Raw genomic sequence first — 50,364 nt, forward strand, 5'->3', positions numbered from 1 at the left:
GTTCGGGTGAGGCGACAACTAGCCTGACATGGAGGGCGGCAAAGAAAAGTAGGTGCCGCCCCGCACAGGGGCGACGCCTGAAACACGAAGGCATAGCGCGGATGCCAGCGAAAAGCACAAGCAAACCAAACCACCCGCGCCGCGAACGCTCACCCCCGGATGCCAGCAAAGGCCCAAGCAAACCACCCCAGCGTCGCAGACAAAACCAAAAACCCAAAACCAAACCCAAACCCCATGGCCCCTGCGGCCACCCCCGCCCATGATAAAATCTCGGTCTGCCCACCGAACGGGCGGCACACCCACCACCGGCATTGCGATGGCCGATTCCGTCGATCTTTCGACGCTGGCACAGCGTCATCCCCGACACGCCGCCGCTCAGGCGCGGAAGCCACAGCATTCCAGGGTGCGACCAGACTGACATCGGGGCGCGAGCGCACATCCGCCACGCCCGACAAACGCAACGACAATTGCACAATGCGTGCGCCCCGCTGGCGCGCGCGACGGAGAAAGGTATGGCGGGTCATTCGAAATGGGCCAACATCAAGCATAAGAAAGCAGCAGCCGATGCCAAGAAGGGCAAGGTCTGGACGCGGCTCATCAAGGAAATCCAGGTCGCGGCCCGCATGGGCGGCGGCGATATCGACTCGAACCCGCGCCTGCGGCTCGCCGTCGACAAGGCGTATGACGCCAACATGCCGAAGGACAATATCAACCGCGCGATCCAGCGTGGCGTCGGCGGCGTCGATGGCGCGAGCTATGAAGAAATCCGCTACGAAGGCTACGGCATCGGCGGCGCAGCCATCATCGTCGACACGATGACGGACAACCGCACCCGCACCGTCGCGGAAGTGCGCCACGCGTTCTCGAAGTTCGGCGGCAACATGGGCACGGACGGCTCGGTGTCGTTCATGTTCGATCACGTCGGCCAGTTCCTGTTCGCGCCCGGCACGCCGGAAGACAAGCTGATGGAAGCCGCCCTCGAAGCGGGCGCCGACGACGTCGTCACGAACGATGACGGCAGCATCGAAGTGGTCTGCCCGCCGAACGACTTCCCGAAGGTCAAGTCCGCGCTCGAAGCAGCCGGCTTCAAGGCCGAAGTCGCGGAAGTGACAATGAAGCCGCAAACGGAAGTCGAATTCACCGGTGACGACGCCGTCAAGATGCAAAAGCTGCTCGACGCGCTGGAAAATCTGGACGACGTGCAAGAGGTCTACACGAACGCGGCCATCGCCGACGAGTGAGGCGGCAAGTGAGCGCGCCGCCCCGATCAGGGTTCCCGTCCCGGTTCCCTTCAATGACGGGGCAGTCGCTGCGCTCCTTCCTGCGCTCGTCGCGCGAGCGTTCGTGCATTAACACGGGCGCGTCGTTCGCTGCGTATTTCTCTGCTTTTACCGCCACATGGCCCGGCTTTGTGGCCTGTCTCACAGGCAACGCGTTTGCGTTGTGCGAAGGTAGATATCCACGGCTCGCGCCGCTGCGCGGGCCGTTCACGGTTTTTAGCATTCGGGGAATCACATGAAGTTACTCGTCGTCGGTTCCGGCGGTCGCGAGCATGCGCTCGCATGGAAGCTCGCGCAGTCGCCACGCGTGCAGCTCGTCTATGTCGCGCCTGGCAACGGCGGCACCGCGCAGGACGACCGTCTGCTCAACATCGGCATCACCGATCCGAACGCGCTCGCCGACTTCGTCGAGAAAGAGCAGATCGCGTTCACGCTGGTCGGCCCGGAGCAGCCGCTCGCGGCGGGGATCGTCAACATCTTCCGCGCGCGCGGTCTGAAAATCTTCGGCCCGACGAAGGAAGCGGCGCAGCTCGAAAGCTCGAAGGACTTCGCGAAGGCGTTCATGAAGCGCCACGCGATCCCGACAGCGGAATACGAGACCTTCTCGGACGTGGCTGCCGCGCACGCCTACATCGACGCCAAGGGCGCGCCCATCGTCATCAAGGCCGACGGCCTCGCGGCCGGCAAGGGCGTGGTCGTCGCGCAGACGCTCGACGAAGCGCACCACGCCGTCGACATGATGCTGTCGGACAACAAGCTCGGCGATGCGGGCGCACGCGTCGTGATCGAAGAGTTCCTTTCCGGCGAGGAAGCGAGCTTCATCGTGATGGTGGACGGCATTAACGTGCTGGCGCTGGCGTCGAGCCAGGACCACAAACGCCTGCTGGACGGCGATCAGGGCCCGAACACGGGCGGCATGGGTGCCTATTCGCCCGCGCCCATCGTCACGCCGCAGCTGCATGCCCGCGTGATGCGCGAAATCATCCTGCCGACCGTGCGCGGTATGGAGAAGGAAGGCATCCGCTTCACCGGCTTCCTGTACGCCGGTCTGATGATCGACGCACAAGGCAACCCGAAAACGCTCGAATTCAACTGCCGGATGGGCGACCCGGAAACGCAGCCGATCATGGCGCGCCTGAAGGGCGACTTCTCGAAGGTCGTCGAGCAGGCGATCGCGGGCACGCTGGATACGGTGGAACTGGAATGGGACCGCCGCACGGCGCTGGGCGTCGTGCTGGCCGCGCACAACTATCCGGAAACGCCGCGCAAGGGCGACTTCATCAGCGGCATTCCCGTCGAGACGGCGGACGCGGTGACGTTCCATGCGGGCACGGCGCTGGCGGACGGCAAGCTGACGACGACGGGCGGCCGTGTGCTGTGCGTCGTCGGACTGGCCGACTCGGTGCGCAGCGCCCAGTCGGTCGCGTATGAGGCGATCAACCATATTTCGTTCGACGGCATGCAGTATCGCCGCGACATCGGTTATCGCGCGGCCAACCGCAAGCACGGCCAGGGCTGACGCTTTCCGCGCGAAAGCGCTTTCCGGCGCGGCGTTCGGGCACTCGTCCCGAACACATGACATGGCCCTCCGGGGCCAGTTGACCACGCCGGCGCTACACTTGGGTATGCCGGCAGAGGTTCGCGGCTGCAGGCAGCGAAGCGCGCCCGGCCGCTGGCGGGCGGCGGCAACCGTCAGGACGCAAGCCGCCAACGTCCCCGCTGCGATCGCATCGCGCCCAACCTGTCCGATTAAGACCCGACCGCGCCAGCGTTCTGAACCTGCCGCGCCCCACACACCATGACTGATTCGATTCACGACGCCCACGATACCCAGACCGTCCGCAGCTGGATGCAAGGCCTGCAGGCGCGGATCGCCGACGCGCTTGGCGCATTCGACGGCACGCCGCTCGCGACCGATAGCTGGCAGCGCGCGCCCGGCGAAAAGCTGCGCGGCGGCGGCTGCACGCGCATTCTGGAAGACGGCCAGTTCTTCGAGCGCGCGGGCATCGGCTTCTCGGATGTGCAAGGCGACGCGCTGCCCGGCTCGGCCAGCGCGCTGCGCCCGCAACTGGCGGGGCGCGGATTCGAGGCGATGGGCGTGTCGCTGGTGCTGCACCCGCGCAACCCGTACTGCCCGACCGTCCACATGAACGTGCGGCTGCTCGTCGCGACGAAAGCAGGCGAAGCGCCCGTGTTCTGGTTCGGCGGCGGCATGGATCTGACGCCCTACTACGGCTTTGAAGAGGACGCGCAGCATTTTCACCGCGTCTGCCGCGACGCGCTGCAACCGTACGGCGACGATCTGTACCCGCGCTTCAAGCGCTGGTGCGACGACTATTTTTTCCTGAAGCACCGCAACGAGCCGCGCGGCATCGGCGGGATTTTCTTCGACGACTACGCGGAGCCCGGCTTCGAGCAGTCGTTCGCGATGGTCAGGAGCGTCGGCGATGCGTTTCTGGACGCCTATCTGCCCATCATCGAAAAACGCCGCGACATGCCGTATGGCGACGCCCAGCGCGACTTCCAGGCCTACCGGCGCGGCCGGTACGTCGAGTTCAACCTCGTCTTCGACCGTGGCACACTGTTCGGGCTGCAAAGCGGCGGCCGCACGGAATCGATCCTGATGTCGATGCCGCCTGTCGTAAACTGGCGCTACAACTGGCAGCCCGAGCCGGGCACGCCGGAAGCGCGCCTGACCAGCGACTTTCTCGTGCCGCGCGAGTGGGTCTGACGCGCCCCGTCGCGCGCTACCCGCTTCTACTGAAAGGCAAAGGAACCGCAACTGAATCCGACCGCTCAATCCGTCGCACCTCAACGGGCATTGCGCCGACGTATCGGCATACTCGGCGGCACGTTCGACCCGATCCACGACGGCCACCTCGCGCTCGCGCGACGTTTCGCCGATGCGCTCGATCTGACCGAACTCGTGCTGATGCCGGCGGGCCAGCCGTGGCAGAAGGCGGACGTATCGGCGGCCGAAGACCGGCTCGCGATGACGCGCGCGGCCGCCGCGTCGCTGACCCTGCGGGGTGTGACCGTCAGCGTCGCCACGGATGAAATCGAGCACGATGGCCCTACTTATACGGTCGAAACGCTGCGGCGCTGGCGCGAGCGCGAAGGCGCGGACGCGTCGATCTCGCTTCTGATCGGCGCCGACCAGCTCGTGCGGCTCGACACGTGGCGCGACTGGCAGCGCCTGTTCGACTATGCACATATCGCCGCCGCGACACGCCCGGGCTTCGACGTAACGGCCGTGCCGGCCCCCGTCGCGGCAGCGATCGCGCAGCGCGCGGCGAAAGCCGGCACGCTGCAGGCAACACCCGCCGGGCATTTGCTGATCGACACGTCGCTTGCGTTCGACGTGTCGGCCACCGACATCCGCGCGCACCTGCGCGCGTGGTTCGAAAACGATGCGGACGCCTCTGCAAGCGGCGCTGCCGGCCACGGCCAGTCCGCACCAAATCATGTCCCCACTGCTGTGTGGGACTATATTGTTCAACATCACCTGTACCAACATCGGTAACCATGGATATACGCAAGCTGCAACGCGCGATCGTCGACGCACTCGAAGACGTGAAAGCGCAAGACATCAAGGTGTTCAACACCAGCCACCTCACTGAACTGTTCGACCGCGTGATCGTCGCGAGCGGCACGTCGAACCGCCAGACCAAAGCGCTCGCGTCGAGCGTGCGCGAAAAGGTCAAGGAAGCGGGCGGCGACATCATCAGCACCGAGGGCGAAGACATCGGCGAATGGGTGCTGGTTGACTGCGGCGACGCCGTCGTACACATCCTTCAGCCGGCCCTGCGCCAGTACTACAACCTCGAAGAGATCTGGGGCGACAAGCCGGTGCGCGTGAAGCTGTCGACGCCGAACCCGTTCGGCGGCGCCCGTCCGTCCGAGCCGCTCGACGACGAGGACGAAGACGAAGAAGCACCCGTCGCGCGTCCCGCACGCAAGGCACCTGCCCGCCGCCGCTCGTGAGCGTGCCGCTGTCCACGACAGGGTTTGCGCCTGCCGCTACGGGCGGCGCTGACCGGGCGCGAGGCTGACGATGAAACTGCATATCGTCGCGGTTGGCCACAAGATGCCGGACTGGATCGCCACGGGCTTCGACGAGTACGCGAAGCGCATGCCGCCCGAGCTGCGCATCGAACTGCGCGAGCTCAAGCCCGAGCAGCGTTCGTCGGGCCGCTCCGCCGAAAGCGTAATGGCCGCCGAGCGCCAGAAAATCGAAGCCGCGTTGCCTAAGAACGCGCGCATCGTCGCGCTCGATGAACGCGGCAAGGACTGGACCACGATGCAGCTCGCCAACGCCCTGCCCTCGTGGCAACAGGACGGGCGCGACGTTGCGTTTCTGATCGGCGGTGCGGACGGGCTCGACCCCGAGCTGAAGGCGCGCGCGGACATGCTGCTGCGCCTGTCGAGCCTCACGCTGCCGCACGCGATGGTCCGTGTGCTGCTTGCCGAGCAACTGTATCGCGCGTGGACCATCACGCAGAATCATCCGTATCATCGGGCCTGAACTCCGGGTCTGAACACGCCTTCATCTTCCGGCCGTCTCTCACCGTGCACAACCTGGCCGAATGGCCAGGTTGTGCCGTCGACACCATCTGTTACGCTCAACGCTTTCGTCGGCTTGCGCCTTTGCCGAGCTGCGTCTCCCGTTTTTTTGAAGCCGATCCATGTCCAATCAGTCCGCTGTCTTTCCGTTCGTCTATCTCGCGTCGCAAAGCCCGCGCCGCCAGGAGTTGCTCACGCAACTGGGCGTGCGCTTCGAGCTGCTGCTGCCGCGCCCCGATGAAGACGCGGAAGCGCTCGAAGCCGAGTTACCCGGCGAGCGAGCGCACGGCTACGTGATGCGTGTGTGCATCGCGAAGGCGCGTGCGGCGCGCGCGCGGCTCGTCGCGGGCGGCCACGCGAACGCGCCCATTCTGGTTGCCGACACAACCGTCACGATCGACGATGCGATTCTCGGCAAGCCGATCGATGCCGACGATGCCGTCGCCATGCTCATGCGGCTCGCGGGCCGCGATCATGAAGTGCTGACGTCCGTGGCCGTCGTCGATGCACATGGCGAACTGCTCGCGCCCGCGCTATCGGTATCGCGAGTGCGCTTTGCTGCAGTGCAAAGCGATGCGCTGGGCCGCTACGCAGCAAGCGGCGAGCCGCTCGGCAAGGCGGGCGCGTATGGGATTCAGGGGCGCGCGGCGGAGTTTATCGAGCATATCGACGGGTCCTATTCAGGTATCATGGGTTTGCCATTGTTTGAAACCGCTGCCCTTCTACGTGCGGCGCGCATCGACTTCTAAAACAACACCATGAACGAAGAAATCCTGATTAACGTAACGCCGCAGGAGACGCGCGTTGCGTTGGTCCAGCAGGGCGCAGTGCAGGAGCTTCACGTCGAACGCACGCTGTCGCGCGGGCGCGTCGGCAATGTCTATCTCGGCAAGGTGGTGCGCGTGCTGCCGGGCATGCAGTCCGCGTTTATCGATATCGGTCTGGAGCGCGCTGCGTTTCTGCACGTCGCCGATATCTGGCATCCGCGACTCGCGGGCGAACCGCAGCAGCAGGTGCCGCATCAACCCATCGAGAAGATCGTCTTCGAAGGACAATCGCTGATGGTCCAGGTAGTCAAGGACCCGATCGGCACGAAAGGCGCACGGCTATCCACGCAGGTGAGCATCGCCGGGCGCACGCTCGTCTATCTGCCGCAGGAACCGCATATCGGCATTTCGCAAAAGATCGAAAGCGAAGCCGAGCGCGAGGCCGTGCGTGCGCGGCTGACATCGGTGTTGCCCGTCGACGAGAAAGGCGGCTACATCGTGCGCACCATCGCCGAAGACGCGACGAGCGAAGAACTGGCCGGTGACGTCGCGTATCTGCGCAAGACATGGGCGACCATACTTTCGCAGGGGCAGCGCATGCCGCCCACGAGCCTGCTCTATCAGGACTTGAATCTCGCGCAGCGCGTGCTGCGCGACTTCGTCAATGACGAGACCACGCGCATTCAGGTTGATTCGCGCGAGACGTATCAGATGCTCGCGGAATTCGCGGCCGAGTTCACGCCCGCTGTGTCGTCGAAGCTGCATCACTACACGGGTGAGCGTCCCCTCTTCGATCTGTACAACATCGAGACGGAAATCCAGCGCGCGCTGTCAAGGCGTGTCGATCTGAAGTCGGGCGGCTATCTGGTGATCGACCAGACTGAAGCGATGACGACCATCGATGTGAACACGGGCGGCTACGTCGGCGCGCGCAATTTCGACGACACGATCTTCAAGACCAATCTCGAAGCGGCGCATACGATCGCGCGTCAGTTGCGGCTGCGCAATCTCGGCGGCGTGATCATCATCGACTTCATCGATATGGAGAACGTCGAGCATCGCGATCAGGTGCTCAACGAACTGAAGAAGGCACTGTCGCGCGACCGCACGCGCGTGACGGTCAACGGGTTCTCGCAACTCGGGCTAGTCGAGATGACGAGAAAGCGCACGCGTGAGTCGCTTGCGCATGTGTTGTGCGAGCCGTGCCCTATTTGCCAGGGCAAGGGGCAGGTGAAGACGGCGCGTACCGTGTGCTATGACGTGCTGCGGGAAATTCTGCGTGAGTCGCGCCAGTTCAATCCGCGTGAGTTTCGCGTGGTCGCATCGCAGCAGGTGATCGATCTGTTTCTCGAAGAAGAATCGCAACATCTGGCCATGCTGATGGATTTCATCGGCAAGCCGGTTTCGTTGCAGGTTGAGTCGAATCTGAGTCAGGAGCAGTACGATATTGTGCTGATGTAATTCGCCACCCTCTCCCGCACACGTCTGATGGCACGCCGTTTGCTGTTAGAGCACCACACCGCACGCGGGAGGCGACATGCGCTCCGAACAATACGAATACAACGACGATCAGACAGCTCTACCTAACCCTTGCTACGACGGGCTTTACCGCCCGGCGTCACCCGAGGAAAGAGCGCTACCGAAGCGCTCGGCGGCGGGCCTGCTGACCTTCAGCATCGCATGGCTTTTCGGCCTCGAAGCGCTGCTTTCCGACGACGAAAACTGACTCACCAAGGCAACCCGCATCGCGAGGCCATACGAAATTTCAATGACTTTCGTGTAGAGGTTACAGAGATTGATCGGGCGCGGTGTCCCGAAGGTGTGTGGGGCCTGACGAAACCGCCGCCCGCCCTGTTCCGGCAAATCAACTAGACTTTCGATATGCAGTTGCAATAGACGGAGGCAGCCATGGCTGAATCAATGGTTGGCATCGTGGTCGGCATCGTCGTGCTGGCGGTCATCGCGACGCTGCTGTCGCATCAGTTGCGGCGCGAGCATCACGTGCATCACATCCGCGACGGAACGTCGGGCCGCTACGACGGGCATCGCTGGTGGGAACGCCTGCGCCACCGGCACTGAACCCCTTTCCCCGCCACATTAAATAGCGCCGCGCGCCGCGGCGCACGACACACGGCAAGCGTGGACGTCGCCCATCATCGTCAGGCCGCCGACGCCCCGCCGCCCGCACGGAGGCAACCATGCCCGACGAGGCCGCAACCCTGAACTGGCAAAAAGTCGACTATGAAGGCTTCGAGATTCACGTCGCGCCGTCACTGAAAGACGGCAGCGAACGCTACACGTATGTCGGCTACGTGTGCCATCCCGGCGCCGACCCGAAATCGCCCGGTCACACGGTGACGTTTCACGCGGACGGCGAAGAGTCGTTCAAGACACTCGACGATGCGACCTATGAAGCCGTGCACGTCGGCAAGAGCATCGTCGAAGGCACGCATCCGGATCTGTCGGTGCTGTCGCTGGTGACGAGCGGCGTCTGAGCCAGGTCGAACTCGTCTTACTGTCCTAGAGGCGCTCCTACGCCTGCGAAGGCGCGCCTCTACGGCAACTCAAGAAAATGCCGATGAGGAAGATAAACAGATTGCCTTCGGTAAAGTTGAGCAACAGCGAGTTCGCAAAGCATCCGATCGTAAAAGCGAACAGATAAGCGAACACGATCGTGCGCGCAGGCTCGCTCAATTCGATCGCTGTCCGACCGATCTGCACGAGCAGGAACACGAATAGCGCAATGCCGACAGCGCCCAGCTGAATGCCCATCAGCAGAAATTCGTTGTGCGGATTGCCCGCCGTGGCCGCGGCGGCGCCCGTGTTGTTGCGCGCGTACGCGTCGAACTCGTCCTGCACGGTACCCACGCCGTGGCCGATGATCGGGCGCTCGGCCAACAATTCGAGGCTGCGCCGGTAGAACACGATCCGCACGCCCATCGACGTGTTCTTGTTCGACGTTTCGTATGCGCTGATTTCGTCGTTCGTCTCCGCGAGCCGCGAACCGTGCGAATGCAGCGCCGCGTACACGAGACCGCCCGCAATGGCCACCAGCACCACGCCGCTCCCCCACCGCACCCACGGATTCACGCCGCGCAGCGACGTAAAGTACGTCACGACGTAAATCAGGATGAAGAGAATCGCGATGATCTGCCCCGTGCGCCCCTGCATCATCAGCAGCACGTTGACGATGGCCAGCAGCGCGACGACATAGAGCGCCATCTTCGCGGCCCGCGCGCGCGCCTGCTTCGCGAAGTTCAGCGCCAGATAGAACAGCAGCGCCATCATGATGCCCGCGGCGATATGGTCCTTGAAGACCCACGCCCTGCGGATCGGATCGGTATTCGAGTGCCACGAGCCAATGGACGTCCAGCCGAAGTAATTCGAGCATGACAACAGCAGCAAAAGCGTCAACGCGCTGAACAGCGCCCACTTCGCAGCCGTCGTCCACGCGGTCGTGCGGCAATCGCGGAACGTCAGGATCAGCAGCGGCAGATAGATCAGCTTGCGGTACTTCATCAGGAAGTCCAGCGCATGCACGCGATCCGCCGTCGTCCACGCAAGGCTCAGCGTCAGCACGGCGACGAGCAGCAGCGCCGCGACGCTCACCCGGTCGGTGAACAGCGAGCGCCAGTTGCGCCACACTTCGGGCGACAGCAGCGCGCACACCGCAAACAGCGTCGCCGCGATATTGACGCCCGCCGTCGACAACGGCACCGCAAACAGCGCGATGAGCGCGAAACTTCGCGCAAGGATCAGGGGATACGAATCTCTTGTAGCGTGTTGCATGTATGCTTCAACTCTCATTGACGAAATGCGCTCGCGTAGCCTCGGACCAAGGGCTCGCTGCGTCGATGGCCCGGTTTTCGTCGGCCGGTGCCTTTTGTTGATCTTTGCTGATCCTGCCTGCTTCTGCCTGCGTCCGTGCCCGGCTACGGGTCACGCCATTGCCATCATCTCATGCCCACCATGCGATTTGGTTTCACGCCTGCGCGCCATGCAAGCGGCGGTAAGGCGCGGAAAGTCATCGCGTGGCGCCGCGCAGATAGAACGCGGTGCGTGCGTCGAGCGCCTCTGGGGAATACAGTTTCTCGACCGTCCTGCGCGCAGCGGCGCCGATCCTGGCTCGCAACGCCGGCTGCGCGATCAGTTCAGAAAGTATCGCCAGCGCTTCGTCCGACGTATCGAACAGATAGCCGTTCTCGCCATGCCGGACGACATCCGCGTAACCGCCGTGCCGGTGACACACGACGGGCAAACCGCACGCCATCGCCTCGAGCACCACGCGGCCGAACGTCTCGACGTGCTCGCCCGTACGGTAGTAGAAGATATCGAGCTCGTGCAGAAAGTCCGGCGCGGCCATTGCGCCTTCGGGCAACAGACGGATCGCGTCGTCTTGCGGCAATGCCCCCGCCAGCGTCGTCGCGCCTTGCAGCAGCAGCTTGCAGCCGCGCTCAGCGAGCGTCCTGTACACGGCGATGTCGTCGGGATGATGTTTGTCGGCCGTATCGCGGCTCAGACGGCCGATTACCGGCCGCGCGCGCGTTTCAGGCGCGCGCGGCGCAAAGCGGCCGATATCGATCGGCGACGGCTGGATCTCGCCCTTCACGCCGAGCAGTCTCGACTGAAACGCGGAAATCAGCACGAACTCGGTCGCGGGCCAGCGCAACAGCGGCGGCGGCGCCGACGTCAGTTCGAGCAGCTTCGGATGAAACGTGTTGAACACGTACACGAGCCGCTCGGGACGGCCCGCGAAATACGGCCACGCACGGTTGCGCCAATGCGCGCCGACGAACACATACGTGCCGCCGCGCGGCACGCTGGCCTTGAGCGGCGCGAGCCGGCGGATCGGATAGGCCGCCGACAGTTCGTCCGACGTCCGCGACGACGTGCTCCAGAGCTGCACGTCGCCCTTGCCGTGCAGCAGCTCGTACAGGCGCAGTGCCTCCTGCTCGCTGCCGCCGTTCGGATTGTGAAAGCCGTTGAAGATGTGAATCATGCCAACTGTCTGAATGGTCGCCGGCTGCGTCGCACGCATCGCAGCGGCGGGCGCGCCCGCGTGCGGCCCAGGGCCGCGCGGGCGTTCTATTGTGGGGTCACGCGGTCGTCACGCCGCATGCTGCTGGAACTGGATGCGATGCAGATGCGCGTACATCCCGTTCTGCGCGAGCAGCTCGCGATGGCTGCCCCGCTCGACGATGCGCCCCGCGTCGAGCACGAGGATGCGGTCCGCGCGCTCGATGGTCGACAGCCGATGCGCGATCACGAGCGTCGTGCGGCCCTTCATCAGCGTTTCGAGCGCGGCCTGCACGTGGCGCTCGGATTCGGAATCGAGCGCCGACGTGGCTTCGTCGAGAATCAGGATGGGCGCGTCCTTGTAGACCGCGCGCGCGATCGCGAGACGCTGACGCTGACCGCCCGACAGCATCATGCCGTTGTCGCCGATCAGCGTCTCGATGCCGTTCGGCATCGCCGCCACCGTGTCCCACAGATTGGCCGCATGCAAGGCCGCCTTCACGCGTTCCGCGTCCGCGGGCTGTCCGTAGGCGACGTTGTTCGCGATCGTGTCGTTAAACAGCACGACGTCCTGGCTCACCATCGCGATCTGGCTGCGCAATTCATGAATGCCGTACTCCGGCAACGCGACGCCGTCGACAAGCACCTGCCCGCCGCTCGGATCGAAGAAGCGCGGCAGCAGGTTCACCAGCGTCGTCTTACCGCTGCCCGACGGGCCGGCCAGCGCGACCATTTCGCCGGGCGCGACCTTGAACGACACGCTATCGAGCGTCTGCCGCTGCATCGGACCACTCGCGCCGTACCTGAACGACACGTCGCGGAACTCGACCTCGCCCTTCGAGCGCTCCAGTTTGAGCCCGCCGCCCGGCGGCTCCGACGGCTCGTCGATCAGTCCGAAGATCAGTTCGGCCGCCGTCATCCCGCGTTGCAACGGTTGATTCACGTCCATCAGATGCTTGAGCGGGGAAATGATCAGCAGCATCGACGTGACGAACGCGACAAAGCCGCCGACCGTCGTCTGGTCGTGCGACGACTGCACGACGGCAATCGTGATCACGACAGCGAGCGCGATCGACGCCAGAAACTGCGTCAGCGGCTGCGCAAGACCGCCCGATACCGTCATGCGCATCGAATAGCCGCGCAGCTGCTTGCTCATCTCCGTGAAGCGGTCGATCTCGTAGCGCTCGCCGTTGTGCACCTTGACGACCTTGTAGCCGCCCACCGTCTCCTCGACGATATAGGACAGCTCGTTGGTCAGCGTCTGATGCTCGCGGTTCAGGCGGCGCAGCCGGCGGTTGATCTTGCCCACCAGCCAGCCGATACCCGGCAGCAGTACCGCGACGATCAGCGTCAGGCGCCAGTTCAGATAGAACAGATAGCCGAGCAGGAACACGACCGTCAGCGAATCGCGCACGAGCGTCACCATCACGCCGATCAGCACGTTCAGGATCTGGTTGACCTCGAAGACGATCGCGTTGATGACCGTGCTGGCCGTCTCACGCTGAAAGAACGAAACACTGCTGTGAATCATCCGGTTGAACATGGTCAGCCGCAGATCCAGCAGGATGCGGTTCGACACGTAGGAAAGAAGGTAGCCCGACGCATACTGCGTGACGCCGCGCAGCAGCGCGAGGCCGATTATGGCGAGCGGCACGAACCATTTCGCGCTGTCGCTGCTGTGCGTGCCAAAGCCGTGGTCGAGCAGCGGCTTGAGCAGTGCGGGAATCCCCGCCTCGGTGGCGGCGACGACGCCCATCGTGAGGATGGCTGCGACAACGGTCCAGATGAGCGGCTTCACATACGGCCACAGCCGGCGCAGGACGACCATGGTCGACGTGGCTTCACCGGAGCCGATGGGCTTGCTTAACGTTGGCTTGGCGCTCAAGAGTTCCTCTGGGAATGCGGGCGCGCTTCACGGCACCCGTGGGCCGCCCCTCGGGCGGATTGCAAATGCGCCATTGTAAACCGTTCGGCATGCCATCCCGACGCGGCTAAATGATTGGAAATCCACGCGTTTGCAGAATTTCCCGGCGCGGCGCGGGCGAGATGTTCCGACGCGCCCGTTCGTCAACGGTTTGCGCCCTCGCCCGCTGTGCGCCACCGTGCCCCGCTGTATATACTTGCGCAACTTTCGTAGGGCGACGGTGCTTCGGCAGCAGGCTGCATGGACCGTGCGCCATCCCTCCCGGCATCGATTCGAATGACACAACCCACAATAGGCGTCGCCCTCATCACGAAGAACGCCGCGCTCCGCCTCGACGAATGCCTGCGCGCCGTCGCATTCGCCGATGAGATCGTCGTCGTCGACGGCGGCAGCACCGATCGCACCGTCGAGATCGCCCGCGCACACGGCGCGCGCGTGCTCACGCACACCGACTGGCCAGGCTTCGGCCCGCAGAAGAACCGCGCGCTGGATGCGCTCGGTACGACCTGGGTGCTGTCGATCGATGCCGACGAGATCGTCACGCCGGAACTGGCCGTGTCGATAGCGGGCGTGCTCGCCGCGCCCGCCGCGGATGTCTACGCCATCGACCGCCTGTCCGCCTTCTGCGGACATTGGGTGCGCCACAGCGGCTGGTATCCCGACTGGATTCCGCGCCTCTTCAAGCGCGGCGCCGCGCGCTTCTCCGACGACCTCATACATGAGCGGCTCGTGTTCGAGTCGCCCGCGAAGCGGCTGGAAGGCAAGCTGATGCATCACTCGTACGAAGACTTCGAGACGGTGCTGCGTAAGCTCGACGCGTATTCGACGGCGGGCGCGCAACAGCGTCATGCGACGGGTCAACGCGGCAGCTTCGGCAAAGCCGTCGCGCGAGGCGCCTGGGCGTTCGTGCGGACCTATCTGTTGCGGCGTGGGTTTCTCGACGGCCGGGCGGGTTTCATGATCGCGATGTTCAATGCGGAAACCGTGTATTACCGGTTTCTGAAGCTTGCGCAACTCGGCCGCGAGGACGCTTCGGGTCGTTGAGCGCGGGCGGTTCGGTTAATTCACGCCGCCCGCCCGTTACTGGCGTCAATACACGATCTCGATCGCGCTGCCTGAAAACTCGCTGCGCAACGCGGCGAGCAGTTCGTCCGTCGGCCTCACGCGCCACGCATCGCCAAGCCGCACCTCGCCTTCCGCATTGCCGCTGCGATAGACGATCTGCACGGCGAGGCCGTTCGGCATCGGCGCGGATGGCCGCTGCCCGCGCCCGCCAGAATCGCCATTTCCACCGAAGCCGCCACGGCCGCCGCCTCGGGCAGCGGGCGCCGGCGCGGCCACTTCCGCGTCTTCAGGCTTCGCGCGATAGGCTTCGAGCACGGAGCGCAACACCAGCGCATTCGCATTGCCGTTCATCTGCACCTTCACCGCCTGCGCGTAACGCGTGCGCGCGCGGCCGAGGTCCATCGGCGTATCGACGGTAAAGCGGATGCCGCCCGTGAACGCGTCGTTGCGCGCCTGACCTTGCACGACGAGCAGTTCGTCTTCCTTGAACAGCTGCTTGTGCGCCTCGAATTGCTCGTTGAAGACGGTCACTTCGCACTGGCCCGTGCCATCGTCGAGCAGCGCGATCAGCATCTTGCCGCGCTGGGTCATCTGCGTACGCAGCGACACGATCACGCCCGCCACCAGCTTGTCGCGCCCTTCCTTCAGTTCGCCGATCTTCTGACGCACGAAGCGGCGCACTTCGTCCTTGTAGGCGTCGAACAGATGGCCCGACAGGTAGAAGCCGAGCGCCGTCTTCTCTTCCTGCAAACGGCGCTTTTCCGGCCACGCGGGTTCGTCGATCAGTTCATGGCCTTGCGACGGCGCATCACCCATGTCGAACAGGCCCGCTTGCATCGCATTGGCGCTCGCCTGATCCGCGGCTTCCATTGCGAGCGACACCGACGCGATCAGTTGCGCGCGGTTCTCGTGCAGCGAATCGAACGCGCCTGCGCGAATCAGCGCTTCGACCGTGCGGCGATTGACGATGCGGCGATCGATCCGGTTGCAGAAATCGAAGATATCGATGAACAAACCTTCTTCGCGCGCGCGCAGGATTTCTTCGATCGCGTTCTGGCCGCTGCCCTTGATCGCGCCGAGACCGTAGCGGATCGTGCGCGAGCGCTTGCCGTCGGCTTCCGCGACCGGCTCGAAGCGGTACGCGGACATATTGATGTCGGGCGGCAGCACGGCCATCTTGTTCGCGAGGCAGTCTTCGAACAGGATCTTGACCTTGTCCGTGTCGTCCATCGCGAGCGACATATTGGCCGCCATGAATTCGGCGGGATGGTGCGCCTTGAGCCACGCGGTGTGGTACGCGAGCAGCGCATAGGCGGCCGCGTGCGACTTGTTGAAGCCGTAGCCCGCGAACTTCTCCATCAGGTCGAAGGTCTCGTCCGCTTTCTCGCGTGTCAGGCCGTTCTTCGCCGCGCCTTCCGCAAAGATCTCGCGGTGCTTCGCCATCTCCTCGGGCTTCTTCTTGCCCATCGCGCGACGCAGCAAGTCGGCGCCGCCCAGCGAATAGCCGCCGATGATCTGCGCCATCTGCATCACCTGCTCCTGGTAGACCATGATGCCGTAGGTCTCTTTCAGAACAGGCTCGACGCGCGGGTCCGGATACTCCACCACTTCGCGGCCGTGCTTACGCGCGCAGAAGCTCGGAATCAGGTCCATCGGGCCCGGACGATACAACGCCACCAGCGCGATGATGTCCTCGAAGCGGTCGGGCTGCGCGTCCTTCAGCATGCCTTGCATGCCGCGGCTTTCCAGCTGGAACACGGCGACCGTGTTCGCTTTCTTCAGGATCGAGAACGACGCGGGGTCGTCGAGCGGCACTTGCGCGAGCGACCAGTTTTCCTTCGACGGGTCGAGGCGGCGAATGTAGCGCTCGGCCCAGTCGAGAATGGTCAGCGTGGTCAGACCCAAGAAGTCGAACTTCACGAGGCCGACGGCTTCGACGTCATCCTTGTCGTACTGGCTCACGACGCCGCTTTCGTCGCCCTGCGTATAGAGCGGACAGAAGTCCGTCAGCTTGCCGGGCGCGATCAGCACGCCGCCCGCGTGCATGCCGACGTTACGCGTCAAGCCTTCTACGCGCTGCGCGAGTTCGAGCAACTGATGCACTTCGTCTTCGTTGTCGAAGCGCTCCTGCAGCAGCGGCTCTTCCTTCATCGCGTCGGCGATGGTGACGTGCTTGCCGGGCTTGAACGGAATCAGCTTGGCGACGCCGTCCGTGAACATGTAGCCGAGATCGAGCACGCGGCCGATATCGCGCACCGCCGCCTTCGCAGCCATCGTGCCGAATGTCGCGATCTGCGACACGGCGTCCGCGCCGTACTTCTCCTTCACGTACTGGATCACGCGATCGCGGCCGTGCTGGCAGAAGTCGATGTCGAAGTCGGGCATCGACACCCGCTCCGGATTCAGAAAACGTTCGAACAGCAGGTTGTAGCGCAGCGGATCGAGGTCGGTAATGCCAAGCGCGTACGCGACCAGCGAGCCCGCGCCCGAACCCCGGCCTGGCCCGACGGGCACGCCGTTGTTCTTCGCCCAGTTGATGAAGTCCGCGACGATCAGGAAGTAGCCGGGAAAGCCCATCTTGATGATCGTGCCGCATTCGAAGTCCAGCCGCGCGTAGTACGTTTCGCGCTGCGCGTCGCGTTCGGCCTGCTCCGGGAACAGTTGCTCGAGACGCTTTTCCAGCCCTTCTTTCGACAACTGCACCAGGTAGTCGTCGAGCGACATGCCGTCCGGCGTCGGGAACAGCGGCAGCTTAGGCTTGCCGAGTTCGAGCGTCAGATTGCAACGCTTCGCGATTTCGATCGTGTTCGCAACCGCGGACGGAATGTCCGCGAACAGCGCGACCATCTCGGCCTGCGTGCGGAAATACTGGTCTGTCGTGAAGCGTTTCTGGCGACGCGGATTCGCGAGCATATCGCCTTCCGAAATACACACGCGCGCTTCGTGCGCGGTGAAGTCGTCCGGCGTCATGAACTGCAGCGGATGCGTGGCGACCACGGGCAGTTTCAGCGACGCCGCGAGCGCGACCGCCTGCTGCACATACGCCTCAACGCCGGGCTGGCCGCCGCGCTGCAGTTCGATATAGAAACCGTTCGGGAAGATCGTCGCCCAGCGCTGTGCGTTGCGCTTCGCGGCTTCTTCGTTGCCCGCCGCGAGCGCCATGCCGACGTCGCCATGCTGCGCACCCGACAGCGCGAGCAGCCCTTCGCCGAGCCCGCCTTCGAGCCACGCCGGTTCCACTTCCGCGCGCCCGCGATACTGGTTCGTCAGCCACGCCTTCGACAGCAGTTCGCAAAGATTCAGGTAGCCAGTCTTGTTTTTGACCAGCAGCAGAAGTCGCGAAGGCTTGTCGCGGTCGTCGGGATTCGTGATCCAGACGTCGCAGCCGGCAATGGGTTTGACCCCTTTGCCGCGGGCTTCCTGATAGAAACGGACGAGACCGAATGCATTGCCGAGATCGGTGAGCGCGAGCGCGCCCTGACCGTCTTTGGCAGCGGAATCGACGACGTCGTCGATACGCACGATGCCATCGGCAATCGAGAATTCGGAGTGAACGCGGAGATGGACGAAGCGGGGATCTGACATGGGCGACATTGTAACCCCGGCCTCCCGAAATTTTTCGGCCGACGCGCGCCCAAACCGCCCCATTGGCCACCCGACCAGGGACCCTTACGCGCGAGCCTTTGTCAATGGCCGCGAGCACGTGACGGAGTCGGTCATCCGGCTATTTCGACGCAGGTCAATATGCCGTCTGGCGGATTGCGGGCCAACTGTCAGGATGAGGGATAATACGCGTTCGAATCCATTTTTCTGCCGTACGCGTGCTGCGCCCGCCCTTGATGCGCGCGCCGCGTATGGCGCTTTATCGCTGGACCAGCATGAATATCCTGAACCTTTCGTCCTACCAGTTCGTGTCGCTCGACAAAACCGTCGAATGGCGGCCGCTCGTCACCGCGCGTTGCGACGAACTCGGCCTGCGCGGCACCATCCTGCTCGCGCCGGAGGGCATCAACCTGTTTATCGCCGGTGACATTCCGCAAGTGCGCGAGTTCATCGACTACGTTCGCCACGATCCCCTGTTCGAAGGCAAGTTCGCCGAACTGCAATTCAAGGAAAGCCTGTCCGAGAAGCAGCCGTTTCGCCGCATGCTCGTCAAGCTCAAGCGCGAAATCATCACGATGAAAAAGCCGGCCATCCAGCCGGAACTGGGCCGCGCGCCGGCCGTCGACGCCCGCACGCTGAAGGCATGGCTCGACCGCGGCCACGACGACGCAGGCCGCCCCGTCGTGATGCTCGACACACGCAACGCGTTCGAAGTCGATGTAGGCACGTTCGATAACGCGCTCGACTATCGGATCACGAAGTTCAGCGAATTCCCCGAAGTGATCGAGCAGAACCGCGCGGACCTCGAAGGCAAGACGGTCGTGTCGTTCTGCACGGGTGGCATCCGCTGCGAGAAGGCGGCTATCCACATGAAGGAAGTCGGCATCGATAACGTCTATCAGCTCGAAGGCGGCATCCTGAAGTATTTCGAGGAAGTGGGCGGCGCGCACTACAACGGCGAGTGCTTCGTGTTCGACTATCGCACCGCGCTCGACCCGAACCTGCAGCCCACAGCCACCGTGCAATGCTTCGGCTGCCGCGCCGTCGTCATGCCGGAAGACCAGAAGTCGCCGTTCTACGTGCCGGGCAAGACCTGCGCATCCTGTCATCCGGAAACGCAGCGGCAGACCGATGCGGCGCACGCGGCGTAACCGCGTCGCGCGCATCGCGTCATCGTTGCCCGCATGAATCCGCTTCGTATGAGTCGCGCCGCTGCGGCTCGTGACACCCTCGCATGACAACCGGCAGCGAACCGTATCGCGGCCGTTTCGCGCCGTCGCCCACAGGCCCGCTGCACTTCGGCTCGCTGGTCAGCGCGCTGGCGAGCTGGCTCGATGCGCGCGCGCATCGCGGCGTGTGGCTCGTGCGCGTCGAGGACATCGACGGTCCGCGCACCGTTCCGGGCGCGGCGGAAGATATTCTCGATACACTCGCTCGCTTCGGCATGGTGGCCGACGAGCCGCCCGTCTGGCAAAGCCGGCGCATGCCGCTCTACCAGCACGCGCTCGAGCGCCTGCAGGCCAAGGGCTTCGTCTATCCGTGCGGTTGCACGCGCAAGGAAATCGCCGATTCGCTCGTGCGCGTGCACGCGCGGCACACGACCCTCGCCTATCCCGGCACCTGCCGCAACGGCCTGAACGGCAAGCCTGCGCGCGCATGGCGTCTGCGTGTGCCGGACGGTGATGCCGCCATCGTGACGTTCGACGACGGCTGGCAAAGCCAGCAGACGCAGAACCTCGCCACCGAGGTCGGCGATTTCGTCCTGCGCCGCGCGGACGATCAATGGGCATATCAACTGGCCGTCGTCGTCGACGACGCGGATCAAGGCATCACGCACATCGTGCGCGGCGCGGACCTGCTCGATTCGACCGCGCGGCAGATCTATCTGCAACAGTGTCTGGGCGTGCCGACGCCCTCTTATCTGCATGTGCCCGTCGTGACGAATGCCGACGGCGAAAAGCTCAGCAAGCAGACGGGCGCATTGGCGCTAAGCGCGACGGACCCGCTCGTCGCACTGAACGACGCGGCGCTGCATCTTGGCCTGAAGCTGACGCAAGCAGCGACGTCGCTCGATACGTTCTATGAGGAAGCGATCGCTGCCTGGTCGGAGCGCGTGAAACGCTGACGCGTCCGCCCGCGCTGACTGCAAAAAACAAACGGCGCCTGCAAAGGCGCCGTTTTCATTTAAGCCCATCGCTGTCCGCGCTACAACGCGAACAGCGGCACGACGTCAGTTCGAAGGCGTCGTCTTGCGCGGCATACCGAAACCACCCAGCAGCGCGGCGAGCGGCTGCTTCGATGCGGGCTTCTGGGGCGCGGCAGGCGCTTCATCGCGCTTGGCAGCAGCCGACACCGCCGAAGGCGACGGCTCATACGGCTTCAGGAAGAAATCGTCGACAGGTTGCTGACGATGGTGCGTCCCATGCGGACGCTCGTGCGCGCCCGTCGTGCGGCGGCGGCTGCCGCCGCGATCGTCGCGTTCGCGCCGTGGCGCGGCGCGCTCATCGTGGTGATGACGCACGGGCGTATCGACGGTCAGACGCTGCACGTCGAGCGGCCGCTTGATCAGCTTCTCGATGTCGGCAAGCTGCTTGCGCTCGTTCGGGCTGAACAGCGACAGTGCGTCGCCCGATGCGCCCGCACGGCCCGTGCGGCCGATCCGGTGCACGTAGTCTTCCGCGTTGAACGGCAGATCGAAGTTGATCACGGCGGGCAACTCGGCGATATCGAGACCGCGCGCCGCCACGTCCGTTGCGACGAGCGCTTCGATCTCACCGCGCTTGAACGCGTCGAGCGCCTGCATGCGTTCGCTCTGCGTGCGGTCGCCGTGAATCGCGGTGGCGACCACGCCGTCGCGCTCCAGCTGACGCGCAAGACGGCTCGCGCCGATCTTGCTGTTGCAGAACACGATGACCTGCTTGAGGCCGCGGTCGCGGATCAGTTTCACGACGGCGCCCGTCTTGTCGCCCTCGGCCACCTCGTAGACGATCTGCGTGACATTGGTCGCCGTCGAATTGCTGCGCGCCACTTCGATCGTCTGCGGATTGCGCAGATACGTGGACGCGAGCTTCTTGATTTCGGGCGAGAACGTCGCCGAGAACAGCAGCGTCTGACGCTCGGCGGGAAGGAGGTTCAGGATGCGCTGCAAGTCGGGCAGGAAGCCCATGTCGAGCATCCGGTCGGCTTCGTCGAGCACGAGAATCTGCACCTGCCCGAGATTGGCCGTCTTCTGCTGCACGTGGTCGAGCAGGCGTCCCGGCGTCGCGATCAGGATTTCGACGCCGCGCCGCAGTTCCGCCGATTGCGGATTCATGTCGACGCCGCCGAACACGACGGCGCTGCGCAGCGACGTGTGTTTGGCGTACGCCTGCACGTTCGCGGCGACCTGGTCGGCGAGTTCGCGTGTCGGCGTGAGGATCAGCGCGCGGACCGGGTGGCGGGCCGGCGACGCGCTCGTGCTGGCGAGCGGCAGCAGACGCTGGATGATCGGCAGCGAAAAGCCCGCCGTCTTACCCGTCCCGGTCTGCGCGGCGCCCATCACGTCCCGGCCGCCCAGTACAACAGGGATCGCCTCGGCCTGGATCGGCGTCGGCGTCGTGTAGCCCTGTTCCGCGATGGCTTTGAGAATGTCGGCATGCAGGCCGAACTGGTCGAAGGTCGCGTTGGTAGGCGTGGTTGCTGTGTCGGACATGGTGGCTTTCGCTAAAAATGCGCCTGCGCTTTGCCGCTTGCGCGTTGCCAAAGGCGGCCGCGGGGGCGTCCGCTCAGATTATTTCTGCAGCTTCTTCTGCAGCGGCCGCGGCCGCGGAGGGCGTCAGGACATCAGGATGAAGGCGGAGCCACGGCGTTCCGCACAAGGCCCGAACTCGCGTCGGCATATAGCAGCGAGTGTCGGTAAACATGCGGCCGGCTCCGGCCGGCGGAAACATCCGCCGGAAAGGGCGGTATTGTAGCACTTCGGCACTAATACCCATGGCGCGTGCGCGGAGTTTCTGCTTATCGCTCCCGCGCCGTCACGAAAACGGCACATTTCAAGCAGGGACGGACCATAGCCGACGCGGGCAGCGTAGACGCGCAACGAGTCAATCTGGTGACAGCGCGCCGACATACGCCTGACGCCGGCCTGCCCCGCGTGCGTCGACCCGTTCACCACGTTTCGCGCATTACCATCAACCGCAGCTCCGTCATGTCCTCGATCGCGTAGCGGATGCCCTCGCGCCCAAGCCCCGAGTCCTTCACGCCACCATACGGCATATTGTCGACGCGGAACGACGGCACATCGTTGATGACCACGCCGCCCACTTCGAGTTCATCCCAAGCCTGATGTGCGTGCGCGAGCGAATCCGTGAAGATGCCCGCCTGCAGGCCGAAGTCGCTGTCATTGACGGTTGCGAGCGCACTTTTGAAGTCGTCGAACTTTTCGAGGATCGCCACCGGCCCGAACGCCTCCTTCCGATACAGGTCGGTGTCGCGCCCGACGTTTTCCAGCAGCGTCGCCTCGAACATCGCGCCGTCCACCTTGCCGCCCGCGACGATCTGCGCGCCCGCCTTCACCGCGCTTTCCATCCAGCCCGCGAGCCGCCGCGACTCCGACTCCGAGATCATAGGCCCGACGAAGGTCTTTTCGTCCTTCGGATCGCCCATCTTCAGCGACTTCGTCTTCGCGATCAGTTTCTCGCGCAGCGCGTCGTATAGCGACGCATGCGCGAGAATCCGCTGCACACCGATACAGCTTTGTCCCGATTGATAGAACGCGCCAAACGCGAGCCGGTCGACCACGTAATCGAGCTTGTCGAGTTGGTCGCCATCGACGATCGCGGCCGCGTTGCCACCCAGTTCCAGAATAACCTTCTTCTTGCCAGCCTTCGCTTTCAGGTCCCAGCCAACTGCGGGCGAACCCGTAAACGACAGCAGCTTGAAGCGTTCATCGGTGGTGAAGAGATCGGCTCCGTCGCGATGTGCGGGCAGAACCGAGAACGCGCCTTTCGGCAGATCGGTTTCCGCGAGCACCTCGCCGATGATCAGCGCGCCGATGGGCGTGCGGCTAGCGGGCTTCAGCACGAACGGCACGCCCGCCGCCAGCGCAGGCGCGACCTTGTGCGCGGCCAGATTCAATGGAAAGTTGAATGGCGAGATGAACGAACACGGCCCAATGGGCACCCGCTTTACGTACGCGTGGTAGCCCTTTGCGCGCGGCGAAATTTCCAGATTGACGATGTCGCCGTCGATGCGTACTGACTCTTCGGCCGCAACCTTGAACGTATCGATCAGCCGCGTGACCTCGCCACGCGAATCGTTGATCGGCTTGCCCGCTTCGATGCACAGCGCCATTGCCATCTCGTCGAAGCGCTCGCGAAAGCGCTTCACGCAATGTTCGAGCACGGCCTGACGCTTGAACGGCGGGAACGCGCGCATCGCCGGCATCGATGCGGCGGCGAGGCCGATCGCTTTATCGATTGCCTTCGCGTCGGCCATCGCAACGCGGGTCGCCACTTCGCCGCTGAACTTGTCGGTGACTTCGAGATCGGTATTCGCGGCTACCGCAACGTTAGCGAGGTAGTACGGGTAACTCTTCTGCAACATGACTCGTTCTCCTTGATCGCAATCGGCTGACGCAGCAAACACCGCGCCGCGCGCCGGACAAGAAAGACAGCGCAACGCTCAAAGCTGCGCCGAAAGCCGCTTGATCTCTCGATTCAGCACGCGCTCGTTGTCGGAGTAATCGATCGGCACGTCGATCACATGCACGCCCGGCGTCGCGAAGCACTCGCGCACGAGCGGCGCGAGTTCCGCCGCCGACGCCACGCGATGCCCATGCGCGCCATAGCTCTTCGCGTAGTCGACAAAATCGGGGTTCTGGAGCGTCATCCCGTAGTCGGGGAAGTTCATGTTCTCCTGCTTCCAGCGGATCATGCCGAACGCGTCGTCGCGCACGATCATCACGACGAGGTCGAGCTTCATCCGCACGGCCGTCTCCAGTTCCTGCGAGTTCATCATGAAGCCGCCGTCCCCGCACACGGCCATCACGTTGCGCTCGGGGTGCACGATCTTGGTCGCGATCGCCGACGGCAGCCCCGCGCCCATCGACGCGAGCGCGTTGTCTAGCAGCAGCGAGTTCGGATCATGCGCGCGGTAATAGCGCGCGAACCAGATCTTGTACATGCCGTTGTCGAGACAGATGATGCCGTCGACGGGCATCGTCTCGTACACGTCGTGGACGACGCGCACCGGATACATCGGGAAGCGGTCGTCGTGCTGGCCCTTCGCCAGATGCGCTTCGAAATGCTCCTTGATCTCCTTGAAGCGCGCGAAATCCCAATGCTCGCCTTTGCCTTGCAGCGCTTCTTTCATCTGCCAGACAGCGTTGGCGATATCGCCGACCACTTCGATCTGCGGGAAGTACACGGTGTCCACTTCCGCGCCGAGAAAGTTGACGTGAATTACGGTTTTCTCGCCCGCGTCGGCGCCGCGCATGAAGAACGGCGGCTTTTCGATCACGTCGTGACCGACGTTGATGATGCAGTCGGCGTGATCGATCGCGCGATGCACGAAGTCGCCGTCCGACAGCGTCGCGTTGCCGAGCCACAGCGGATGCGATTCGTCGATCACGCCCTTGCCCATCTGCGTGGTGAAGAACGGAATGCCGATCTGGTCGACGAATTCGCGCAGCATCTTGCGCGTGGTCTTGCGGTTACCGCCCGCGCCGATCATCAGCAACGGATGCTTCGCCTCGACGATCGCCTTCACCGCGTGCGCAACGGCCTTCTCCTCGGCGACGGGACGGCGGCTGTAGCTCTTCGGAATCGGCTTGCCGTCGCCCTCTTCATGCGCGACGTCTTCGGGCAGTTCAAGATGGGTCGCGCCGGGCCGCTCTTCCTCGGCCTGACGGAACGCCTCGCGCACCGACGCAGGAATATTGGCCACCGACACGATCTGCCGCGTGTACTTGGTGAGCGGCTCCATCATCCGCACCACGTCGACGATCTGGAAATGGCCCTGCTTGCTCGACTTGATCGGCTTCTGGCCCGTGACCATCAGCATCGGCATGGCGCCGAGCTGCGCATACGCGGCCGCCGTCACGAAGTTGGTCGCGCCGGGGCCGAGGGTCGCGAGACACACGCCCGTGCGTCCCGTCAGACGCCCGTAGGTCGCGGCCATGAAGCCCGCTGCCTGTTCATGGCGGGTCAGCACGAGCTTGATTCTGGAGCGGCGCAGCGATTCGAGGAGATCGAGATTTTCTTCGCCGGGAATGCCGAACACGTACTCGACGCCTTCAGCCTCCAGCGATTTGACGAACAGATCCGATGCTTTCATGGGAAGTCTCGCTTGACGAACGAACGCAGACCGGGCCGCTACAACGCAGGCAGCGGCAGACGGACAAGGATGATCGAAGACGATGACAGCCGCGCCGATGCATCGAAACGGGGCGCGGCCTGTGCGTGGCACACAGCTTACTACCGGAGGCGAAAACGTGTCGTTTCACGCGCACGCGGCCAGCCCGTTCCGCGCGTCACGCGGAAAGATGCGAGTAAGTGAATTTGCGCAACGGCAAAAAATCAGCGGACGATCGTCACGCAATCTGACAGCAACGGTGGCGCGTCCTCGCCGAGCATCGCGTCATAGAGCGTGGCCTGTGGGCCCTTGGTCCACCACGTGTAGCTGCCCGCCTGATACTTCGCGCCGGAGCCGGACAGCACGTTGACGAACAGCATCTGCCGGCCTTTCACCGGCAGCACCGCGAAGCTCTGACCGTTGGTTGCGTTCAGATAGGTGACCTGCAGGATGCGGCCCGTCGCGCAGGTGTACTTCTGCGTCACGCGATGCGAAGTGCGGATATCGGGCAACGGCAGCAACCCAGCGGCGCGGGCCACGCCCGACGCAGCGACGAACGCCAGCACGCCCACTGATGCAACCCACCGTCTGCTCATCGAATGCCTCGCTTCCTGACGTCCTTTCGTTATGACTGCGCGACCCTGCCGAAGTTTGCGGCTCATGGATCGCTCATGTATCGCTTACGGATCGATCACGTCGGCGCATGCATCGGTCGGCGCGGCGGCCACGTGGCCGACCACGGGAACGATCTTCAGCCCCGCCGACGCGATGCGGCATGGCGCAGCGGCCAGCCCGCAGCCGCTCAACGCGGTCATCAACCCGATCGCCGATGCGAGCAGCGCGATACGCCGCGCGACCGTGCGGCCTGACTGTCTAGCTTTCACGCACACCGCTCCTTGCCCGCTACATGTTCGATCCGCAACAGCCGCGACGGGGCGAACCGCTACGCATTGTTATCTGGTCGACACCGGCTTGACGGCCGCGGCAGCCTGCTTGGCGCGCTGCAACGCTTCGCCAATATCGCTGCCCGTCGCGAGTGCCACGCCCATGCGGCGCTTGACGAAGCTCTCCGGCTTGCCGAACAGGCGCAGATCCGCGCCCGGCACGGCAAGCGCCTGCGCGACGCCTTCGAACGCGATGCCCGTCTCGTCGAGCCCGCCGTAGATCACGGCCGACGCGCCCGGCTCGCGCAAGGTCGTATCGACGGGCAAGCCGAGAATGGCGCGCGCGTGCAACTCGAACTCGGAGAAACGCTGCGATGCGAGCGTCACGAGCCCGGTGTCATGCGGACGCGGGCTGACCTCCGAGAACCATACGTCATCGCCGCGCACGAAAAGTTCCACACCGAACAGGCCCCGGCCGCCGAGCGCCGTCGTCACCTTGTCGGCGATGTCTCGCGAGCGTTCGAGCGCGCGCGGGCTCATCGGCTGCGGCTGCCACGATTCGACGTAGTCGCCCGCGACCTGCACGTGGCCGATCGGCTCGCAGAAACAGGTCACCGTCTGCTGCGTGGCGGAATCGATCGCGCGCACGGTCAGCTGCGTGATCTCGTACTCGAAGTTGATGAAGCCTTCGACGATCACGCGCCCATGATTCACGCGGCCACCCGCCATCGCGTATTGCCATGCGGGTTCGACATCGGCGTCGCTGCGCAGCACCGACTGCCCCTTACCCGACGACGACATCACCGGCTTCACGACGCACGGATAGCCGACCTTCGCGATGCCCGCCTTCAGTTCGTCGATCGAATCGGCGAACGCGTACGGCGAGGTGGGCAGGCCGAGTTCCTCGGCGGCGAGACGGCGGATGCCTTCGCGGTTCATCGTCAGTTGCGTGGCGCGCGCGGTCGGGATCACTTCGGCGACGCCTCCCGTTTCGATGGCGGCGAGCGCATCGGTGGCGATGGCCTCGATTTCCGGCACGATCAGATGCGGGCGCTCTTTTTCGACCAGCGCGCGCAACGCCTTCGCGTCAGTCATGTCGATCACGTGCGAGCGGTGCGCGACCTGATGCCCCGGCGCGTTCGGATAACGGTCGACCGCGATCACTTCGACGCCGAGCCGTTGCAGCGCGATGATCACTTCCTTGCCCAGTTCGCCTGCGCCGAGCAGCATGACGCGCGTAGCCGAGGTCGAAAGCGGTGTGCCGATGCGTTGGCCGATCATCATGGAAGCTCCAGAGAATTTGTGACAAAAAGCGGGTGGAATGAATGACTGCGCCGATGTTAACATGCGCGGCCCCTGCGGCTGCGCCCGCCGCGTGCCGATAACCCGGGTTGGGAGTGCGTCGTGGGCGACGTTGCCGGCCGTGCTTTCAGGCGGCCGGGGCGGCGTCCAGCCATGCCGGCGAAACCCCGCGAACGGACTGCAACCGCGGCGTGAACGGCGTCGCCGCGGCAACCCTGCGTTTTGCCTATGCCGCTTATGCCGCCTATGCCGTTTATCACCCGCGTTTGCGCTCGCATGCGGCAAGCGTAGTGCGATACCCTTACGCCTTCGCCAGTTTAGAGAGGAACGACGATATGCAGCCCACGTCCGCCACGCCACGCGACGCACGCACGAGCGCCACCCCCGACGCATCGTCGAATGCACCTGACACGGCTGCGCGCGTGTCGCTGCGCCGGCGCGCGGGTTATGCGCTGGCCGTCGTGTCGATGGCCGCGTCACTGTCCATGCTCGTCGCCGCCTGCTCGATGCCGAAACATGCCGACACGGAAGCCCCGCCGCCCGATCCGTTCAACCCCGCTGCCACGCAACTGCTCGACAACACCGACTGGCAACTCAGCGGCTGGAAGCTCGCCTCGGGCAGCACGCGCGAGGTGCCGGGCGGCGCGAGCGGCGAACCCATCACGCTCGTGCTGTCGACGGAAACAGGCCTGCGCCGCGCCAGCGGCTTCTCCGGCTGCAACCGCTACACGGGCACGTACATGCTGAAGGACGGCAAGCTGAGCTTCGGGCCGCTCGCGGGCACGCGCATGGCGTGCGCGACGCCGGGCGGCAACATCGAAGGCGCGTATCTCGCCGCGCTTGCGCATGTCGAGCGCTCGGCCGTCGACATGCGCAAGCCGCAACAACTTCAATTGATCCTCGATAACGGCGACACGCTCGTGTTCGCGCGGCGCGGCCAATGACCGCGTGGCCGGCGAACTTCAACCGTATAGGGACGCCGCGCGCTGCGCGGCATTCACTCGCGGATATGGCCCGCTTTGCCCAGTTAAACTCGATGGATCGCGCGCTCGCGCATCCGTCATTCGTTGATGTCTAGCATGCAAACGGTAGTTTTCGGCTGGTTCGGCGCTTCCGCCGTCTGGTTTCTTCCCCTGTTGTGGCGTCTCGTGAAGTCCGCGCTGCCGGGCGGCGCGGGCCTGCGCGGTCCCGGCACGATCCGGCTGTGGCTCGGCTTTGTCTGCGTGCTCGTCGCGAGCTGCACGCTGGAGGCGTCGCTCGTCAATGTGCAGGGGCTCGACGGCTTCGGGCATGCGCTGTCGACGGGTCTCACGCATCTGATGGGTCGCGTCGCGACGCCGCTCGTGATGCTCGGCCTCTTCGCGGTGTCGCTGCCGTGGCTCATTGGTTTCAGGTGGCCGTCGTTCTTCGCCTGGGCCAACGAGGCGTTTGGTCTCGGGCTGTCACGCGGCGCGCGGGAAGACGAACCGCGCGGCCACGCCTCGCGTGCCGCCGAAACGGCGCCGTCCCATAGCAGCGCGCCTATCAATACGATGGCGCCGAAAACCAATGGACGTTATGCGCGGCCGACCGTGTGGCGGCCGCCTACTGCAACGCGCGCCGCAGGTACCGCGACTGCCGCCGTCGCGGCGGGCGAAGCGATGGGTATGTCGGGTGGTTCGACGGCGGGTGCCGGCGGTATCGTGCGCAACGCCGTCGGCAATGCAACGGGCGGCGCGCCGGGAAGTCCCGCCTCCGTCCACCGGCCGGGCGCACCCAAGCCATGGGCGCCCGCCGAGCCGGTCGCGCCCTCTGGCTGGCTCAACACCGACGCGCCGCGCCCGCATTCGCGCGAAACGGTGGCTCCGTTGATGGAAGCTGCACGCGTCGCGGCCACGCCGCCGACTGTCTTCGGCAGCACGGCTGCCTTGCAATCGTCGAAAGCGGCAGCGGCCAATGCCGGGGCGCGCGGCCCGTCGGTGAATCCGGCTGTGGCATCGGCGCGCTCGGCGGCCTTGCGCGGGGCGACGGTCACGCAGAGCCGTCAGACGGCATCGGTCGGCGCGGCAACACCCGCCGCGCAAACGCGGCGAGCCGTCGCGCCGTCCGCTTCGCCGGCCGTGCGCCGCGACACGCCGAATCTCAAAGTGCCCGCCTACACGCGCGCCAATCCGCCCGCTCAACCCGTCGCGCCCGCGTCGAGCGTGCAGGAAACCTTGCGCAGCATCGAGGAAAACGCGGCACGCTGGACGACGCTCGCGGGCGCAAGTCTCGCCCGGCGCACGGCGAGCGATCCGGCGAAGGTTGTCGACACGCGTAGCGTGCCCGCTCCCATCGATGGAGTGAATGCGCAGACGCCGTCCGCTACTGGCCCGGCGGTCGAGGCTTCTATAGGTTCCGCAAGCTCGGCGGCCGTTTCGGGCGCGGCGGCTGTCGCTGCCGTCGATCAGGCGGTGTCGGCGCTGGAAGCTGCCATTGCCACTCACACGACACCCGCTGCGGAAACAGTTGCGCCTTCGGAATCAGCGAACGGAGTCGAACGAAACGAAGAAGAGGCTCAAGCGGTTGTGGTCGCGCCGCCCGTGGTGTCTTCGGCTGATGTGCAATCGCGAGTCGTCGAGGCAGAGCCGCAAGCGCAAACCGTCGCGGCAGAGCAAACGGATTCGCCTCGCGTACAGCCCGAGATCGCGCATGCTCACCCGACCGCGATTGACAGCAACGTGACGGCAAGCGCGATTGTTGTCGAACCGGACGCACAGTCTGACGCCGCACCGGAGATTGAATCGGCTGTTGCAGCGGCTGTGTCCGAGCCAGTTGAAGCACAACCGCAAGCCGTTGCCGAACGGGTCGCGACAGGGACACAAGCAATCGCGCAGAACGTGGCGTCCGTTGCCCAGACTTCCGCGCCGTTCGAACCGGCGACGGCCATCGCATCGTCCGAGCAACCAACGGCGCCTTCGAGCGAGGTATCGCCCACCTCCGTCGAATCCGCGCCAGCCGATGCAATCGCAACGCCTGCACAACCGACTCCGACGCAGTTCGACGAGCACGAAACCGCGGCGACCCACCCGGAAGCGCCAGCGCAAATCGCCGTCGCGGAGCAGCGTGCGACTGTCGCAGATGCTGTCGAGTCGCCAGCCGAACCCGAAGCTTCGGTTGCACCGTCAGCGCACATCGCGAGCGAAACTGCGTCACCCGCAGCGGAAGAGCCCGTGCTCGCAGAACAGGTTGAAACAACCCCCACCCCGCTTGCGCCATGGGATGCGATCACGCAATCCGTGTCGCTCATGCGTGTGGCTTCGGCAACCGCTCCATCGATGCAAGCGCATCACGAGTCGGTATCGAACGCGTCTGCGTACGGCGACGCTGACACATCGACCGAACCTGTCGCCGTATCGACCGCCTTCGACGACACATCGAACGAGAACGCACCCGAAGCACCTTCGAACATCGTGCGCTTCCCGGGCCCGGCCCTTGTTGCGCAAGCGCCTGAACAGAACGCGGCCGACGAGTTCGAGCCAGACCTGGCGCAAGACGAGCCCGCCGCCGCGCCCGAAGCACAGCAAGACGCGCAGCAGGGGTCGCCTGCCGCTGCCCCGCCCCGCCCTGCCGTGCGCGGCCACACCGGTCCCGCTTTCGAGTTTTACGCGCCTGCGGCCTCGCACATCGAACTGCCGACGCTCGATCTGCTCGCACCCGCCTCGTCCGACGCCGAGCCCGTCAGCGAAGAAAAGCTCGCCGAAACGGGCGCGCTGATCGAACAGCGTTTGCAGGAATTCAAGGTGCCTGTGACCGTAGTCGGCGCATCGGCAGGCCCGGTCATCACGCGCTTCGAAGTCGAGCCGGCGCTCGGCGTGCGCGGTAGCCAGATCGTCGGGCTGATGAAGGATCTGTCGCGGGGTCTCGGTCTTACGTCGATCCGCGTCGTTGAAACGATTCCTGGCAAGACTTGCATGGGTCTCGAACTGCCGAATGCCAAGCGTCAAACGATCCGTCTTTCCGAAATTCTGGAAGCCAATGTCTATCAGAAGTCCACGTCGAATCTGACGCTAGCGATGGGCAAGGACATCACCGGCCACCCGGTCGTCACCGATCTCGCGAAAGCCCCGCACATGCTGGTCGCGGGTACGACGGGCTCGGGCAAGTCGGTGGCGATCAACGCGATGATCGTCTCGCTGCTGTACAAGGCGACGCCCGAAGACGTGCGAATGATCATGATCGATCCGAAGATGCTGGAGCTTTCCGTGTACGAAGGCATTCCGCATCTGCTCGCGCCCGTCGTGACGGACATGAAGCTCGCCGCAAACGCGCTCAACTGGTGTGTCGGCGAGATGGAGAAGCGCTACCGGCTGATGTCGGCCGTCGGGGTGCGCAATCTGCAAGGCTTCAACCAGAAGCTCCGCGACGCCGCCGCGAAAGAGAAGAAGATCGGCAATCCGTTCTCGCTCACGCCCGACGCGCCCGAGCCGCTGTCGCCGCTGCCGCTGATCGTCGTCGTGATCGACGAGTTGGCCGACCTGATGATGGTCGCGGGCAAGAAGATCGAAGAGCTGATCGCGCGTCTCGCGCAAAAGGCGCGCGCAGCGGGCATCCACCTGATTCTCGCGACGCAGCGCCCTTCCGTCGACGTGATCACGGGTCTCATCAAGGCGAACATCCCGACGCGCGTTGCGTTCCAGGTATCGTCGAAGATCGACTCGCGCACGATTCTCGACCAGATGGGCGCCGAGTCGCTGCTCGGCCAAGGCGACATGCTGTTCCTGCCGCCCGGCACCGGCTACCCGCAGCGCGTGCACGGCGCGTTCGTCGCCGACGAGGAAGTGCATCGGATCGTCGAGCATCTGAAGCAGTTCGGCGAACCGGAATACATCGAAGGGATTCTCGACGGCCCGGCGACGGATGGCGGCGGCACGCAGGACCTGTTCGGCGAAACGCCGGATGCGGAAGCCGATCCGCTTTACGACGAAGCCGTCGCGTTCGTCGTGCGCACGCGCCGCGCTTCGATCTCGGCGGTGCAGCGGCAGTTGCGCATCGGCTATAACCGCGCGGCGCGACTCGTCGAGCAGATGGAGACGGCGGGCCTCGTGTCGGCGATGGGCATCAATGGGAGCCGCGAAGTGCTCGCGCCGGGGCCGGCGGAGTAAGCCGCCTTCGGAATTGAACGAGCGCCGCTGCGAGAATAAAAGAAATAGTCGAACGCAGCGGCGACACCCGCCTCTTTCACACCGCAGTCATCACGACGGCGACACCCACTTGAAGTCGACGGGCGAGCCGATATCGATGCGCTTCGGGTTCGCTTCCAGCAGCCCGCTTTGCGGATCGCGACGGAACACGTACGTCGTATCGCTGTTCTGATTGCCGACGATCAGCCATTGCCCCGTCGGATCGATTGAGAATTCTCGCGGCGATTTCCCGAGACTCGACTGACGGCCGACTTCGCGGATATGGCCGTTGCCGGGATCCACCGCGTAGATGACGATTTCGTTCGCATCGCCGCGATTGCTCGCGTACAGAAAGCGTCCGTCCGGCGACAGATGGATCGCGGCTGCGCCCACCTGCCCCTTGAAGCCGGGTTTCGTCATCGGCACGACCTGCAGTTGCGTGAGCTTGCCGTCGTCGTAATGAAATGCCGTGACGGTCGCCGTCAGCTCGCTCGTCAGATACGCGTACTTGCCGTCGGCGCTGAACTCCAGATGGCGCGGGCCCGAGCCGGCCTTCACGTCGGTATAGCGTTTGTCCGTTGGACCGAGCAGGCCGCGGCTGCCGTCGGGCGTGTAGCGGTACGCATAGAGCTTGTCGGTGCCGAGATCCTGCGCGAACAGATACTTGCCGTCCGGCGAGAACACGGTCGAATGCACGTGCGCGTTGTCCTGGCGTCCCTTCACGGGACCGCCGCCTTCATGATGCACCGTCAGCACCGACGCGCCGACCTGGCCGTCCGCCGGCAACGGAAACACCGCGAAGCTACCGCCAGGGTTCGCGGCGACCGAGTAGTTGGCCGTCGTCAGATATTTGCCGTCCGGCGAGATGCTCAGATAGCACGGATCGTTGCCATCCGACGACACGCGGTTCAGGAACGTTAATTGCCCGCTTTTCGCATCGAAGCCGAACGCGCTGATGCCGCCGCGCTGCCCGGCCGGGCCGTTGTCGCCAGGCTGCTCGTTGACGGAATAGACATAGCGTCCGTCGCGCGACGCGATCACGTACGACGGATTGTCGGTCTTCGCGGACGACACCTGGGTCGCATCACCCGACTTGGTGTCGAAGCGATAGACATAAATGCCTTCGCTCTTCGGGCCGGTGTAAGTGCCGACGATCAGATCGTAGACGCCATCGGCGGGTGCGGCGGTCGTGCCTTGAGCGAAAGACTGCGTGGCGGCAATCGATACCATCAGTGTCAAACCTCTTATGATCGAACGGGCGGACAGGCGCGGATTCACGCGCAAACTGAAAGACTGTGGCACGGCACGCGCTACGACTCGTGTACGACGCTGCATGACGACCTCCTGGCGAGACGATTATTCGGTTCGTGTGTGTCGCTGGTCTGCCGCGCGGCTCGATCGGAGCGTGCCGTCGTCGTAACGGATACATGACGATTGCGGCCTGCGCGCTGCGCGCCCTCGTGGCCCAGCCGCCTCCGCTGATCGTCGATGTCGTATTTGGGGCAAGTATAAGAGCGTTGCCCGTGCTCGCACAGACAGATCCGCGAACGCAGGCTAACCGACAGGTTGTCTCTTACCGTCGTCAATTCGAACAAAAGGAGTCGCCATGAACATCCATCTCACGCTCGGCCCGCTCGTCGCGCTGATCGCCGGCATTCTCATTCTGATCGTGCCGCGCCTGCTCAACTTCATCGTCGCGCTTTATCTGATCATCATTGGGCTGATCGGGCTGTTCGGCGTCGGGGGCACGGCGCACTTTTGACGCGCCTGATGCGCGCGCACGAACGCGCCTATGCGATCCGCTGCGGGTCCGCATAGGTGTTAGACGCGCCGTATGGCGGCGCTTTCGGCACTTCGAACGAGCGTCACGAAACGACGCGCAGCACCGCGCGGGCCGCTTGTCGCGGTCCGCGAGCGCACTGCGCGTGTTTGTTGTGAAGTCTGGTCGTTCTAAATAACGCGCGTCGAGTCAGCCGTTCGACAGTTGATCGAGACGCCAGCGCCCCTGCAAGGACAGGCCGCCGACGGCATAATGACCGTCGGCTTCGCTATAGCGCTTGAAGCAGGCGCGTTCGATCAGAAACGCTGCAGCGGTTTCCATCCCGTTGCGCGAGATGCCGAGCGTGCGGAAGTCGAGTGGAAGAAGCGAGTCGTCAGGCAATTGACTCGCGGCGGAAAGAATCGTGATGCAGTCAGATTTCGACGGGTTCAGCATGGCTTATCCTCGAAAACGGCGCCGTGGCTGCATACTGCAACACCGGACACCGGTGGGCTGCGATTCGTCAGAACTCACGTTTAAATCCGATTGTAAGCATCAAAAAATTGGATTGGCAATATCCCTGAATGCTCGGGCGCATCTGCACCAGAATGCATCGCGCGAGTCCGGTAACTACGACGCTCGCGCACCGTTTCGCGCATGCGGGAACGTACTTATTACACGCCGACCGACGGCTTTACCATGTCTGCATCTATCGAAGACTATGCACTCATCGGCGACGGCCACACGGCCGCGCTGGTTTCGCGCGATGGTTCCGTCGACTGGCTGTGCTGGCCACGTTTCGACTCAGGCGCGTGCTTCGCCGCGCTGCTCGGCACCAAGGACAACGGCCGCTGGCTGATTGCACCCGCGGCGGACGATCAAGCCGACGACGCCGTCGATGCCGCCCCGAAGTCTGACGACCGATCGCGTTCGCAAGACGAAGCATGCAAGGACGAGCGCGCGAAACCCTGCGCCAGGCCAGTGCCGCGCCGGGCAGACAAGACCGCCACACCGCGCGCGGCGAGGCGAGATGACACGGCTGAGGCAGCGCAAACGGAAGCGCGTGGCGCGTCAGCGGCCCGCGACGACGGCGAACTGGACTTCAGGAGCGGTTTTACGCGCGCGACGCGCCGCCGTTATCGCGGCGAAACGTTGATCCTCGAAACCGACTTCGAGACGCCCGACGGCGCCGTCACGCTGATCGACTTCATGCCGCCCGGCAACGGCTGGTCGGAGATGGTCCGGATCGTCGTCGGCAAGCGCGGCACCGTGAAGATGCGCATGGAACTCGTGCTGCGCTTCGACTATGGCTTCTCGATTCCATGGGTCAGCCGCCTCGCGCGCGAGAGCGGCATCAAGGCGATCGCCGGACCGGATACCGTTGCGCTGCGCACGCCCGTCGACCTGCGCGGCGAGAACATGAAAACGGTCGCCGAGTTCACCGTCTCGGAAGGTGAACGCGTGCCGTTTTCGCTGACTTACAGCGAGTCGCATCTGAACATCCCGCCCGCCCGCGATCCGCACTCGGCCCTTGCCCGCACTGAGAACTACTGGCTCGAATGGTCGTCGCGCGGCACCGTCGAGGGCAAGTACGCGACCGCCATCCGCCGCTCGCTGCTGACGCTGAAGGCGCTCGCCTACGAGCCGACGGGCGGCATCGTCGCCGCGCCGACCACGTCGCTGCCGGAGAAGATCGGCGGCGCGCGTAACTGGGACTACCGTTACGTGTGGTTGCGCGACGCAACGATCACGCTGCTCGCGATGATGCGCGGCGGCTACTACGAAGAGGCGCGCGCGTGGCGTTCGTGGCTGGGCCGCGTGATGGCCGGCTCGCCCGAGCAGTTGCAGATCATGTATGGCCTCGCGGGCGAGCGGCGGCTACCCGAGTTCGAAATCGACTGGCTGCCGGGTTATGAGAACTCGAAGCCCGTGCGCATCGGCAACAACGCGGTCGGGCAATTGCAGCTGGACGTGTACGGCGAAGTGATGAACGCGCTGCATCTGGCGCGTGTCGGCGGTTTGCAGGCGGACGAAACCGCGTGGAACGTGCAGTGCGCGATGTTGCTGCACCTCGAAACGATCTGGCAGGAACGCGACGAAGGCATCTGGGAAACGCGCGGCGGCCGCCAGCACTTCACGTTCTCGAAGGTGATGGCCTGGGTCGCGTTCGATCGCGCGATCAAATCAGCGGAAAAATTCGATCTGCCCGCGCCGCTCGAACACTGGTACGAGGTGCGCGCGCAGATTCACTCGGACGTCTGCGCGAAAAGCTGGAATGCGCAGCTCAACGCTTTCACACAGACCTACGGCGGCGACGAACTCGACGCGAGCGTGCTGCTGATGCCGCTGCTCGGCTTTTTACCGCCTTCGGACCCGCGCATCACCGGCACCGTCAACGCCATCGAGAAAGACCTGATGCACGACGGCTTCGTGATGCGCTACCGCACGACTGAATTCGACGACGGCCTGCCGCCCGGCGAAGGGACGTTTCTCGCCTGCAGCTTCTGGATGGTCGACAACCTCGCGCTGCAGGGGCGCATCGACGACGCGCGCGAGATGTACGAGCGGCTGCTGTCGCTCGCGAACGACGTCGGGCTGCTCGCGGAGGAATACGATCCGGTAGGCGGACGGCTTGTCGGGAATTTCCCACAGGGGTTTTCCCATGTGGCCCTCGTTCACACTGGACTGAATCTCATGAAACACGAGCAGGAGATGGCACACGCGACCGGTCAGCCGCCGCATGACGGCGAAAGCGGAGAAGGCGGTCAACCGCCCTCTGGCACGCCTGATGCTGATATCCCGTCATCACCTGTCGTCTAAAGAAAGCGGACAAATTGTCGATGACGTGGATATGACATACGTGAGTGTGCTAACGCACTGTTGTTGCATTGCACAAATCGTATGCCTTCTATATCATCACCCGAACCAGACGGCCGATAATCGTCACCACCAACAATTCCACACGTAACCAGAACCGGCCCGCCTCGTCGCTGCGCGTTTAGACACGCTGCGCTGCGCGAACCGTTATAGCTGGAGCACCGATGCTCTATCAAATCCACGAATTCCAGCGGGCTCTTTTGAGCCCGCTCACCGCCTGGGCTCAGGCTGCCTCGAAATCGTTTGCGAATCCGGCCAGTCCGCTCGCCTATGTGCCGGGCGCCACACGCCTGTCCGCTGGCTACGAGCTGCTGTACCGTCTCGGCAAGGACTACGAGAAGCCCGAGTTCAACCTGCACCAGATCGTCAAGGACGGCCACAACATTCCCATCGTCGAGCAGACGATCGTCGAGAAGCCGTTTTGCCGGCTGATGCGCTTCAAGCGCTATTCGGACGACAGCGACGCTGTGACGCAGCTGAAGGAAGAACCCGTCGTGCTGGTGTGCGCACCGCTGTCGGGTCACCATTCCACGCTGCTGCGCGACACCGTTAAGACGTTGCTGCAGGATCACAAGGTGTACATCACGGACTGGATCGACGCGCGCATGGTGCCGATCGAAGACGGTACGTTCGATCTCGACGATTACATCGCGTACATCCAGGAATTCATCCGCCACATCGGCGCGAAGAATCTGCACGTGATCTCGGTGTGCCAGCCTACCGTTCCCGTACTCGCCGCCATTTCGCTGATGGCGAGCCGCGGCGAAGACACGCCGCGCACGATGACGATGATGGGCGGCCCGATCGACGCGCGTAAAAGCCCCACGGCCGTCAATTCGCTGGCGACGCAGCATTCGACTGAATGGTTCGAGAACAACGTCATTTACAATGTGCCGCCGAACTATCCGGGCTTCGGCCGTAAGGTGTATCCGGGTTTTCTGCAGCACACGGGCTTTGTCGCGATGAATCCGGAACGTCACGCGGCTTCGCACTGGGACTTCTATCAGAGCCTTCTGCGCGGTGACGAAGAAGATGCGGAAGCGCACCGCCGTTTCTATGACGAATACAACGCGGTACTCGACATGGCCGCGGAATACTATCTGCAGACCATCCGCGTCGTGTTCCAGGAGTTCAGTCTCGCGGAAGGCACGTGGGAAGTGAACGGCGAGCTGGTGCGCCCGCAGGACATCACGAAGACCGCCCTCTTCACGATCGAAGGCGAACTCGACGACATCTCCGGCAGCGGCCAGACGCGCGCCGCGCATGAGCTGTGCACGGGCATCCCGGAAAAGGATCGCCGCCATTTCACGGCGGAAAAGTGCGGGCACTACGGCATCTTCTCGGGCCGTCGCTGGCGCACCATCATCTATCCGCAGTTGCGCGACTTCATCCTCGAGCACACGCCGAAGGCGACCACACGCAAGACGGAAGAGCGCGTCGAAGCGTAGGCGCAAGCCGCATTCAGCGGGCGCAGCCAAATGTTGCGCCTGCATCCAACGGATTCCAGCGGATACGAAAACGGCCTCTTGCGAGGCCGTTTGTCCGTCAGGCGTTCAGGCTTAGCGACGCATCAGATACGCAAGCAGGATCTCAGTGTTCATCTGGATCACTTCGCTGCGCTCGGCCGCTGCGCTGAAGTCGCGACCCAGCGTGGCTTCGAGCGTGAAGCGGTTCGAGACGATGTAGTAGCCCATCCCGGACAGCGTCACATAGAAGCGCAGCGGATCGACGTTCGTGCGAAACAGGCCGGCGCGCTGGCCGCGCTCGAGTATCGAGCCCAGTGTGGCAACGATCGGTGAGATCATTTCGCGGATGCGCGTGGACTTCTGCATATAGCGCGCCTCGTGCAGATTCTCGTTGTTCACGAGTCTCAGCAATTCGGGGTGGTCGCGATAGTAATCCCACACGAAATGCGCGAGCCGCGTGACGGCCTCGACAGGCGCGACGCCTGCGAGATCGAGCGTGCGCTCGGCTTCCGTGAGCGCGCTGAACGCGTGTTCGAGGACTGCCGTGAAAAGCTGCTCCTTGCTACCGAAGTAGTAGTAGAGCATGCGTTCATTGGTCTCCGCGCGGCGGGCGATCTGGTCGACGCGTGCGCCGAACAACCCACCATTCGCGAACTCTTCGGCCGCCGCGAGCAGAATGCGGCGACGGGTGCCTTCAGGATCTCTTTTGATTTTCGGCTGATTCATGGTGGCATGTGCTTCGTGAGCCGCGTTATCCGGATCGCTCGCCGTCCAATTGCCTGGCCTTGCAACGGCGGCGCTGCGCGGGGCTGGTTGGTGGGATCACACCGTCCTGCGGTCTTACAAAAAAGCGCTTCGATTATGGCACATGCTTCGGTAATAACAACTGGGGAAATCGGCGATAATACGCATTTGACCGATCGCCGAACGCCCTTGCTGTGCCGTGTTGACGGTGACCCTGGCGGCCGGGCGCCTCACGCGGTTTGCGCGATGTCTGCGAATGCGTCCCGGTGCACACCCAATGGCGCACGCCAAATGGCGCACACCAAACGGTGCGCACCCAATGGCGCAGTTGAAACCGCATCCATTCGATCACAAGCATTCGCCGCGCCGGTGAACGGCAACAGCATGTCCCCCACGTCTTGACCGTGACAGAATCCAAAACATTCGCGGATCTCATCGAAGATCTGCTGCCCCAGACACAATGCACGAAGTGCGGCTATCCCGACTGCCGCGCTTACGCCTTAGCCATCGCGCAGGGCGAGGCCAGCTACAACCAGTGCCCGCCCGGCGGCGCGGAAGGCGTCGCGCGGCTCGCGAAGCTGCTCGGCAAGCCCGTGATTCCCCTGAATCTGGACCATGGCGTCGAGCGAGCGCGGCCCGTCGCGTTCATCGACGAGAGCCTGTGCATCGGCTGCACGCTGTGCATGCAGGCTTGCCCCGTCGATGCAATCGTCGGCGCACCGAAGCAGATGCACACGATGGTCGCCGAACTGTGCACGGGCTGTGACCTGTGCGTGCCGCCCTGCCCCGTCGACTGCATCGAGATGATCCCCGTCACGGGCGACAAGACGGGCTGGGATGCGTGGAGCCAGCAACAGGCCGACGCCGCGCGCACGCGTCACGACGGTCGCCGTACGCGTCTCGCTGCGGAGCGCGAAGCGGCCGAGGCGCGCGCGGCAGCCAAACGCGCGGCGGCGGTATCGGCGAGTTCGCCGGCCCCGGCGGCGCCGGCCGTTGGCCCCGCCCCAACAGAAGCGACAGTCGAAGCGGTCGCCGCGCCCGTCGCCGACGCCGAAGCGAAGAAACGCGCGATCATCCAGGCCGCGCTCGAACGTGCGCGCGCGAAGAAGGCGGAAAACGCCGCGCAAGGTCTCGGCCCCAGGAACACGACCGCGATCAGCGCAGAAACGCAAGCGCAGATCGACGAAGCCGAGGCACGCCGTCGCCGGCTGGGCATCGCTAACGACAATTCCGAATCCGCACCCAAGCCAGACGTCGATCAACCCAAAAAGTCCTGACCGAGCCGCATGAACGCGACCAAACGACGTGCGATCTACGAGACGCTCCAGAGCCTGAACCCGCATCCGACGACCGAACTGGAATACTCGACACCGTTCGAGTTGCTGATCGCCGTGATGTTGTCCGCGCAAGCAACGGACGTCTCCGTGAACAAGGCGATGCGCCGGATGTTTCCCGTCGCCAACACGCCGCAGAAGGTGTTCGACCTCGGCGAGGAAGGCGTCGCCGACTACATCAAGACGATAGGCCTGTATCGCACGAAAGCGAAGAACGTGATCGCGACGTGCCGCATCCTGCTCGACCAGTACGGCGGCGAAGTGCCCGACGGGCGCGAAGCGCTGGAGAGCCTGCCGGGCGTGGGCCGCAAGACGGCGAACGTCGTGCTGAACACGGCATTCGGCCAGCCGACCATCGCCGTCGACACGCACATCTTTCGGGTTGCCAACCGAACGGGCCTCGCGCCAGGCAAGGACGTGCGCGCCGTCGAACTGGCGCTGGAAAAATTCACGCCCGCCGAGTTCCTGCAGGATGCGCATCACTGGCTGATTCTGCACGGGCGCTATGTATGCAAGGCGCGCCGGCCGGAATGCTGGCATTGTGTGATCGAGCCGCTGTGCGAATTCAAGCCGAAGACGCCGCCGCCCGATCTCTAAGCGCCGCGGCACGGCGCTTTCAGCGTGTCGCGCCATCCGTCTGCGCGCGCTGCGGGCGCGGCGTAAAATGAACGGCTGCTGGCGACGTCCGAGCCGACGCACAGCGCAAACAGCCCGCCCCACTCGCTTTCACCGTCCGAAGTCCATCGATGTTCAATCCCAGCCGCGACGAAGTCCGCCGTTTTTTCACCGACACCTGGCGCAAGCAGCGCGCGGGTGAAATCCTGACGCCGCTCGAAGCGATCGCCGCCGACTGGATCATCGAGCATCCCGAGTATCACGCCGAGCTCAAGGACGCCGAGGCCGCCTCGGCGCAGGACTACTCGCCCGAACGTGGGCAAACCAATCCATTCCTGCATCTGTCGATGCATCTCGCGATCAGCGAGCAGCTGTCGATCGATCAGCCGCCCGGCATTCGCGCCGCGCACGACCGGCTCGCCGCGCGCCTCGGCTCCACGCACGACGCGCAGCACGCGATCATGGAGTGCCTGGGCGAAACGATCTGGGAAGCGCAGCGCACCAACACGCCGCCCGATACGGACGCCTATCTGCAGCGCATCGAGCGCCGCGCGACGCGCGACTGACTGACGGCGCGAACCTTCGCGCCAGCTGAAACCCGTTGCACGAAAACAAACACCCCGCCAAGAAGCGGGGTGTTTGTCGTGATCCGTCAGCGAACGTGCAGCAGCTTACTTCTTCTGCACGAGGTCGCCGTCCAGCGATTCGATGTACGCGGCGATGTCCTTCATGTCGCTTGGCGAAAGGCTTTGCACCTGCGCCTGCATGATCGCGTTGTTGCGGCCGAGGTGCGGGTTGCCCGTGCCCATCTGATACTGGCGCAGCGCCCAATAGACGTAATCCGCGTGCTGACCGGCGAGCTTCGGATACTCGGGCGTCACGGGCTTGTTCAGATTCGGGCCGTGGCAGGCCGCGCAGTTGTGGCTATCGGAGAGCGCCTTGCCGTTGGCGGCATCCGCCGCGTGCGCGTTCGATGCGACGACAAAACCGGCCAGCGCGAGCGTCGCGCATGCAGCCTTGACCACCGTATGAAGTGCGTGGGGATGCTTCTTCATGAATTCTCCTGTGTCGACGGACGTTTGCGCTTTAGCGCCTACCGCCGTCCCATGCAAACTGGTTGCGCCGCGAACTGAATGAACCGATGACGCGCTGGCGCGCGCCGCCCGTCATTTGTCGGGATTATTCTTCGAAGAGGCCGTCTGCACCGAGTAATACGCGGCGATGTCGGCGATGTCCTGGTCGGTCAGGGTCACAGCGATCGCGTGCATCGTGTCGAAGTGGCGGTCGCCCTTCTTGTACGCGTGCAGCGCGTTTTCGAGGTAGGTCCGGTTCTGGCCGCCCAGCATCGGCACCCGGTACACCTCGGGGTAAGCCGTACGATAGTCGGGAATGCCGTGACAGCCGATGCACATCGCGACCTTGCCCTGGCCCGCCTTGGCGTCGCCCACGATATCCGCTGCCTGCGCAGTTGCCGCCAAAGTTGCCGCAAAACCCGCGGCCACCGACATGGCAGCGACCACGACATGTTTGCCAACGAATTTGTTCATAGCTCTTTTAACCTGGCTTGAGGGGGAACGGGCGCCCAAAAAGGCTACGGCCTGCGCCGTTTTACTTGTCTGGGTTGCCACGCAGGCCAAAAAAATCGGCCCAATTGTACCGCGACGCCGCGCCGGGCGTCCACCCGACAGGACCCGACCCCTGTCCCGGCAAAGCGCCGCGCCACAAGGCGTCGCGCGAAATGCCGAAATGGGACAGTCACAACCGGCTTCCGTCCGGGCGCGGCGGATTGCCGCATGCGGAAATCCGTCTCTTGCACGCGCCGCGCATACCGTCCGACGCGGCTGACACCTTACGCGCGCCCCGCGGAGCACAACAGGCCTTCTGACTTATACTGGAATTTTTCCCGAACGAGCGTCCTGTCATGCGTTTCGAAGGCTCATCGCAATACGTCGCCACCGACGACCTCAAGCTCGCGGTCAATGCCGCGATGACGCTCAGGCGGCCCCTGCTGATCAAAGGCGAGCCGGGCACGGGCAAGACGATGCTCGCAGAGGAAGTCGCGGCGGCTCTCGACATGCCGCTGTTGCAATGGCACATCAAGTCCACCACGAAGGCACAGCAGGGTCTGTACGAATACGACGCCGTATCGCGCCTGCGCGATTCGCAGCTCGGCGACGAGCGCGTGAAAGACATTCGCAACTACATCGTTAAGGGCGTGCTATGGCAGGCGTTCGAATCGGATGAACAATCGGTGCTGCTGATCGACGAAATCGACAAGGCCGACATCGAGTTTCCGAACGACCTGCTGCGCGAACTCGACCGCATGGAGTTCTACGTGTACGAGACACGCGAGCTCGTGAAAGCGAAGCACCGGCCGCTCGTCATCATCACGTCGAACAACGAGAAGGAGCTGCCTGACGCATTCCTGCGCCGCTGCTTCTTCCACTACATCAAGTTCCCCGATCCGTCGACGATGCAGCAGATCGTCGAAGTCCACTATCCGGGCATCAAGCAGGAATTGCTGCGCGCCGCGATGGAAAGCTTTTTCGAGCTGCGCAACGTGTCGGGCCTGAAGAAGAAGCCGTCCACCTCCGAACTGCTCGACTGGCTCAAGCTCCTGCTCGCCGAAGACATTCCGCCCGAAGCGCTGCGCTCGAAGGATCAGAAGCAGATCGTGCCGCCGCTGCATGGTGCGTTGCTGAAGAACGAACAGGACGTGAGCCTGTTCGAGCGGCTCGTGTTCATGAACCGCAACAACCGCTGATTGCGCCACGTCAGGCCAACACGGACGGAGACAAGGGCATGCTGATCGACTTTTTCTACACGCTGCGCGCCGCGAAGCTGCCCGTTTCCGTGAAGGAATACCTGACGCTGCTCGAAGCGTTGAAGGAAAGCGTGATCCGGCCGTCGCTGGACGAGTTCTACTATCTCGCGCGCATGACGCTCGTGAAGGACGAGCAGTATTTCGACAAGTTCGATCAGGCGTTCGGCGCGTATTTCAACGGCGTTGCGCAGAAGGCCGATCTCGCGCTGGACGTGCCGCTCGACTGGCTGAAAAAGAAGCTGCAACGCGATCTCAGCCCGGAAGAGAAAGCGCAGATCGAAAAGATGGGCGGCCTCGACAAGCTGATGGAGCGCCTGAAGGAACTGCTCGACGAGCAGAAAGGCCGCCACGAAGGCGGCAACAAATGGATCGGCACGGGCGGCACGTCGCCGTTCGGCAATGGCGGCTACAACCCGGAAGGCATCCGCATCGGCGGCGAGTCGTCGGGCAGCCGGACGGCCACGAAAGTGTGGGACCAGCGTGCATACCGAGACTACGACGATCAGGTCGAAATCGGCACGCGCAACATCAAGGTCGCGCTGCGCCGCCTGCGGCGTTTCGCGCGCGAAGGCGCCGCCGAAGAACTCGATCTGCCCGACACGATCCGCAGCACGGCCGCGAACGCCGGCTGGCTCGACCTCAAGATGGTCCCGGAGCGGCACAACAACGTGAAGGTGCTGATGCTGCTCGACGTCGGTGGATCGATGGACGATCACATCAAGCGCACGGAAGAGCTGTTCTCGGCCGCGAAAGCCGAGTTCAAGCACCTCGAGTTCTACTACTTCCACAACTGCGTCTACGATTTTTTGTGGAAGAACAACCGCCGCCGCCATGTCGAGCGGATGGCGACGTGGGACGTGCTGCACAAGTTCACGCCCGACTACAAGCTGATCTTCGTCGGCGACGCGACGATGAGCCCGTACGAAGTCCTTCAGGCGGGCGGTTCGGTCGAATACAACAACGCCGAAGCGGGCGCCGTCTGGCTGCGGCGGCTCGCCGACCATTTCCCGCATCACGCGTGGCTGAACCCGGAACCGGAAGGCTTGTGGGAATACCGGCAGTCGGTTTCGGTTATACGTGAAGTGCTCGGCCACCGGATGTATCCGCTCACGCTCGCCGGCCTCGAAACGGCGATGCGCACGCTAAGCAAGTAAGATCCCGGGTTTCCCCGTCTGCCAGGCGAGCCGTAGCGCAACGACGCCACGGCCGCAGCTGCATTGCGCGCGCTGCCCGGCCAGCACCCATCACACCAACGACGCTACACAGAGACACGCAGGATGACCTCTTCCTCCCCCGACTTCTCCCGCGCCGCGCGCACGCCGCTGCGGCCATTCGCCGATACGTCCCTGTCCGCGCTCGTCGCCGGTTTCGTCGCGATGATGACGGGCTACACCAGCTCGCTCGTGCTGATGTTCCAGGCGGGCCGCGCCGCGCATCTGAGCGATGCGCAGATTTCTTCGTGGATCTGGGCGCTGTCGATGGGCATGGCGCTCTGCACGATCGGCCTATCGCTGCGCTTTCGCGCGCCCATCGTGGTCGCGTGGTCGACGCCGGGCGCGGCGCTGCTCGTTTCGTCGCTGCCGCACGTCGCCTATCCCGAGGCGATTGGCGCGTTCGTCGTGTGCGCGCTGCTGCTGACGCTGATCGGCCTCACTGGCTGGTTCGACACGCTGATGAAGCGGATTCCGGCGGGCATCGCGGCCGCGCTGCTGGCGGGCATCCTGTTCGAGATCGGCATCGAGATTTTCCGCGCTGCGCAATTCCAGACGGCGCTCGTGCTGGCGATGTTCTTCACCTACCTCGTCATCAAGCGTTTTGCGCCGCGCTATGCGATTCCGGCGACGCTCGTCGTCGGCACGGCCGTTGCAGGCGCGCTCGGGCTGCTCGATTTCAGCCGCTTTCATGTGGCCTTCGCCGTGCCTGTGTTGACGCTGCCCGCGTTTTCGCTGTCGGCGGTGATCAGCATCGGCATTCCGCTGTTCGTCGTGGCGATGGCGTCGCAGAACGTGCCGGGCATCGCCGTGCTGCGCGCGGACGGCTACCAGACACCGTCCGCGCCGCTGATCGCGACGACGGGCGCGGCTTCGCTGCTGCTCGCGCCGTTCGGCTCGCACGGCGTGAACCTCGCGGCGATCACGGCCGCCATCTGCACCGGGCGCGAAGCGCACGAAGACGGGAACAAGCGCTATATGGCGGCCGTCTGGTGCGGCGTGTTCTATCTGATCGCGGGCATTTTCGGCGCGACGATCGCGGCGCTGTTCGGCTCGCTGCCGAAGGCGCTGGTGGTGTCGGTGGCGGCGCTCGCTCTGTTCGGCTCGATCATGAGCGGCCTCACCAACGCGATGCAGGACGCACGGCAGCGCGAAGCTGCGCTCGTCACGTTCATGGTGACGGCGTCCGGCCTCACATTACTGTCGATCGGTTCCGCGTTCTGGGGACTCGTCGCGGGACTGGTGACGCATGGCGTGCTGAACGCGCGGCGCGGCTGACGAAGGTGACAGGTTAGCGGACAGCGAATGAAATGCGAAAGGCGGAAAGCGCCTGGCGACATGGCGCGAACGGACAGAGGGTGGCCCTGTCAAACCACCATCATCCGATCCGCCATAGAATAGAAGTAGCGGGCGGCGTTCCACGGTAACATCCCCGGTTTCAGACGTGGACATCGCAGATGACGCGCCTGCACGGCCGTTTACGTGGCAAAGCGAAACGCATTGCGGCCTCGCGCCGCGTCATCATTTCCTGGACCATGGCGCGCGTGCGCCTCGAAGCGAAGGCTCGACATGACAACTGCACTCGATCAACTCAAGCAATACACCACGGTCGTCGCGGACACCGGCGACTTCCAGCAACTCGCGCAATACAAGCCGCAGGACGCGACGACGAACCCGTCGCTGGTCCTGAAGGCCGTGCAGAAGGACGAGTACAAGCCGCTGCTCGAAAAGACCGTGCGCGATCACGCGTCGAAGCCCGTCAGCACGGTCATCGACAACCTGCTGATCGCCTTCGGCACCGAAATCCTCAAGATCGTGCCGGGCCGTGTGTCGACTGAAGTCGACGCCCGTTTGTCGTTCGACACGAAGGCGTCGATCGAGAAAGGACATGAACTCATCAAGATGTACGAGGCGAAGGGCATCGGCCGCGAGCGCGTGCTGATCAAACTTGCTTCGACGTGGGAAGGCATCCGCGCTGCCGAAGTGCTGCAGAAGGACGGCATCCACTGCAACATGACGCTGCTGTTCTCGCTGGCGCAGGCTGTCGCCGCCGCGGAAGCAGGCGCGCAACTGATTTCGCCGTTCGTCGGCCGCATCTACGACTGGTACAAGAAGAACGCCGGCAGCAACTGGGACGAAGCGCGCGACGGCGGCGCGAACGATCCGGGCGTGCAATCGGTGCGCCGCATCTATGCGTACTACAAGAAGTTCGGCTACAAGACGGAAGTGATGGGCGCGAGCTTCCGCACCACGAGCCAGATTCTCGAACTGGCCGGCTGCGATCTGCTGACCATCAGTCCCGACCTGCTGCAAAAGCTGCAGGACAGCAACGACAAGGTCGAGCGCAAGCTGTTGCCGGAAGCGTCCAAAGACGCCGATATCGCGCGCGTGCCGACCGACGAGCCGACCTTCCGCTTCCTCGTCAACGACGAAGCGATGGCGACCGAGAAGCTCTCCGAAGGCATTCGCGTATTTGCTGCGGATGCCGTCAAGCTCGAGAAGGTGATCGAAGGTCTGCGTTAAGACCGACTCGCCTGACTCACCGCGCAAGCATGGCGCGCGTGGCCCGCAAGGCCCCGCGCGCTTTTTTGTTTGTCGCCCGTTTTGCGCTGCTTTTATCTACCGCTTCGCGCGCATTCTTTTCCCAATGTGTAAGCGTACTGTCTGCGCTTCGGCAGGTTTTACTTCGGTCAACACAGTTTCACATTCGACGCTGCAGCGGCGACTACAATCGTTGGCACGCGTGCGTTCAGTCGCACTCCGTCACTGCGCGTTCGCGCGAAACGACACGTCAATTCAATTGACAGGAGACAACGATGCAAGTCCAGCCCTATCTGTTTTTCAATGGCCGTTGTGAAGAAGCGCTCAAGTTCTACGGCGAGAAGCTCGGTGCACAAGTGCTGTTCCAGATGCGTTTCAGGGACGCGCCGCCGAACCCGCAGCAACCCATCCGCCCCGGCACCGAAGACAAGATCATGCATGCGTCGGTCAAGATCGGCGCGACGGAACTGATGGCGTCGGACGGCAACTGCGACGACACGCCCGGCTCCGGCACGCACACGGGCTATGGCCTGTCGATCACCGTCGACGATCCGTCGCAAGGCGAAAAGACGTTCAACGCGATTTGCGAAGGCGGCAATGTCGTGATGCCGTGGCAGGCGACGTTCTGGAGCACGGGCTTCGGCATGGTCGTCGACAAGTTCGGCGTGATGTGGATGGTCACCAACCCGCACGAAGGCGACAAGCACGCAAGCTGATTCGTCATTGACGCGCGGGCGCATCGCTCGCGCCGCGTTCGATGTTCCAGTTCGGCTCGCTCGCCGCGAGCAGCGCGCGCAAGCGCTCCACCTGCTCGGCGAAGCGCTGCGCGAGCCAATACGGCCCCTGTAAATCAGGGGCCATTTCTTCGCACGGTGTCTGCGCGCCCTGCTTCGCTTCCGGCGTCGATGACAATGTCGCCGCGTCCGGCATCCGAAACTGTGTCGCGCCCGCGAAGCGCAACGCGCGCGCGGCGGCGAGCAGCGTCAGGCGCACCGCGTTCGCCTCTTCGCCGCACCGCTGCGCGAACGCGTCGCGCCGATCCGGATGCGCGAGCGTGCCCGTCGACAGCATTTCGAGCGCGCTCAGCATCGAACGATGTAAACGTTGGATCTCATCTAGCTGCGCGATGGGCTGATCGATCTCCTTCGCGACCGACGGCATCAGCGAGCGCAACTGCACCAGCCGCTTGCCCATGCGGATGAACGTGGCGACCAGTTCGTCGCTGCCGACGGGCACGCCCGTCGTCATCCGCGTGTAGATGCGCGCGCATTCACGCAGGTTGTCGGCGAGCAGATAGCGCCATGAGTACGTCGCGTGCAACGGCAGCGCAAACGAAAACGCCAGCGCGATCACAATGCCGATCAGCACGTTCAGCGTGCGCCAGAGCCCCGTGTCGATTATGTTGTCGCCGTGGCCCGCGACGATGCACATCGTGATCGCCGTCAACAGCGCCACATAACCGGCGCTGCCGATCGCAAACCACGCGCAGACGGCGGCAATCACCGACATCAGTACGTAGGTTAGCGTCAGCGAATCGAACAGGTTCTGCTGCAGGATCAGCGCAAGACCGAGCGTCGCGCCGAGCAGCGTGCCCGCCGCGCGCTCCGCCGCTTTCTTGCGGATATTGCCGTGATGCTGCAACCCGCCAATCACCACCAGCAGCGTCACCGACGACCAGATGCCGTGCGGAATATCGATACCCGTCGTCGCGAGGATCGACACGAGCATCGCGAGGCCAACGCGCAGGCTGTGGAAGAACTTGGCGTGGCGATAGCGGAAATACGGCGACGTGACCGCGCGCACGAGCCGGCCGATGCGCGTGCGACGCGGTGCGAGACGCGTGGCGACGCCGTCGTTCGTCCCCGGCTGCGTGCCGGTGACCGGCTTGCGCGGCGGCTTCGGTTGCGGGTCGGAGAGAGCCATCCGTCATCCCAGGTTGGGTTACGCGGCAAAGACAGCGACCACACGAGCATAAACGATGTCGACGCTCGTCCCCAGTGTGGTCCAGCCATCCGGGACAGCGACGCCCCGCGCCGCGCCAATCGGGTAGGGTGAGGGGTCACCCCCTCAGCCCTCCCACACCACCGTACGTGCGGTTCCGCATACGGCGGTTCAT

At 64.1% G+C, this 50,364-nt stretch carries 42 protein-coding genes and 2 pseudogenes; 28 read left to right on the forward strand and 16 right to left on the reverse strand.

The window, feature by feature from the left end:
- Window positions 1–512: 512 nt before the first annotated feature.
- From SB822_RS47070 to SB822_RS47120, 11 genes are all read left to right on the forward strand, one after another.
- A complete protein-coding gene (locus SB822_RS47070) occupies window positions 513–1,241 on the forward strand; it encodes a YebC/PmpR family DNA-binding transcriptional regulator (protein ID WP_410857919.1) in 729 nt (242 codons plus the stop codon).
- Between the two features lie 274 nt (window positions 1,242–1,515).
- Window positions 1,516–2,799, forward strand: a complete 1,284-nt coding sequence (purD, locus tag SB822_RS47075) for a phosphoribosylamine--glycine ligase (protein ID WP_007744181.1) — start codon at window positions 1,516–1,518, stop codon at window positions 2,797–2,799.
- A 279-nt stretch (window positions 2,800–3,078) separates the two neighbouring features.
- Window positions 3,079–4,011, forward strand: coding sequence for an oxygen-dependent coproporphyrinogen oxidase (gene hemF / locus SB822_RS47080; protein ID WP_007744180.1), 933 nt, complete (start codon window positions 3,079–3,081; stop codon window positions 4,009–4,011).
- A 51-nt stretch (window positions 4,012–4,062) separates the two neighbouring features.
- Entirely contained in the window at window positions 4,063–4,803 is a 741-nt protein-coding gene (locus SB822_RS47085) for a nicotinate-nucleotide adenylyltransferase (protein ID WP_410857935.1), read from the forward strand.
- 2 nt (window positions 4,804–4,805) lie between these two features.
- Entirely contained in the window at window positions 4,806–5,264 is a 459-nt protein-coding gene (rsfS, locus tag SB822_RS47090) for a ribosome silencing factor (protein WP_007583434.1), read from the forward strand.
- Window positions 5,265–5,334: 70 nt separating this feature from the next.
- Entirely contained in the window at window positions 5,335–5,805 is a 471-nt protein-coding gene (gene rlmH, locus SB822_RS47095) for a 23S rRNA (pseudouridine(1915)-N(3))-methyltransferase RlmH (protein ID WP_007583432.1), read from the forward strand.
- A 160-nt stretch (window positions 5,806–5,965) separates the two neighbouring features.
- Entirely contained in the window at window positions 5,966–6,592 is a 627-nt protein-coding gene (locus tag SB822_RS47100; RefSeq protein WP_410857920.1) for a Maf family protein, read from the forward strand.
- Between the two features lie 9 nt (window positions 6,593–6,601).
- Complete coding sequence (gene rng, locus SB822_RS47105) at window positions 6,602–8,071, forward strand: ribonuclease G (RefSeq protein ID WP_007583428.1); 1,470 nt, start codon at window positions 6,602–6,604, stop codon at window positions 8,069–8,071.
- Window positions 8,072–8,147: 76 nt separating this feature from the next.
- On the forward strand, window positions 8,148–8,336 hold the full coding sequence (locus SB822_RS47110; protein WP_410857921.1) for a hypothetical protein: 189 nt from the start codon (window positions 8,148–8,150) through the stop codon (window positions 8,334–8,336).
- 182 nt (window positions 8,337–8,518) lie between these two features.
- Window positions 8,519–8,689, forward strand: a complete 171-nt coding sequence (locus SB822_RS47115; protein WP_007744176.1) for a hypothetical protein — start codon at window positions 8,519–8,521, stop codon at window positions 8,687–8,689.
- A gap of 119 nt (window positions 8,690–8,808) precedes the next feature.
- Complete coding sequence (locus tag SB822_RS47120; protein WP_007583423.1) at window positions 8,809–9,105, forward strand: hypothetical protein; 297 nt, start codon at window positions 8,809–8,811, stop codon at window positions 9,103–9,105.
- A 37-nt stretch (window positions 9,106–9,142) separates the two neighbouring features.
- Here the strand turns inward: SB822_RS47120 and SB822_RS47125 are convergent, their stop codons facing one another.
- The 3 genes from SB822_RS47125 to msbA all read right to left on the reverse strand — a co-directional run bounded on the left by SB822_RS47125 (window position 9,143) and on the right by msbA (window position 13,511).
- Entirely contained in the window at window positions 9,143–10,399 is a 1,257-nt protein-coding gene (locus SB822_RS47125; RefSeq protein ID WP_410857922.1) for an O-antigen ligase family protein, read from the reverse strand.
- A gap of 235 nt (window positions 10,400–10,634) precedes the next feature.
- Window positions 10,635–11,648 (reverse strand): glycosyltransferase family 4 protein, encoded by a 1,014-nt coding sequence (locus SB822_RS47130; RefSeq protein WP_410857923.1) that lies wholly within the window; start codon window positions 11,646–11,648, stop codon window positions 10,635–10,637.
- Between the two features lie 69 nt (window positions 11,649–11,717).
- The gene (gene msbA / locus SB822_RS47135) at window positions 11,718–13,511 is read right to left on the reverse strand and encodes a lipid A export permease/ATP-binding protein MsbA (protein ID WP_007744171.1); all 1,794 of its coding nucleotides are present in this window, start codon (window positions 13,509–13,511) and stop codon (window positions 11,718–11,720) included.
- A gap of 315 nt (window positions 13,512–13,826) precedes the next feature.
- Here msbA and SB822_RS47140 point away from each other — a divergent pair, with 315 nt between their 5' ends.
- Complete coding sequence (locus SB822_RS47140; protein ID WP_410857924.1) at window positions 13,827–14,594, forward strand: glycosyltransferase family 2 protein; 768 nt, start codon at window positions 13,827–13,829, stop codon at window positions 14,592–14,594.
- A gap of 45 nt (window positions 14,595–14,639) precedes the next feature.
- Here the strand turns inward: SB822_RS47140 and dnaE are convergent, their stop codons facing one another.
- Window positions 14,640–18,209 (reverse strand): DNA polymerase III subunit alpha, encoded by a 3,570-nt coding sequence (dnaE, locus tag SB822_RS47145; protein ID WP_410857925.1) that lies wholly within the window; start codon window positions 18,207–18,209, stop codon window positions 14,640–14,642.
- A gap of 284 nt (window positions 18,210–18,493) precedes the next feature.
- Between dnaE and SB822_RS47150 the strand changes: the two genes are divergently transcribed.
- Complete coding sequence (locus tag SB822_RS47150; RefSeq protein WP_410857926.1) at window positions 18,494–19,369, forward strand: sulfurtransferase; 876 nt, start codon at window positions 18,494–18,496, stop codon at window positions 19,367–19,369.
- 83 nt (window positions 19,370–19,452) lie between these two features.
- Window positions 19,453–20,343: a tRNA glutamyl-Q(34) synthetase GluQRS gene (gluQRS, locus tag SB822_RS47155; RefSeq protein ID WP_410857927.1), complete on the forward strand. Its 891-nt coding sequence runs from the start codon at window positions 19,453–19,455 to the stop codon at window positions 20,341–20,343.
- Between the two features lie 105 nt (window positions 20,344–20,448).
- Here the strand turns inward: gluQRS and SB822_RS47160 are convergent, their stop codons facing one another.
- The 6 genes from SB822_RS47160 to purT all read right to left on the reverse strand — a co-directional run bounded on the left by SB822_RS47160 (window position 20,449) and on the right by purT (window position 27,718).
- On the reverse strand, window positions 20,449–21,909 hold the full coding sequence (locus tag SB822_RS47160; RefSeq protein WP_007583409.1) for a DEAD/DEAH box helicase: 1,461 nt from the start codon (window positions 21,907–21,909) through the stop codon (window positions 20,449–20,451).
- Between the two features lie 455 nt (window positions 21,910–22,364).
- Window positions 22,365–23,801, reverse strand: a complete 1,437-nt coding sequence (locus SB822_RS47165; protein WP_007731199.1) for an aldehyde dehydrogenase family protein — start codon at window positions 23,799–23,801, stop codon at window positions 22,365–22,367.
- Between the two features lie 78 nt (window positions 23,802–23,879).
- The gene (locus SB822_RS47170) at window positions 23,880–25,532 is read right to left on the reverse strand and encodes an acetolactate synthase large subunit (RefSeq protein WP_410857928.1); all 1,653 of its coding nucleotides are present in this window, start codon (window positions 25,530–25,532) and stop codon (window positions 23,880–23,882) included.
- A gap of 242 nt (window positions 25,533–25,774) precedes the next feature.
- Window positions 25,775–26,146 carry an MliC family protein gene (locus SB822_RS47175; RefSeq protein ID WP_039900733.1) on the reverse strand — a complete coding sequence of 124 codons (372 nt, stop codon included), beginning with the start codon at window positions 26,144–26,146 and terminating at the stop codon, window positions 25,775–25,777.
- A gap of 84 nt (window positions 26,147–26,230) precedes the next feature.
- The gene (locus SB822_RS47180; protein WP_318225822.1) at window positions 26,231–26,395 is read right to left on the reverse strand and encodes a DUF6726 family protein; all 165 of its coding nucleotides are present in this window, start codon (window positions 26,393–26,395) and stop codon (window positions 26,231–26,233) included.
- Between the two features lie 108 nt (window positions 26,396–26,503).
- Window positions 26,504–27,718: a formate-dependent phosphoribosylglycinamide formyltransferase gene (purT, locus tag SB822_RS47185; protein ID WP_410857929.1), complete on the reverse strand. Its 1,215-nt coding sequence runs from the start codon at window positions 27,716–27,718 to the stop codon at window positions 26,504–26,506.
- 353 nt (window positions 27,719–28,071) lie between these two features.
- Here purT and SB822_RS47190 point away from each other — a divergent pair, with 353 nt between their 5' ends.
- Both SB822_RS47190 and SB822_RS47195 read left to right on the forward strand, forming a co-directional pair.
- Entirely contained in the window at window positions 28,072–28,680 is a 609-nt protein-coding gene (locus SB822_RS47190) for an META domain-containing protein (protein WP_079499128.1), read from the forward strand.
- A 135-nt stretch (window positions 28,681–28,815) separates the two neighbouring features.
- On the forward strand, window positions 28,816–32,859 hold the full coding sequence (locus SB822_RS47195) for a DNA translocase FtsK (RefSeq protein WP_410857930.1): 4,044 nt from the start codon (window positions 28,816–28,818) through the stop codon (window positions 32,857–32,859).
- 90 nt (window positions 32,860–32,949) lie between these two features.
- Here the strand turns inward: SB822_RS47195 and SB822_RS47200 are convergent, their stop codons facing one another.
- Window positions 32,950–34,107, reverse strand: coding sequence for a lactonase family protein (locus tag SB822_RS47200; RefSeq protein ID WP_410857936.1), 1,158 nt, complete (start codon window positions 34,105–34,107; stop codon window positions 32,950–32,952).
- 376 nt (window positions 34,108–34,483) lie between these two features.
- Between SB822_RS47200 and SB822_RS47205 the strand changes: the two genes are divergently transcribed.
- Window positions 34,484–34,639, forward strand: coding sequence for a DUF3096 domain-containing protein (locus tag SB822_RS47205; RefSeq protein WP_007583393.1), 156 nt, complete (start codon window positions 34,484–34,486; stop codon window positions 34,637–34,639).
- 207 nt (window positions 34,640–34,846) lie between these two features.
- On the opposite strand, the gene SB822_RS47210 is transcribed toward SB822_RS47205, so the two are convergent.
- Complete coding sequence (locus SB822_RS47210) at window positions 34,847–35,092, reverse strand: hypothetical protein (RefSeq protein WP_007583392.1); 246 nt, start codon at window positions 35,090–35,092, stop codon at window positions 34,847–34,849.
- Window positions 35,093–35,335: 243 nt separating this feature from the next.
- Between SB822_RS47210 and SB822_RS47215 the strand changes: the two are divergent.
- From SB822_RS47215 to SB822_RS47225, 3 genes and pseudogenes are all read left to right on the forward strand, one after another.
- A pseudogene (locus SB822_RS47215) lies at window positions 35,336–35,524 on the forward strand (trehalase-like domain-containing protein); the annotation flags it as partial.
- Between the two features lie 234 nt (window positions 35,525–35,758).
- Window positions 35,759–37,456 (forward strand): annotated as a pseudogene (locus tag SB822_RS47220) (glycoside hydrolase family 15 protein); the annotation flags it as partial.
- Window positions 37,457–37,677: 221 nt separating this feature from the next.
- Entirely contained in the window at window positions 37,678–38,961 is a 1,284-nt protein-coding gene (locus tag SB822_RS47225; protein WP_007583390.1) for a polyhydroxyalkanoate depolymerase, read from the forward strand.
- Window positions 38,962–39,072: 111 nt separating this feature from the next.
- Here the strand turns inward: SB822_RS47225 and SB822_RS47230 are convergent, their stop codons facing one another.
- Window positions 39,073–39,705, reverse strand: coding sequence for a TetR family transcriptional regulator (locus SB822_RS47230; RefSeq protein ID WP_007583389.1), 633 nt, complete (start codon window positions 39,703–39,705; stop codon window positions 39,073–39,075).
- A 422-nt stretch (window positions 39,706–40,127) separates the two neighbouring features.
- Between SB822_RS47230 and rsxB the strand changes: the two genes are divergently transcribed.
- From rsxB to SB822_RS47245, 3 genes are all read left to right on the forward strand, one after another.
- The gene (gene rsxB / locus SB822_RS47235) at window positions 40,128–41,000 is read left to right on the forward strand and encodes an electron transport complex subunit RsxB (protein ID WP_410857931.1); all 873 of its coding nucleotides are present in this window, start codon (window positions 40,128–40,130) and stop codon (window positions 40,998–41,000) included.
- Window positions 41,001–41,009: 9 nt separating this feature from the next.
- The gene (gene nth, locus SB822_RS47240; protein WP_007583387.1) at window positions 41,010–41,654 is read left to right on the forward strand and encodes an endonuclease III; all 645 of its coding nucleotides are present in this window, start codon (window positions 41,010–41,012) and stop codon (window positions 41,652–41,654) included.
- Between the two features lie 149 nt (window positions 41,655–41,803).
- Window positions 41,804–42,238, forward strand: a complete 435-nt coding sequence (locus tag SB822_RS47245) for a DUF1841 family protein (protein ID WP_007583386.1) — start codon at window positions 41,804–41,806, stop codon at window positions 42,236–42,238.
- Between the two features lie 105 nt (window positions 42,239–42,343).
- Here the strand turns inward: SB822_RS47245 and SB822_RS47250 are convergent, their stop codons facing one another.
- A complete protein-coding gene (locus tag SB822_RS47250) occupies window positions 42,344–42,727 on the reverse strand; it encodes a c-type cytochrome (RefSeq protein WP_042310283.1) in 384 nt (127 codons plus the stop codon).
- Window positions 42,728–42,838: 111 nt separating this feature from the next.
- Window positions 42,839–43,219 carry a c-type cytochrome gene (locus SB822_RS47255; RefSeq protein WP_007583383.1) on the reverse strand — a complete coding sequence of 127 codons (381 nt, stop codon included), beginning with the start codon at window positions 43,217–43,219 and terminating at the stop codon, window positions 42,839–42,841.
- Window positions 43,220–43,593: 374 nt separating this feature from the next.
- On the opposite strand from SB822_RS47255, the gene SB822_RS47260 reads away from it, so the two are divergent.
- The 5 genes from SB822_RS47260 to SB822_RS47280 all read left to right on the forward strand — a co-directional run bounded on the left by SB822_RS47260 (window position 43,594) and on the right by SB822_RS47280 (window position 48,964).
- The gene (locus SB822_RS47260) at window positions 43,594–44,436 is read left to right on the forward strand and encodes an AAA family ATPase (protein WP_042310284.1); all 843 of its coding nucleotides are present in this window, start codon (window positions 43,594–43,596) and stop codon (window positions 44,434–44,436) included.
- A 38-nt stretch (window positions 44,437–44,474) separates the two neighbouring features.
- On the forward strand, window positions 44,475–45,650 hold the full coding sequence (locus SB822_RS47265; protein ID WP_410857932.1) for a vWA domain-containing protein: 1,176 nt from the start codon (window positions 44,475–44,477) through the stop codon (window positions 45,648–45,650).
- Between the two features lie 123 nt (window positions 45,651–45,773).
- Complete coding sequence (locus tag SB822_RS47270; protein ID WP_007583379.1) at window positions 45,774–46,985, forward strand: benzoate/H(+) symporter BenE family transporter; 1,212 nt, start codon at window positions 45,774–45,776, stop codon at window positions 46,983–46,985.
- Window positions 46,986–47,276: 291 nt separating this feature from the next.
- The gene (gene tal, locus SB822_RS47275; RefSeq protein ID WP_410857933.1) at window positions 47,277–48,230 is read left to right on the forward strand and encodes a transaldolase; all 954 of its coding nucleotides are present in this window, start codon (window positions 47,277–47,279) and stop codon (window positions 48,228–48,230) included.
- Window positions 48,231–48,523: 293 nt separating this feature from the next.
- Entirely contained in the window at window positions 48,524–48,964 is a 441-nt protein-coding gene (locus tag SB822_RS47280) for a VOC family protein (RefSeq protein WP_007583377.1), read from the forward strand.
- A gap of 4 nt (window positions 48,965–48,968) precedes the next feature.
- On the opposite strand, the gene SB822_RS47285 is transcribed toward SB822_RS47280, so the two are convergent.
- A complete protein-coding gene (locus SB822_RS47285; RefSeq protein WP_410857934.1) occupies window positions 48,969–50,171 on the reverse strand; it encodes an FUSC family protein in 1,203 nt (400 codons plus the stop codon).
- Window positions 50,172–50,364 lie beyond the last annotated feature (193 nt).

The sequence above is a fragment of the Paraburkholderia sp. SIMBA_054 genome (assembly GCF_046534875.1).
In the GTDB taxonomy this organism is placed as follows: Bacteria; Pseudomonadota; Gammaproteobacteria; order Burkholderiales; family Burkholderiaceae; genus Paraburkholderia; species Paraburkholderia hospita.

What these genes read in the sequence shown, in the direction of transcription:
- SB822_RS47270 (WP_007583379.1), top strand. Translation starts at nt 45,774, where the DNA reads ATGACCTCTTCCTCCCCCGACTTCTCCCGCGCCGCGCGCACGCCGCTG.
- SB822_RS47260 (WP_042310284.1), top strand. Translation starts at nt 43,594, where the DNA reads ATGCGTTTCGAAGGCTCATCGCAATACGTCGCCACCGACGACCTCAAG.
- SB822_RS47100 (WP_410857920.1), top strand. Translation starts at nt 5,966, where the DNA reads ATGTCCAATCAGTCCGCTGTCTTTCCGTTCGTCTATCTCGCGTCGCAA.
- hemF (WP_007744180.1), top strand. Translation starts at nt 3,079, where the DNA reads ATGACTGATTCGATTCACGACGCCCACGATACCCAGACCGTCCGCAGC.
- SB822_RS47110 (WP_410857921.1), top strand. Translation starts at nt 8,148, where the DNA reads ATGCGCTCCGAACAATACGAATACAACGACGATCAGACAGCTCTACCT.
- SB822_RS47170 (WP_410857928.1), bottom strand. Translation starts at nt 25,532, where the DNA reads ATGAAAGCATCGGATCTGTTCGTCAAATCGCTGGAGGCTGAAGGCGTC.
- SB822_RS47115 (WP_007744176.1), top strand. Translation starts at nt 8,519, where the DNA reads ATGGCTGAATCAATGGTTGGCATCGTGGTCGGCATCGTCGTGCTGGCG.
- SB822_RS47195 (WP_410857930.1), top strand. Translation starts at nt 28,816, where the DNA reads ATGCAAACGGTAGTTTTCGGCTGGTTCGGCGCTTCCGCCGTCTGGTTT.
- SB822_RS47165 (WP_007731199.1), bottom strand. Translation starts at nt 23,801, where the DNA reads ATGTTGCAGAAGAGTTACCCGTACTACCTCGCTAACGTTGCGGTAGCC.
- purT (WP_410857929.1), bottom strand. Translation starts at nt 27,718, where the DNA reads ATGATGATCGGCCAACGCATCGGCACACCGCTTTCGACCTCGGCTACG.
- SB822_RS47245 (WP_007583386.1), top strand. Translation starts at nt 41,804, where the DNA reads ATGTTCAATCCCAGCCGCGACGAAGTCCGCCGTTTTTTCACCGACACC.
- SB822_RS47285 (WP_410857934.1), bottom strand. Translation starts at nt 50,171, where the DNA reads ATGGCTCTCTCCGACCCGCAACCGAAGCCGCCGCGCAAGCCGGTCACC.
- SB822_RS47255 (WP_007583383.1), bottom strand. Translation starts at nt 43,219, where the DNA reads ATGAACAAATTCGTTGGCAAACATGTCGTGGTCGCTGCCATGTCGGTG.
- SB822_RS47150 (WP_410857926.1), top strand. Translation starts at nt 18,494, where the DNA reads ATGAATATCCTGAACCTTTCGTCCTACCAGTTCGTGTCGCTCGACAAA.
- SB822_RS47200 (WP_410857936.1), bottom strand. Translation starts at nt 34,107, where the DNA reads ATGGTATCGATTGCCGCCACGCAGTCTTTCGCTCAAGGCACGACCGCC.
- SB822_RS47140 (WP_410857924.1), top strand. Translation starts at nt 13,827, where the DNA reads ATGACACAACCCACAATAGGCGTCGCCCTCATCACGAAGAACGCCGCG.
- nth (WP_007583387.1), top strand. Translation starts at nt 41,010, where the DNA reads ATGAACGCGACCAAACGACGTGCGATCTACGAGACGCTCCAGAGCCTG.
- SB822_RS47120 (WP_007583423.1), top strand. Translation starts at nt 8,809, where the DNA reads ATGCCCGACGAGGCCGCAACCCTGAACTGGCAAAAAGTCGACTATGAA.
- SB822_RS47125 (WP_410857922.1), bottom strand. Translation starts at nt 10,399, where the DNA reads ATGCAACACGCTACAAGAGATTCGTATCCCCTGATCCTTGCGCGAAGT.
- SB822_RS47210 (WP_007583392.1), bottom strand. Translation starts at nt 35,092, where the DNA reads ATGCTGAACCCGTCGAAATCTGACTGCATCACGATTCTTTCCGCCGCG.
- SB822_RS47160 (WP_007583409.1), bottom strand. Translation starts at nt 21,909, where the DNA reads ATGTCCGACACAGCAACCACGCCTACCAACGCGACCTTCGACCAGTTC.
- SB822_RS47265 (WP_410857932.1), top strand. Translation starts at nt 44,475, where the DNA reads ATGCTGATCGACTTTTTCTACACGCTGCGCGCCGCGAAGCTGCCCGTT.
- SB822_RS47205 (WP_007583393.1), top strand. Translation starts at nt 34,484, where the DNA reads ATGAACATCCATCTCACGCTCGGCCCGCTCGTCGCGCTGATCGCCGGC.
- rlmH (WP_007583432.1), top strand. Translation starts at nt 5,335, where the DNA reads ATGAAACTGCATATCGTCGCGGTTGGCCACAAGATGCCGGACTGGATC.
- SB822_RS47130 (WP_410857923.1), bottom strand. Translation starts at nt 11,648, where the DNA reads ATGCGTGCGACGCAGCCGGCGACCATTCAGACAGTTGGCATGATTCAC.
- rng (WP_007583428.1), top strand. Translation starts at nt 6,602, where the DNA reads ATGAACGAAGAAATCCTGATTAACGTAACGCCGCAGGAGACGCGCGTT.
- purD (WP_007744181.1), top strand. Translation starts at nt 1,516, where the DNA reads ATGAAGTTACTCGTCGTCGGTTCCGGCGGTCGCGAGCATGCGCTCGCA.
- SB822_RS47190 (WP_079499128.1), top strand. Translation starts at nt 28,072, where the DNA reads ATGCAGCCCACGTCCGCCACGCCACGCGACGCACGCACGAGCGCCACC.
- SB822_RS47280 (WP_007583377.1), top strand. Translation starts at nt 48,524, where the DNA reads ATGCAAGTCCAGCCCTATCTGTTTTTCAATGGCCGTTGTGAAGAAGCG.
- SB822_RS47225 (WP_007583390.1), top strand. Translation starts at nt 37,678, where the DNA reads ATGCTCTATCAAATCCACGAATTCCAGCGGGCTCTTTTGAGCCCGCTC.
- gluQRS (WP_410857927.1), top strand. Translation starts at nt 19,453, where the DNA reads ATGACAACCGGCAGCGAACCGTATCGCGGCCGTTTCGCGCCGTCGCCC.
- SB822_RS47250 (WP_042310283.1), bottom strand. Translation starts at nt 42,727, where the DNA reads ATGAAGAAGCATCCCCACGCACTTCATACGGTGGTCAAGGCTGCATGC.
- SB822_RS47175 (WP_039900733.1), bottom strand. Translation starts at nt 26,146, where the DNA reads ATGAGCAGACGGTGGGTTGCATCAGTGGGCGTGCTGGCGTTCGTCGCT.
- SB822_RS47230 (WP_007583389.1), bottom strand. Translation starts at nt 39,705, where the DNA reads ATGAATCAGCCGAAAATCAAAAGAGATCCTGAAGGCACCCGTCGCCGC.
- SB822_RS47070 (WP_410857919.1), top strand. Translation starts at nt 513, where the DNA reads ATGGCGGGTCATTCGAAATGGGCCAACATCAAGCATAAGAAAGCAGCA.
- rsfS (WP_007583434.1), top strand. Translation starts at nt 4,806, where the DNA reads ATGGATATACGCAAGCTGCAACGCGCGATCGTCGACGCACTCGAAGAC.
- dnaE (WP_410857925.1), bottom strand. Translation starts at nt 18,209, where the DNA reads ATGTCGCCCATGTCAGATCCCCGCTTCGTCCATCTCCGCGTTCACTCC.
- tal (WP_410857933.1), top strand. Translation starts at nt 47,277, where the DNA reads ATGACAACTGCACTCGATCAACTCAAGCAATACACCACGGTCGTCGCG.